The organism is Pseudomonas graminis, assembly GCF_900111735.1.
Classification (GTDB): Bacteria; Pseudomonadota; Gammaproteobacteria; order Pseudomonadales; family Pseudomonadaceae; genus Aquipseudomonas; species Aquipseudomonas graminis.
On record NZ_FOHW01000019.1, the window covers coordinates 57,672 to 113,746 of the forward strand.

The 56,075-nt window shown below is 60.0% G+C and carries 59 protein-coding genes, 1 tRNA gene and 1 pseudogene (2 of these 61 cut by a window edge); 22 read left to right on the forward strand and 39 right to left on the reverse strand.

The genetic code is table 11. The features are described from left to right. Positions 1–981: the 3' portion of an AsmA family protein gene (locus BMY98_RS15440; RefSeq protein ID WP_074890630.1), read on the forward strand. Its footprint begins 93 nt before the window's first position; 981 of the gene's 1,074 nt are visible here — the last part of the coding sequence; its start codon lies beyond the left edge, outside the window; its stop codon occupies positions 979–981. Positions 982–1,084: 103 nt separating this feature from the next. Here the strand turns inward: BMY98_RS15440 and BMY98_RS15445 are convergent, their stop codons facing one another. Together BMY98_RS15445 and BMY98_RS15450 are read right to left on the reverse strand one after the other, a co-directional pair. Continuing rightward, entirely contained in the window at positions 1,085–1,633 is a 549-nt protein-coding gene (locus BMY98_RS15445; protein WP_074890632.1) for a DUF2442 domain-containing protein, read from the reverse strand. Next, positions 1,630–1,860: a DUF4160 domain-containing protein gene (locus BMY98_RS15450; RefSeq protein WP_074890634.1), complete on the reverse strand. Its 231-nt coding sequence runs from the start codon at positions 1,858–1,860 to the stop codon at positions 1,630–1,632. The genes BMY98_RS15445 and BMY98_RS15450 overlap by 4 nt, the downstream gene beginning before the upstream one ends. A gap of 207 nt (positions 1,861–2,067) precedes the next feature. Between BMY98_RS15450 and BMY98_RS15455 the strand changes: the two genes are divergently transcribed. Then, a complete protein-coding gene (locus BMY98_RS15455) occupies positions 2,068–2,913 on the forward strand; it encodes an AAA family ATPase (protein WP_074890636.1) in 846 nt (281 codons plus the stop codon). Between the two features lie 46 nt (positions 2,914–2,959). Next, positions 2,960–4,138 (forward strand): vWA domain-containing protein, encoded by a 1,179-nt coding sequence (locus tag BMY98_RS15460; RefSeq protein WP_074890638.1) that lies wholly within the window; start codon positions 2,960–2,962, stop codon positions 4,136–4,138. Between the two features lie 137 nt (positions 4,139–4,275). Here the strand turns inward: BMY98_RS15460 and BMY98_RS15465 are convergent, their stop codons facing one another. The 6 genes from BMY98_RS15465 to BMY98_RS15490 all read right to left on the reverse strand — a co-directional run bounded on the left by BMY98_RS15465 (position 4,276) and on the right by BMY98_RS15490 (position 8,906). Then, positions 4,276–5,202 (reverse strand): 5-oxoprolinase subunit C family protein, encoded by a 927-nt coding sequence (locus BMY98_RS15465; protein WP_074890640.1) that lies wholly within the window; start codon positions 5,200–5,202, stop codon positions 4,276–4,278. Further along, complete coding sequence (locus BMY98_RS15470; RefSeq protein ID WP_074890642.1) at positions 5,199–5,903, reverse strand: 5-oxoprolinase subunit B family protein; 705 nt, start codon at positions 5,901–5,903, stop codon at positions 5,199–5,201. The genes BMY98_RS15465 and BMY98_RS15470 overlap by 4 nt, the downstream gene beginning before the upstream one ends. Continuing rightward, positions 5,900–6,664 carry a 5-oxoprolinase subunit PxpA gene (locus tag BMY98_RS15475; RefSeq protein WP_074890644.1) on the reverse strand — a complete coding sequence of 255 codons (765 nt, stop codon included), beginning with the start codon at positions 6,662–6,664 and terminating at the stop codon, positions 5,900–5,902. Before BMY98_RS15475 ends, BMY98_RS15470 begins: the two co-directional genes overlap by 4 nt. 363 nt (positions 6,665–7,027) lie before the next feature. Then, entirely contained in the window at positions 7,028–7,552 is a 525-nt protein-coding gene (locus BMY98_RS15480; protein ID WP_074890646.1) for a DUF2937 family protein, read from the reverse strand. A gap of 13 nt (positions 7,553–7,565) precedes the next feature. Then, entirely contained in the window at positions 7,566–8,339 is a 774-nt protein-coding gene (locus BMY98_RS15485) for a class II glutamine amidotransferase (protein ID WP_074890647.1), read from the reverse strand. Positions 8,340–8,390: 51 nt separating this feature from the next. Then, entirely contained in the window at positions 8,391–8,906 is a 516-nt protein-coding gene (locus BMY98_RS15490; protein WP_074890717.1) for an MFS transporter, read from the reverse strand. A 151-nt stretch (positions 8,907–9,057) separates the two neighbouring features. On the opposite strand from BMY98_RS15490, the gene BMY98_RS15495 reads away from it, so the two are divergent. Beyond that, entirely contained in the window at positions 9,058–11,115 is a 2,058-nt protein-coding gene (locus tag BMY98_RS15495) for a S9 family peptidase (RefSeq protein ID WP_074890649.1), read from the forward strand. Positions 11,116–11,234: 119 nt separating this feature from the next. After that, positions 11,235–11,717: a Crp/Fnr family transcriptional regulator gene (locus BMY98_RS15500; RefSeq protein WP_074890651.1), complete on the forward strand. Its 483-nt coding sequence runs from the start codon at positions 11,235–11,237 to the stop codon at positions 11,715–11,717. Positions 11,718–11,733: 16 nt separating this feature from the next. On the opposite strand, the gene BMY98_RS15505 is transcribed toward BMY98_RS15500, so the two are convergent. Next, positions 11,734–12,021, reverse strand: coding sequence for a hypothetical protein (locus tag BMY98_RS15505; RefSeq protein ID WP_074890653.1), 288 nt, complete (start codon positions 12,019–12,021; stop codon positions 11,734–11,736). A 110-nt stretch (positions 12,022–12,131) separates the two neighbouring features. Here BMY98_RS15505 and BMY98_RS15510 point away from each other — a divergent pair, with 110 nt between their 5' ends. From BMY98_RS15510 to BMY98_RS15525, 4 genes are all read left to right on the forward strand, one after another. After that, the gene (locus BMY98_RS15510) at positions 12,132–12,818 is read left to right on the forward strand and encodes a spermidine synthase (RefSeq protein WP_074890655.1); all 687 of its coding nucleotides are present in this window, start codon (positions 12,132–12,134) and stop codon (positions 12,816–12,818) included. A 70-nt stretch (positions 12,819–12,888) separates the two neighbouring features. Beyond that, entirely contained in the window at positions 12,889–13,260 is a 372-nt protein-coding gene (locus tag BMY98_RS15515) for a YajD family HNH nuclease (RefSeq protein WP_074890657.1), read from the forward strand. Between the two features lie 197 nt (positions 13,261–13,457). Then, a complete protein-coding gene (locus BMY98_RS15520) occupies positions 13,458–13,946 on the forward strand; it encodes an RNA methyltransferase (RefSeq protein ID WP_065986778.1) in 489 nt (162 codons plus the stop codon). An 85-nt stretch (positions 13,947–14,031) separates the two neighbouring features. Next, complete coding sequence (locus tag BMY98_RS15525; RefSeq protein ID WP_074890659.1) at positions 14,032–14,403, forward strand: YgaP family membrane protein; 372 nt, start codon at positions 14,032–14,034, stop codon at positions 14,401–14,403. 62 nt (positions 14,404–14,465) lie between these two features. Here BMY98_RS15525 and BMY98_RS15530 read toward each other — a convergent pair whose 3' ends face one another. From BMY98_RS15530 to BMY98_RS15565, 8 genes are all read right to left on the reverse strand, one after another. Beyond that, positions 14,466–14,915: a YcgN family cysteine cluster protein gene (locus BMY98_RS15530; RefSeq protein ID WP_074890660.1), complete on the reverse strand. Its 450-nt coding sequence runs from the start codon at positions 14,913–14,915 to the stop codon at positions 14,466–14,468. A 237-nt stretch (positions 14,916–15,152) separates the two neighbouring features. Next, a complete protein-coding gene (locus BMY98_RS15535) occupies positions 15,153–16,085 on the reverse strand; it encodes a D-2-hydroxyacid dehydrogenase (RefSeq protein ID WP_074890662.1) in 933 nt (310 codons plus the stop codon). A gap of 131 nt (positions 16,086–16,216) precedes the next feature. Then, a complete protein-coding gene (locus BMY98_RS15540) occupies positions 16,217–16,510 on the reverse strand; it encodes a YcgL domain-containing protein (RefSeq protein ID WP_074890664.1) in 294 nt (97 codons plus the stop codon). Continuing rightward, positions 16,507–17,640 (reverse strand): ribonuclease D, encoded by a 1,134-nt coding sequence (rnd, locus tag BMY98_RS15545; protein WP_074890665.1) that lies wholly within the window; start codon positions 17,638–17,640, stop codon positions 16,507–16,509. Before rnd ends, BMY98_RS15540 begins: the two co-directional genes overlap by 4 nt. A gap of 133 nt (positions 17,641–17,773) precedes the next feature. Then, a complete protein-coding gene (locus tag BMY98_RS15550) occupies positions 17,774–18,433 on the reverse strand; it encodes a class I SAM-dependent methyltransferase (RefSeq protein WP_074890667.1) in 660 nt (219 codons plus the stop codon). Beyond that, on the reverse strand, positions 18,426–20,075 hold the full coding sequence (locus tag BMY98_RS15555) for a phosphoethanolamine transferase (protein WP_074890668.1): 1,650 nt from the start codon (positions 20,073–20,075) through the stop codon (positions 18,426–18,428). Before BMY98_RS15555 ends, BMY98_RS15550 begins: the two co-directional genes overlap by 8 nt. 196 nt (positions 20,076–20,271) lie before the next feature. Further along, complete coding sequence (locus BMY98_RS15560; protein WP_074890670.1) at positions 20,272–21,897, reverse strand: GMC family oxidoreductase; 1,626 nt, start codon at positions 21,895–21,897, stop codon at positions 20,272–20,274. A 132-nt stretch (positions 21,898–22,029) separates the two neighbouring features. Then, complete coding sequence (locus BMY98_RS15565) at positions 22,030–23,718, reverse strand: NAD-dependent malic enzyme (RefSeq protein ID WP_074890671.1); 1,689 nt, start codon at positions 23,716–23,718, stop codon at positions 22,030–22,032. Positions 23,719–24,113: 395 nt separating this feature from the next. Between BMY98_RS15565 and BMY98_RS15570 the strand changes: the two genes are divergently transcribed. Further along, the gene (locus BMY98_RS15570; RefSeq protein ID WP_074890673.1) at positions 24,114–24,344 is read left to right on the forward strand and encodes a DUF6555 family protein; all 231 of its coding nucleotides are present in this window, start codon (positions 24,114–24,116) and stop codon (positions 24,342–24,344) included. 49 nt (positions 24,345–24,393) lie between these two features. Here the strand turns inward: BMY98_RS15570 and BMY98_RS15575 are convergent, their stop codons facing one another. The 9 genes from BMY98_RS15575 to dapA all read right to left on the reverse strand — a co-directional run bounded on the left by BMY98_RS15575 (position 24,394) and on the right by dapA (position 30,315). After that, on the reverse strand, positions 24,394–25,065 hold the full coding sequence (locus tag BMY98_RS15575) for a class I SAM-dependent methyltransferase (RefSeq protein WP_074890674.1): 672 nt from the start codon (positions 25,063–25,065) through the stop codon (positions 24,394–24,396). Between the two features lie 153 nt (positions 25,066–25,218). Then, entirely contained in the window at positions 25,219–25,578 is a 360-nt protein-coding gene (locus tag BMY98_RS15580) for a hypothetical protein (RefSeq protein WP_245760074.1), read from the reverse strand. Positions 25,579–25,667: 89 nt separating this feature from the next. Further along, entirely contained in the window at positions 25,668–26,039 is a 372-nt protein-coding gene (locus tag BMY98_RS15585) for a hypothetical protein (RefSeq protein ID WP_074890677.1), read from the reverse strand. Between the two features lie 7 nt (positions 26,040–26,046). Further along, positions 26,047–26,424, reverse strand: coding sequence for a hypothetical protein (locus BMY98_RS15590; RefSeq protein WP_074890679.1), 378 nt, complete (start codon positions 26,422–26,424; stop codon positions 26,047–26,049). A gap of 153 nt (positions 26,425–26,577) precedes the next feature. After that, positions 26,578–26,667, reverse strand: a tRNA-Ser gene (locus tag BMY98_RS15595). 104 nt (positions 26,668–26,771) lie between these two features. Then, complete coding sequence (gene purC, locus BMY98_RS15600) at positions 26,772–27,485, reverse strand: phosphoribosylaminoimidazolesuccinocarboxamide synthase (RefSeq protein ID WP_037017287.1); 714 nt, start codon at positions 27,483–27,485, stop codon at positions 26,772–26,774. Positions 27,486–27,544: 59 nt separating this feature from the next. Next, a complete protein-coding gene (locus tag BMY98_RS15605; protein WP_074890681.1) occupies positions 27,545–28,303 on the reverse strand; it encodes an MBL fold metallo-hydrolase in 759 nt (252 codons plus the stop codon). Then, positions 28,304–29,419, reverse strand: a complete 1,116-nt coding sequence (gene bamC / locus BMY98_RS15610) for an outer membrane protein assembly factor BamC (RefSeq protein WP_074890683.1) — start codon at positions 29,417–29,419, stop codon at positions 28,304–28,306. Between the two features lie 17 nt (positions 29,420–29,436). Further along, the gene (gene dapA, locus BMY98_RS15615) at positions 29,437–30,315 is read right to left on the reverse strand and encodes a 4-hydroxy-tetrahydrodipicolinate synthase (protein ID WP_074890685.1); all 879 of its coding nucleotides are present in this window, start codon (positions 30,313–30,315) and stop codon (positions 29,437–29,439) included. Positions 30,316–30,629: 314 nt separating this feature from the next. Here dapA and BMY98_RS15620 point away from each other — a divergent pair, with 314 nt between their 5' ends. Both BMY98_RS15620 and BMY98_RS15625 read left to right on the forward strand, forming a co-directional pair. Next, positions 30,630–31,193, forward strand: a complete 564-nt coding sequence (locus BMY98_RS15620; RefSeq protein ID WP_037014004.1) for a glycine cleavage system transcriptional repressor — start codon at positions 30,630–30,632, stop codon at positions 31,191–31,193. A gap of 10 nt (positions 31,194–31,203) precedes the next feature. Next, complete coding sequence (locus tag BMY98_RS15625; protein WP_074890687.1) at positions 31,204–31,677, forward strand: peroxiredoxin; 474 nt, start codon at positions 31,204–31,206, stop codon at positions 31,675–31,677. Between the two features lie 113 nt (positions 31,678–31,790). Here BMY98_RS15625 and BMY98_RS15630 read toward each other — a convergent pair whose 3' ends face one another. Together BMY98_RS15630 and BMY98_RS15635 are read right to left on the reverse strand one after the other, a co-directional pair. Next, the gene (locus BMY98_RS15630; RefSeq protein WP_074890688.1) at positions 31,791–32,861 is read right to left on the reverse strand and encodes an AI-2E family transporter; all 1,071 of its coding nucleotides are present in this window, start codon (positions 32,859–32,861) and stop codon (positions 31,791–31,793) included. A gap of 40 nt (positions 32,862–32,901) precedes the next feature. Then, entirely contained in the window at positions 32,902–33,153 is a 252-nt protein-coding gene (locus BMY98_RS15635) for a sulfurtransferase TusA family protein (protein ID WP_074890690.1), read from the reverse strand. A gap of 146 nt (positions 33,154–33,299) precedes the next feature. Here BMY98_RS15635 and BMY98_RS15640 point away from each other — a divergent pair, with 146 nt between their 5' ends. Then, positions 33,300–34,736, forward strand: coding sequence for a M48 family metalloprotease (locus tag BMY98_RS15640; RefSeq protein WP_074890692.1), 1,437 nt, complete (start codon positions 33,300–33,302; stop codon positions 34,734–34,736). A 95-nt stretch (positions 34,737–34,831) separates the two neighbouring features. On the opposite strand, the gene nadA is transcribed toward BMY98_RS15640, so the two are convergent. After that, positions 34,832–35,890, reverse strand: a complete 1,059-nt coding sequence (nadA, locus tag BMY98_RS15645; RefSeq protein ID WP_074890693.1) for a quinolinate synthase NadA — start codon at positions 35,888–35,890, stop codon at positions 34,832–34,834. A gap of 259 nt (positions 35,891–36,149) precedes the next feature. Between nadA and BMY98_RS15650 the strand changes: the two genes are divergently transcribed. The 4 genes from BMY98_RS15650 (at position 36,150) to BMY98_RS27325 (ending at position 40,101) form a co-directional block, all read left to right on the forward strand. Further along, positions 36,150–38,009 (forward strand): ABC transporter ATP-binding protein, encoded by a 1,860-nt coding sequence (locus BMY98_RS15650; protein WP_074890719.1) that lies wholly within the window; start codon positions 36,150–36,152, stop codon positions 38,007–38,009. A 143-nt stretch (positions 38,010–38,152) separates the two neighbouring features. Further along, positions 38,153–38,755 (forward strand): TetR/AcrR family transcriptional regulator, encoded by a 603-nt coding sequence (locus BMY98_RS15655; RefSeq protein WP_074890695.1) that lies wholly within the window; start codon positions 38,153–38,155, stop codon positions 38,753–38,755. Positions 38,756–38,963: 208 nt separating this feature from the next. Beyond that, entirely contained in the window at positions 38,964–39,653 is a 690-nt protein-coding gene (locus BMY98_RS15660) for a type 1 glutamine amidotransferase domain-containing protein (RefSeq protein ID WP_074890697.1), read from the forward strand. A gap of 304 nt (positions 39,654–39,957) precedes the next feature. Beyond that, complete coding sequence (locus BMY98_RS27325; protein WP_175514175.1) at positions 39,958–40,101, forward strand: hypothetical protein; 144 nt, start codon at positions 39,958–39,960, stop codon at positions 40,099–40,101. Between the two features lie 117 nt (positions 40,102–40,218). Here the strand turns inward: BMY98_RS27325 and BMY98_RS15665 are convergent, their stop codons facing one another. The 4 genes from BMY98_RS15665 to BMY98_RS15680 form a co-directional block, all read right to left on the reverse strand. Then, positions 40,219–41,616, reverse strand: coding sequence for an NAD-dependent succinate-semialdehyde dehydrogenase (locus BMY98_RS15665; protein ID WP_074890721.1), 1,398 nt, complete (start codon positions 41,614–41,616; stop codon positions 40,219–40,221). A 105-nt stretch (positions 41,617–41,721) separates the two neighbouring features. Beyond that, entirely contained in the window at positions 41,722–42,531 is an 810-nt protein-coding gene (locus tag BMY98_RS15670; protein ID WP_074890698.1) for a helix-turn-helix transcriptional regulator, read from the reverse strand. Between the two features lie 52 nt (positions 42,532–42,583). Next, on the reverse strand, positions 42,584–44,611 hold the full coding sequence (locus BMY98_RS15675) for an FIST N-terminal domain-containing protein (protein WP_074890700.1): 2,028 nt from the start codon (positions 44,609–44,611) through the stop codon (positions 42,584–42,586). A 139-nt stretch (positions 44,612–44,750) separates the two neighbouring features. Continuing rightward, positions 44,751–45,542 carry an NAD(P)H-dependent oxidoreductase gene (locus BMY98_RS15680; RefSeq protein ID WP_074890701.1) on the reverse strand — a complete coding sequence of 264 codons (792 nt, stop codon included), beginning with the start codon at positions 45,540–45,542 and terminating at the stop codon, positions 44,751–44,753. 85 nt (positions 45,543–45,627) lie between these two features. Between BMY98_RS15680 and BMY98_RS15685 the strand changes: the two genes are divergently transcribed. Continuing rightward, positions 45,628–46,548, forward strand: coding sequence for a LysR family transcriptional regulator (locus BMY98_RS15685; protein ID WP_074890703.1), 921 nt, complete (start codon positions 45,628–45,630; stop codon positions 46,546–46,548). Positions 46,549–46,768: 220 nt separating this feature from the next. Beyond that, positions 46,769–47,083 carry a DUF7693 family protein gene (locus BMY98_RS15690; protein WP_074890705.1) on the forward strand — a complete coding sequence of 105 codons (315 nt, stop codon included), beginning with the start codon at positions 46,769–46,771 and terminating at the stop codon, positions 47,081–47,083. Between the two features lie 84 nt (positions 47,084–47,167). Here BMY98_RS15690 and BMY98_RS15695 read toward each other — a convergent pair whose 3' ends face one another. The 5 genes from BMY98_RS15695 to BMY98_RS15710 all read right to left on the reverse strand — a co-directional run bounded on the left by BMY98_RS15695 (position 47,168) and on the right by BMY98_RS15710 (position 53,191). After that, positions 47,168–48,373, reverse strand: a complete 1,206-nt coding sequence (locus tag BMY98_RS15695) for an acetate/propionate family kinase (protein WP_083398799.1) — start codon at positions 48,371–48,373, stop codon at positions 47,168–47,170. A 67-nt stretch (positions 48,374–48,440) separates the two neighbouring features. Then, on the reverse strand, positions 48,441–48,542 hold the full coding sequence (locus BMY98_RS26890) for a class I fructose-bisphosphate aldolase (RefSeq protein ID WP_108122140.1): 102 nt from the start codon (positions 48,540–48,542) through the stop codon (positions 48,441–48,443). Between the two features lie 10 nt (positions 48,543–48,552). Then, positions 48,553–49,587 carry an alcohol dehydrogenase AdhP gene (gene adhP / locus BMY98_RS15700; RefSeq protein ID WP_074890707.1) on the reverse strand — a complete coding sequence of 345 codons (1,035 nt, stop codon included), beginning with the start codon at positions 49,585–49,587 and terminating at the stop codon, positions 48,553–48,555. Positions 49,588–49,642: 55 nt separating this feature from the next. Then, complete coding sequence (locus BMY98_RS15705; RefSeq protein ID WP_074890709.1) at positions 49,643–52,147, reverse strand: phosphoketolase family protein; 2,505 nt, start codon at positions 52,145–52,147, stop codon at positions 49,643–49,645. 138 nt (positions 52,148–52,285) lie between these two features. Next, on the reverse strand, positions 52,286–53,191 hold the full coding sequence (locus BMY98_RS15710; RefSeq protein WP_074890710.1) for a universal stress protein: 906 nt from the start codon (positions 53,189–53,191) through the stop codon (positions 52,286–52,288). 301 nt (positions 53,192–53,492) lie between these two features. Between BMY98_RS15710 and BMY98_RS15715 the strand changes: the two genes are divergently transcribed. Then, positions 53,493–54,245 (forward strand): cyclic nucleotide-binding domain-containing protein, encoded by a 753-nt coding sequence (locus BMY98_RS15715; protein ID WP_074890712.1) that lies wholly within the window; start codon positions 53,493–53,495, stop codon positions 54,243–54,245. A 13-nt stretch (positions 54,246–54,258) separates the two neighbouring features. Here the strand turns inward: BMY98_RS15715 and BMY98_RS15720 are convergent, their stop codons facing one another. Next, complete coding sequence (locus tag BMY98_RS15720; RefSeq protein ID WP_074890724.1) at positions 54,259–55,191, reverse strand: universal stress protein; 933 nt, start codon at positions 55,189–55,191, stop codon at positions 54,259–54,261. Positions 55,192–55,397: 206 nt separating this feature from the next. On the opposite strand from BMY98_RS15720, the pseudogene BMY98_RS15725 reads away from it, so the two are divergent. Continuing rightward, a pseudogene (locus BMY98_RS15725) lies at positions 55,398–55,817 on the forward strand (potassium channel family protein); the annotation flags it as partial. Positions 55,818–55,997: 180 nt separating this feature from the next. Then, positions 55,998–56,075 carry the start of a BON domain-containing protein gene (locus BMY98_RS15730; RefSeq protein ID WP_074890725.1) on the forward strand. It continues 570 nt past the right edge of the window, so only the first 78 of its 648 coding nucleotides appear in the window; the start codon lies at positions 55,998–56,000; the stop codon falls past the right edge of the window.

The window sequence follows — 56,075 nt, forward strand, 5'->3', positions numbered from 1 at the left end:
AATTATCTCAATGAAAAACTCGCTGACATGGGCGACTACCGCGGTCAGGTCACCGATGTGGACCTCGCCCTGTGGCGCGGGGCCTACCGCATCAACGGCCTGAAAATCGTCAAGGTCGACGGCAAGGTGCCGGTGCCGCTGCTGGATGCGCCGGTCATCGACCTCGCTGTCAGCTGGCACTCCCTCTGGTACGACCATGCCGTGGTCGCCGAGGTCGCGTTTGTCAGCCCCGAACTCAACTTCGTCGACGGTGGCCCGGACAAGCGCCAGTCCCAGACCGGTGCGGGCACTGACTGGCGCGCTCAGTTGAACAAGCTGCTGCCGATCACCCTCAACGAGATGCGCATTCAGGACGGCAAGATCACCTTTAACAACTTCAACTCCACGCCGAAGGTGAAAATCGACGCCGACAGCATCAACGCCAGCATCTTTAACCTGACCAACGTCGAAGACAAAGCCGGCAAGCGCGATGCCCGCTTCGAGGGCAAGGCCATGCTGCTGGGCCATGCGCCGCTGGAAAGCACTGCGACCTTCGACCCGTTCAGCCTGGAGGATTTCGACTTCAAGCTACGCGCGACCGGTATCCAGCTCAAGCGCCTGAACGACTTCGCGTCGGCGTACGGCAAATTCGATTTCAACGCGGGGGACGGCGACGTGGTCATCGAAGCCCAGGCCACCAATGGCCAGCTCAGTGGCTACATCAAGCCCCTGCTGCGTAATGTCGATGTATTTGACTGGCAGCAGGACGTCGAGAACCAGAACAAAGGCTTCTTCCGCTCGATCTGGGAAGCCGTGGTCGGCGGCAGCGAAACAGTGCTCAAGAACCAGGGGAAGAACCAGTTCGCCACCCGCGTCGAACTCAGCGGCAGTGTTCACAAACAGGACATCAATGCGTTCGAAGCGTTTTTGCAGATCCTGCGCAATGCCTTCGTGAAGGCGTTCAACACGCGGTATGACAGTGGCAAGAGCGAGGCGAAATAAACGCAGCGGGTTGACTGGAACATCCCTATAGGAGTGAGCTTGCTCGCGAAGCGTTTAGTCAGCGATGACCTTGATCGCTGACACGCTTCTCTCGCGAGTCCGCTCACTCGCCATCTTCGCCTGCCTCCTTGTCGATTCCGGCTGCCTTGTCGACACCGCCCCCTTTGTCAACGCCATAGGCCGCACGCTTCTCGGCCAGCAACACGCCACTGCCTGACTGATTCTGCAACGCATCCCATCCCAGACACGCTAGCGCCAAGGTGCGCGGTGCCGCCTCGCTGCCGTTGGTGTAGCGAGTGATGCTGCGCGTGCTGACGCCCAGCGCTTCGGCCGCCATGGCCAGCGGCAGCCCGGTGCGCGCGCGCCAGCCGATGAATATCCGCGTGTTCTCATCAGTGGCGGCCTGCGCCTTGGAGTCCAGGTAGAGGGTATCGGCGCCAATCTGGATGTCGGCCTCGTCCCACTCGACGGTCCAGCCGTCGTCGCCAATCTGTGCCTGCTTGAAAATGTCCGGATCCTTGAGCGGTTGCAGCCCCGGAAATGCACCAATGTCGCTGCTCAGGTCGAGGACGTACTTCATGTCGTTGATGAATGTCAGCGCCAATTGTTGATGAGCCAGCGCCTCTACGGTCTTGAGGCGTGGACGTTTCATGGATGCCATCGTTTCCATTGCTCCAGCAATTCTGTTTGGTGGGCCCTTACCCATTCGAGCGCCTCCCTGAGTACGCCGGCCGGGGCGTGGCCGAGCATGGGTTCAACCAACTGCAGACAGATCAACACATCCAGCCCGCCACCGGTGAGGTGCATGTGAGGCGGCAGGTGATCCTTTTCCCGCAGTTGAATCCTGTATTTGTCCCTGAATCTGTATTTAGTCGACATGCGCAGGAAGGTATCGCTATTTTGGCGATACCTCAATGGTGGTTACAATTTTCTTCCCGGTCAGACCGTGACGCTCCATTCAGATACTGAATAAAGCGTCTGCGTTCACAGTCGCGCGGGGTGCGCGGTATAGTCGCTGCATTCTTTGCGCCCTATCTTTCGCGGTTCAGGCCACTGGTCCGTTCGCGCTGTTCGAGGATTTTCCCGATGAAATTCGAAGGCACCCATGCCTACGTCGCCACCGACGATCTGAAGCTTGCGGTCAATGCCGCCATCACCCTGGAGCGCCCGCTGCTGGTCAAGGGCGAGCCCGGCACCGGCAAGACCATGCTCGCCGAGCAACTGGCCGAGTCCTTCGGCGCGCGGCTGATCACCTGGCACATCAAGTCCACCACCAAGGCGCACCAGGGCCTCTATGAGTACGACGCGGTCAGCCGCCTGCGCGACTCGCAGCTGGGCGTCGACAAAGTCCACGACGTGCGCAATTACCTGAAGAAAGGCAAGCTCTGGGAAGCCTTTGAATCCGAAGAGCGGGTCATTCTGCTGATCGACGAGATCGACAAGGCGGACATCGAATTCCCCAACGACCTGCTGCAAGAACTCGACAAGATGGAGTTCTACGTTTACGAGATCGACGAGACGATCAAGGCCAAAAAGCGCCCGATCATCATCATTACGTCCAACAACGAAAAAGAGCTGCCTGACGCCTTTCTGCGCCGCTGTTTCTTTCATTACATCGCGTTCCCTGACCGCAGCACCCTGCAGAAGATCGTCGACGTGCATTACCCGAACATCAAGAAGGATCTGGTCAGCGAAGCGCTGGACGTGTTCTTCGACGTGCGCAAAGTCCCGGGCCTGAAGAAAAAGCCCTCGACCTCCGAACTGGTGGACTGGCTCAAACTGCTGATGGCCGACAACATCGGCGAAGCGGTACTGCGCGAGCGCGACCCCACCAAAGCCATCCCGCCGCTGGCCGGTGCGCTGGTCAAGAACGAGCAGGACGTGCATCTGCTCGAACGCCTCGCGTTCATGAGTCGTCGCGGCAATCGCTGAGCCTTTTCTGGTCAAGCTTATTTAGATCAAGGGCGGGACGCCGATTATGTTGCTCAACCTGTTCAACGAAATGCGCGCGGCCAAAGTGCCGGTATCGTTGCGTGAACTGCTCGACCTCATCAGTGCGCTGAAGCAGCGCGTGACGTTCGCTGACATGGACGAGTTCTATTACTTGTCGCGCACGATTCTGGTGAAGGACGAGCGCCATTTCGACAAGTTCGACCGGGCGTTCGGCGCTTACTTCAATGGCCTGGAAAAGCTCGACGATCACTTGCAGGCGCTGATCCCCGAGGACTGGCTGCGCAAGGAATTCGAGCGCTCGCTGACCGCTGAAGAGCGCGCGCAGATCCAGTCGCTGGGTGGCCTGGACAAACTGATCGAGGAATTCAAGAAGCGTCTGGAAGAGCAAAAGGAGCGCCACGCCGGCGGCAATAAATGGATCGGCACCGGCGGCACCAGTCCCTTTGGCTCAGGCGGTTACAACCCCGAGGGGATTCGGGTGGGCGACGCCGGCCAGCGTCAGGGCAAGGCCGCAAAGGTTTGGGATCAGCGCGAGTACAAGAACCTCGATGATGGGGTTGAGCTGGGCACGCGCAACATCAAAGTGGCGCTGCGGCGTCTGCGGAAGTTCGCGCGCCAGGGTGCGGCGGACGAACTGGACATCGACGGAACCATCGACCATACCGCCCGCGACGCCGGGCTGCTGAACATCCAGATGCGTCCCGAACGCCGCAACACCATCAAGCTGTTGCTGCTGTTCGACATCGGCGGTTCGATGGACGCCCACGTGAAGATCTGCGAAGAACTGTTCTCGGCCTGCAAGACCGAGTTCAAGCACATGGAGTACTTCTACTTTCATAACTTCGTTTACGAATCGGTGTGGAAGAACAACCAGAGGCGCACCTCCGAGCGCACCCCTACCCAGGACCTGCTGCATAAATACGGCGCCGACTACAAAGTGATCTTTATCGGCGACGCTTCCATGGCGCCCTACGAAATCACCCAACCGGGCGGCAGCGTCGAACACTGGAACGAAGAAGCGGGTTACGTCTGGATGCAGCGATTCATGGCCAAGTTCAAGAAGATCATCTGGATCAATCCGTACCCCAAAGACGCTTGGGCCTACACCACCTCCACCAACATCGTGCGCGACTTGATCGAAGATCAGATGTACCCGCTGACACTGCGCGGGCTGGAGGAAGGGATGCGGTATCTGGCGAAGTAATGCTGAGACCGTAGGAGCGTGGCTTGTCCCGCGATCGCCGACGCAGTCGTCGTAAAACCGGATTGTGGCGTCCATCACGCGGAACGCATTTCCGAATTGCTGCCGGTTCCCGGCAGATCGCGGGACAAGCCACGCTCCTACAGCGGACGGCGGACGAGATCCTGGAACCCCACCTGCTCCCGATGGGCCACGTCCTGCACCACCGCTTTCATCCGCACCACACTCCCCGGAAGTTTCTGCGCCAGCCGCGCCAGTGACAGCGGCGTCAGCGCGCCGAGCCTTGGATAGCCGCCGATGGTCTGACGGTCGTTGAGCAGGACGATCGGCTGGCCGTCCGGCGGGACCTGGATAGCACCGAGCGGGATGCCTTCGGAGATCATCGGTTTGCCTTGGTAAACCAGCTCCGGCCCCAGCAGGCGCATGCCCATGCGGTCGGCGCGGCTGTCGAGGGTCCAGTCGCTATTGAACGCATCGAACAGGCTCAAGCCGCTGAACTGGCCGATCTGTGCACCGAGAACGACATCCAGCGGACGCTGTTCGGAAAAGTCAGGGATGAGGTGACCGGGCAGCGCGTGAAGCTCAAATGACGCACCTGAATAGGTCAGTTGATCGCCTTCAGCCAGCGCTTTGCCGTTTCCTTCGAGCCCGCCCAGCCCTTCACGTGTGACGGTGGCGCAGCTGCCGAGCACATCGACCGCCGCAAATCCGCCGGGCGCCGCGAGGTAGGCGCGGGCACCGTTGATGGGCCGGGTAAAACGTAGCTGCTGGCCTTTGCGCACGAAGAAGCTGCGCCACGGCGCCATCGGTCGATCGTCGAGCATGGCGCCCAGATCCGCACCGGCCAGGGCCAGGCAGCAGTCGGATTCGGCCAGCAGCGTCAGGCCGCCCAGGGTCACTTCAATAACGGCAGCGTCCAGCGCGTTGTTCAGCAGTTTATTGGCCCACGACATCGACACCCAGTCCAGTGCCCCGCCCTGGGTGACGCCAAGGTGCCGCACGCCAAACCGTCCCGCGTCCTGCAACAGGCACAGCGGCGTGCTGCCTTTAACCGTCAACATGCTCATGCCAAGCCCTCCAGCGGCGTGTCGTCGCCGCCCAGGCGAATAAACTCGGCGTGATCAATGGCGGCAAACCGCACCGTATCGCCAGGCTGCATCAGACTGTAGCCGTCGATTCCGCGATCAAAGAGTTTGGCCGGGGTGCGCCCGAGGATGTTCCAGCCGCCGGGTGACTCCAGTGGATAGGCCGCGGTTTGCCGCTCTGCGATGCCGACACTCCCGGCAGCAACGCGCTTGCGGGGTGTCTTGATCCGCGGCGCGGCGAGGACCTCTTCCACCAGCCCCATGAACGCGAACCCCGGCACGAACCCGAGCGCGAAGACTTGATACTCGCGCTGGCTGTGGCGGCGAATCACCTCCTCAACCGATAACCCGCTGCGCGTCGATAACAGGCTTAACTCGGGCCCGACGCTGAGGTCGTACCAGACCGGCAACACATGCTGCCGGCCGCTTTGGGCGGCATCGGGTGCAAGGCCGGTCAGCGCCTCGGTAATGATTGCCCGAGCCTGTGTCGGACTCAGCGCCAACAGATCGTAATGCACCATCAGCGTGGTGTAGGACGGCACCAGATCAATCAAATGTGCAGCGAAACCCTCCCGCAGACGCAACGTCGCGGCGAGCATCCACGGCATGTTGGTCTCGTCGATGGCGTCGAACAGGCGGACCATCAGGCAATCGATGGCGACAACTTCGATGCGCAGGTTCACAGGGCAGACGGTCCGGCGTCAGCGCTGTTCAAGGCCTGACGAATACGCTGAACTGCATCAATGGAGCTGGCGTTGTCGCCGTGCACGCACAAGGTGTGGGCCTGGAGTCGCAGCTCGCTGCCATCACTGGCGATCAAGGCTTCGCCTCGGGACAACGTCATGGCCTGGGCGATGATGACGTCTGCATCGTGGTGCACAGCGCCGGGAAGGTTGCGCGAGACCAGACGCCCCACATTGTCGTAGGCCCTATCGGCAAAGGCCTCGAACCACAGCGTGACGCCGAATTCATCGGCAATCGCCTGCGCTGCCGCGTTGTCGCGCATGGCCAGCAGCATCAGCGGCAGTTCCGGGTTGTAACGGGCGATGGCTTCGATGACGGCGCGCAGTTGCGTCGGGTTGGCCATCATGTCGTTGTACATCGCGCCGTGGGGTTTGACGTAGCTGACGCGGCTGCCTTGAGCCCGGCAAACACCGTCGAGCGCGCCGATCTGGTAATGCAGCAGGTCTTGAGTTTCCTGCGGTGAACAGGCCATCGAGCGACGACCGAAACCTACCAGATCCTGATAAGCCGGGTGCGCGCCGATGGTGACGTTGTTGGCCAGCGCCAGCGCGACGGTCTTGCGCATGACACTCGGATCGCCGGCGTGGAAGCCGCAGGCGATGTTGGCGCAATCGATGTAGGGCATGACCTCGGCGTCCAGACCCATGGTCCAGGCGCCGTAGCTTTCGCCGATATCACAATTCAATAACAGGCGGCTCAAAGGCGTGACTCCTGTGCGAACGAAACGGGGAGAAGCTCGAGTGTACGCGCGGGATAATCAGGTTGGCAGCGCGGGACACGGGGCTGTGCGGATGGGAGCATTCTTCGGCGCGGATGGCCGAAGCGTCCAACTAATTAAAGCGCGGGGGGAGGATAAGAAAAAGTGAACAGTGCGAGGGATCTTTACTGACTGGGATGGCCCCTTACCGGCTGAAGCCGGTCCTACGGGTGCGCGGGGTGTTCTGCTAAATCGCCTTCCCGGCTAAAGCCGGTCCTACGAAGTACGCATCATTGTAGGACCGGCTTTAGCCGGGAAGGCGTCGGCGGCATCACCGTCAACGCAAGCCAAGCCGGGCAATCCGTCTCAGCGCCAGTCGCGCCCCACCGGCCGCACGTGGTGGCGGCCGACAAACAACCAGTCGATGAACACCACAATACTTTCGATAACCAGCGAGAACAGCAGCGCGCACAGCAGGCCCCAACCGATGACTTCCGGCGACAACAGCACCTGCCAGGTGTAGCCATTCCAGGTTTCGTTGCGGATGCCGGTGTCGGCAGCCGTCAGCACATGCCAGGCGCGGGAGTACCATGGGCCTTGAAGCGCCAGCCATTCCCGGTCAAGGGTCTGATTGCGGCTAAGCAGGTTGCTGATGTTGTCGGCATCGGTGCGGAACACCGGGTCATCGCTGCTGCGGTAATGCTGGATCAGCGCCTGCACGTCGCCATTGAAGAACCGCTGGGCGGTCTCGTTATAGCCGCGCAGGCTTTGTTGCGCTTCCAGCATGTGCGCTTCGACGCGCTTGCTGTAATCGCTGATGAAGCCTGGAATCTGCACGCCTATCAACAGGCCTGCGGTGAACAACACCAGTCGTATATAGCTGCGCAGCATAGATCCCTCTCTTTCAGGCCGAGCCTTCGGCAACGCATTCGCCGCGGCGCCAAAGACTCCAGTGACCTGGCTCATAGCGATTCCAGGTCTCGTTTTCGGTCAGCGGCTCGGTGGCAATCACCGTCACCACATCGTTGGGCGTGGTTTCCGCCTGGAAATCGACGATGACGTCGACGTCTTTCAGGCGTGCCGGCCCAAACGGGGCGCGGCGGGTGATGTGCACCAGCTTGGTCGAACAGTAGCAAAACAGCCAGTCGCCATCACTGAGCAGCGCATTGAACACGCCTTTGCTGCGGTATTCGTCGCAGGCTTGCACCAGGGCCGGCAGCAGCTGCTCGATCTCGACCGGCTCGGGGAACCCTTCACGGACACGGTTGAGCAGATCGCAGAACGCCGCTTCACTATCCGTGTCGCCCACCGGCCGATAGAAGGTCGCGCCGGGATGAAAATCCGCGAGCTGACCATTGTGGGCGAAACACCAGTTGCGCCCCCACAGTTCGCGCACGAAAGGATGGGTGTTGGACAGACAGACCTTGCCGACGTTGGCCTGACGGATGTGGCCGATGACCACTTCGCTCTTGATGGGATAACGCTGGACCAGCTGCGCGACTTCCGACTCGCTGCTTGCGGCGGGGTCCTGAAACAGGCGCAGGCCACGGCCTTCATAGAAACCGATGCCCCAACCGTCGCGGTGCGGACCGGTACGACCACCACGCTGCATCAGCCCGGTAAAGCTGAACACGATGTCCGTCGGTACGTTGGCACTCATGCCCAGAAGTTCACACATGCGCAGGTCTCGGTGCGTTCAAGCACGCGTCTGGGAAGATGCCGGTCACGATCACAGTTTGGGTTCGACGCGATGGCGGCCGCTCGGCGCCGGCGTTGAGGCAGCCACTGACGTTGTCGCGGGCGACTGGCTGGCGAAGCGCCCTGCGGCCTGGTCTGCGTAAGGCTCGTCGTGTTCCTTCTGTTCGGCGGCGGCCTGCGCAGCGGCAGCTTCGGCGTGGGCCAGACGGGCTTTTTTCTTGCGCAGGAACGGCAAGCGGATCAAGGCGTAAATCAGGTAGAGGCCCAGGGCGATGGCGCCGTAGGTGGCGAGGTCGAGCACGGCGCGCCAGACGTTGTTGCCGACTTTCAGCGCCAGATCCAGCACGCTGATCGCCAGCGCCGGGGCGTATTGATCCTTGGCCGGATCGACGATCGTCGGGCAGAACAACAGCACGGCGCCGATCACGCGCAAGGGTTCGCGCAGGTAGCGCCACATCCAGCCGGTCAGCTTGAACCACACCAACAGACAGCCCAACGCGGCGAACGCGTAGAGGCCCCAGGCAATCAGATAGTCGTTGTCGGTCATGACGTCCGTGGTAAGGCAGGTAAAGAGGCGCTTATGATAACGACTTTTCACCAGCCCGGCTTCCCCGGCTTCAGTTATCGGTTTGCCGTATGTCCAGCACCCGGCAGCGCGACCGATCCCTTTCAGATGAGCCCACGTGAGAGAGCCCAGCATGCCTTCCGCCCCACATATTTCCAACGCCCCCGTCGCCCGCCAGGCTGACGGCGCCGACCCGTACGCCTGGCTGCAAAACCGCGACACCGATGAAGTGCTCGATTACCTCAAGGCCGAAAACGCCTGGCAGGAACAGCAGCTCGCCGACCAGCAGCCGTTGCGCGAAACCCTGTTTCAGGAGATCAAGGGTCGTATTCTCGAAACCGACCTGTCACTGCCCTCCCCCTGGGGCCCGTATCTTTATTACACCCGCACCACCGAGGGTGACGAATACGCCCGTCACTACCGATGCCCGCGTCCGGCCGATGACTCCCAGACCCTCGACGAAAGCGCTGAAGAGTTGCTGCTCGACCCGAACGAGCTGGCCGGCGGTGGCTTCTTCTCCCTCGGTGCCTTCAGCATCAGCCCCGACCATCAGCGCCTGGCCTACAGCCTCGACACCAGCGGCGAGGAGGTTTATCAGCTGTACGTCAAGGAACTGAGCAGCGGCGCGGTCAGCAGCCTGCCGTTCGAAGACTGCGACGGCAGCATGACCTGGGCCAACGACAGCCAGACGCTTTTCTTCGGCGAACTGGACGACACCCATCGTCCGCACAAGCTTTACCGCCACAAGCTGGGCGAAGTATCCGCCGAGCTGGTGTTCAGCGAGCCTGACGGGCGCTTCTTCCTGCATTGCTACCGCAGCAGCTCGGAGCGGCAGTTGATCGTCGGGCTGGACAGCAAGACCACCAGCGAGGCCTGGGTGCTGGACGCCGGTACACCCGAGCAGGCGTTCGTGTGCATGGCGCCGCGCAGCGAGGGGCACGAATACTCAGTGGACCACGGGCTGATTGAGGGCAAGTGGAGCTGGGTCATCCGCAGCAATCAGGACGGCATCAACTTCGCGCTGTACAACGCTCCGGAAAAAAGCGATGGCATCCCGGAGCGGAGCGACTGGCAGAACCTGATTGCCCACAGCGAGACGGTCATGCTCGACGGTTTCAGCCTCAACGCCAAAGGCCTGACCTTGAGCCTGCGCGAAGGCGGTTTGCCGATCGTCGAAGTGCATCCCCAGGGGCTGCCGGCGTACCGCGTGCAACTGCCGGATGCGGCGTACAACCTGTATGTGCAGGACACCCTTGAGTTTGAGAGCGACAAAATTCGTCTGCGCTATCAATCGCTGAATCGTCCGCCGCAGGTGTGGCAATTGTCGCTGGCCACCGGGGAAAAAATCGTACTCAAAGAAACGCCGGTGCTAGGTGTATTCGACGCCGATGCCTACGTCAGCCAGCGATTGTGGGCGACCGCCGCCGACGGTACGCAAGTGCCGATCAGCCTGGTGGTCAAGCGCGAGTTGGCCGGTCAGACCGTTCCGCTGTATCTGTATGGCTATGGCGCGTACGGCGAAAGCCTCGACCCGTGGTTTTCCCATGCGCGGCTGAGCCTGCTTGATCGAGGTATTGCTTTCGCCATCGCCCATGTGCGCGGCGGCGGTGAGCTGGGCGAGGCCTGGTACCGCAACGGTAAGCAAGAGCACAAGCAAAACACTTTCAGTGACTTCATCGCCTGTGCCGAACACTTGATAGCGGAGAACATCACCACTGCCGAACAGCTGGTCATCAGCGGTGGCAGTGCCGGCGGCTTGTTGATCGGCGCGGTAGTGAACCAGCGTCCGGCGCTGTTCAAGGCGGCCATCGCTGAAGTGCCGTTCGTCGATGTCCTGAACACCATGCTCGACCCTGATCTGCCCCTGACCGTCACCGAGTACGACGAGTGGGGCAACCCGCAGGAGCCGGATGTTCACGCGCGGATCAAGGCCTACGCGCCTTATGAAAACGTCACGGCGCAGGATTATCCGGCGATGCTGGTGATCGCGGGCTATAACGACAGTCGCGTGCAGTATTGGGAAGCGGCCAAGTGGGTGGCAAAACTGCGTGATCGAAAAACCGACGACAACCTGCTGTTGCTCAAGACCGAACTGGGTGCAGGCCACGGCGGCATGAGCGGTCGTTATCAGGGATTACGTGACGTAGCACTCGAATACGGATTTATTCTGAACGTGCTGAAAATGGCCTGACGAAAACTGCGCGGGCGGTGTGTCACGTGGCAAGCCCCTGGACGCTGTAAAGTCCGGGGCTGCTCTCACGCCAGCCAGTGCTTTACGCAATCTCCCAGAACACTCAACAAGAACTCGCCATGTCTACATTGCTCAACTCTTCGTCACTGAATAAAGAAATCCGCGACATGCTGATGGACTGCGGTCTGTTCATCGCCCTGACGCCGGCGGAATTTGCCGCCGCTGCGGGGTACTTCAGCATCAGCAGCATTGAAAAGGGCGACGCGATCTTCAACGAAGGCGACGCCGGCACGTTCATGTGCATCATTCATTCGGGCACGGTGTCGGTGCAGAAGCTCAACAGCGACGGCCAGCCGGTGGAGACCGCCATTCTGCGCAGCGGCCGCGCGTTTGGCGAAATGGCGGTGCTGGACGGCGAACGCCGCTCGGCGACGTGCATCGCCGCTTCGTCGTGCTATCTGCTGAACCTGGGCAAGGATTCGCTGGACAAGATGCTCAACGAGGCGCCGAAAGTGGCGGCGAAGATCATCCGCGCGGTCGCGGTGGCCATGTCAAAGCGGCTGCGCATGATGGACGGTCAGGTGGTGACGCAGCAGGATTGAGAGCGCCGAGGGTGATTCAGGGATTTGACTTGGCCGACGGCTGCAGTCCCGGCAAGGGGTCATCGTCCTTTGGCGGACCTGGCTGGGGAATCTTCGGCAGCAGCGGCGGGTTGCCCTGCCCGCCTGCATGGGGAACGCCCGGCGGGGCCACTTGCGGGTAAGGCGTCGGTGTTGCAGTGCCCGGCGAACCCTCGGAAGCCGCGATGGGCTCGGGCGTATTCAGAACCGGCTGCAGGCTCTCGGCAGACGCTTGCGACACGCCGAGCACAGTGATGACAATCGTCAGTAGAATGGAGCACTTCATCGTTGGCCTCCCCTGCCAATCTTTCGCTTACCGCTCAGGCTACTCCTGCGCAACGCATCGCGCTCTGACAAATTGCGCTGCCTGCGGCCCAACCCTTTGACGAGTTATCCATGAAACGTTTTGTTCTGCTCGACACCACTCCGATCCCCGATAACGGCGGCGCCTTGTGCCTGTTCGAGTACGGCGAAGATTTTGTCATCAAGATTCAGGGCGGCGACGGCGGCCAGTTGATGAACACGCGCATGCACGGCTCCGAAGACGCCCTGGCCGAAATCCCCTGCAAGAAGGTGGCCTCACGTATCAGCCCGCGGGTATTGATCGGCGGACTGGGCATGGGCTTTACCCTGGCGTCGGCACTCAAGCACCTGGGCAAGAACGGCGAAGTAGTAGTCGCCGAGCTGGTGCCCGGCGTGGTCGAGTGGAATCGCGGCGCGCTGGGCGAGAAATCGGGCAATCCGTTGCAGGACCCGCGCGCAAAGGTGGTGATACAGGACGTCGCTCAGGTACTCAAGGCCGAACCCCAGGGCTTTGACGCGATCATGCTGGACGTCGACAACGGCCCTGAGGGCCTGACGCAAAAATCCAACAGCTGGCTGTACTCGGCCGGCGGTCTCGCCGCCTGTGCCAGCGCGCTACGCCCAAAAGGCGTGCTGGCCGTGTGGTCCGCCAGCGCTGACGCGGCCTTCAGCGACAAACTGCGCAAGGCCGGTTTCAAAGCCGAAGAGGTCAAGGTCTACGCCCATGGCAACAAGGGCACACGGCATACCATCTGGATCGCTGAAAAACTCAAGGGCTGATCGACGGGCAAAGCGCTAGACTTGCCTGCATTGCTCTCCATCGCCAACAGAACACGAAACAGGTGACGCCATGAGTTCGGCCAACACGCCAACCAACACTTCAAAACTGGACCGCATCCTCGCCGACAACCAGCGTGACCGCGAAATGGGTTATCGCGACAAAGCCCTGCGCATGTACCCGCACGTCTGCGGCCGCTGCGCCCGGGAGTTTGCAGGCAAACGCCTCAGCGAGTTGACCGTTCACCACCGCGACCACAACCACGACAACAACCCCCAGGACGGCTCCAACTGGGAATTGCTGTGCCTGTACTGCCACGACAACGAACACTCGCGTTACACCGATCAGCAATACTTCTCGGAAAGCTCCACCAGCAGTCCGAAAACCGCCAAGGCCACTCACAACCCGTTCGCCGCGCTGGCGGGGTTGATGAAGAAGGACTAGTAGACGAGCTGCAAGTTTTAAGCGGCAAGCTGCAAGCAAGGGCACGGCGGCGCTTATGCGATCATCGCTTGCCAGGCTTGTGGCTTGTGGCTTGTGGCTTGTGGCTTGTGGCTTGTGGCTTGTGGCTTGCCGCTTAAAGCTTAAAGCTGCCTCTTTCCCCTATAATCCCGCGCTTTCTCTGATGAGCACCCTCCCCCGTGGCCAACAAACGCTATGCCTGCATCGGCTTGTTCAACCCCAAATCCCCGGAAAACGTCGGTTCGGTGATGCGCGCAGCAGGCTGCTATGGCGTGGCGTCGGTGTTCTACACCGGAAAGCGCTACGAACGTGCGCGTGATTTCGTCACCGACACCAAGAAGATCCACCAGGACATTCCGCTGATCGGTATCGATGACCTGAGAAAGATCATCCCGCTGGGCTGTGTGCCGGTAGCCGTGGAGCTGGTGGAAGGCGCAAGAGCGCTGCCGGAGTACACCCACCCTGACCGGGCGATCTATATCTTCGGGCCCGAAGACGGTTCGCTGGATAAAGAGATCCGCGATTGGTGCGAAGACGTGGTGTACATCCCCACGACGGGCTGCATGAACCTCGCGGCGACGGTGAACGTCGTGCTTTACGACCGCATGGCCAAAGGCATCAACACCCGCTCTGGCCCGCAGTTCGGACGGGAAACTGACCGCACCTGACGTCCGCGCGCTGACAAAACGCATTGAACAGTTTGCGCGTGAGGCAGTCAGCTTTAAGGACCCTACCCTTCATGGAGAACGCATCATGAGTGACACCCCGATCATTGAACGCATCGAACGACCTTTGCACGACTACCCGGAGCAGAACGTACAGGGCTGGGAGCGCATTGGCTCGCTGGCAGGTGGTGTACTGATGATGGGCAAGGGTCTGCGCCGCGGCGGGATCTTTGGTCTGGTGCAACTGGCAATCGGCGGTGCCGTTCTGGCCCGTGGCATTACCGGCCACTGCTCGGCCAAGGCGCTCATCGACAAAAGCCGCAGAGAGATGGACGTTGCCCGTTCGCGCATCGAAGAAGCTGGCGCTGAACTGAGCAAGCTGAAAACCAAGGCTGAAGTCGCTGTAGAAGACGCTGTCGACACCGGCGTCGACGCGTTGAAAGGCCCAAAAGGCGTCTGATCCACGCTGCATCGCACGCAAGCTCGTGACGGCTGAACCAACAGCCTCACGAGCTTTTTGCTTTAGCCCGCACGAAAAATCAGGTAATCCTCCCAGTCGTCCTCGGGCACGCTGCCTTCGCTGAGCATGCGGCCGGACTGAGAAATACGCTGCTTGTGCACCTGCTCCCGATCCCCACACACCAGATGGTGCCAGAGCGGCAAGTCCTTGCCCTCGCTGACCAGCCGATAGCCGCAGGTGGGCGGCAGCCACTTGAATTCGTCGGCTTTTCCAGGCGTCAGCTGAATGCAGTCCGGGACCTGGGCGCGGCGATTCGGGTAGTCAGTGCAGGCACAGGTGTTCAAGTCCAGCAGCTTGCAGGCGATGCGCGTGTAGTAAACGCTGCCGTCGTCCTCGTCCTCCAACTTCTGCAGGCAGCACAAACCGCAGCCGTCACACAACGACTCCCACTCGACTGCATCGAGTTGCTCGAGGGTTTTGCGTATCCAGAAGGGTTCTACGATGGCGGCCATGGTTCTCGCGCAAACAACTGTCGGCAATGAAAAGGCCGCCAGTCTAGAGGCACAAGGCAATTGGGCCAAGCATTGGCGACTGTCGGTACAACGCGCGGGCCGGGTGAGCGGCTTTCGCCGGAAGCGACCGGTCTGAAGGCACGTACAATGTGCAGCGTGACGAGTGACGCCTTCCCGGCTGAAACCGGTCCCACTAAGCACGCATCATGTCAGCAGGACTGGCTTTAGCCAGGAAACTCAATAGCCCTTCGCGAAATCCACTTCTCCGCGCAACGCCTCGCCAGCGGCATACGCCTTGAGGTTGTCCACGAACAGCTGCGTCATCGCCGGCGGCGAGGTCGGGGCCGAGCTGTGGCCGGTGAGCAACAGCCCCCACGCCGTCCAGAACGGATGACGTTGAGGCAGCGGCTCTTGGCGGCAGACGTCAATGACCGCCCCTGCCAGATGCCCTTCCTTCAGCGCTTCGACCAGATCCGCATCGACCACCGCCGTGCCCCGGCCGACGTTGATGAACAACGCCGAAGGCTTGAAGCAGGCAAACAGTTTGGCGTTGTAGAGGTCGTGGGTCTGCGGCGTGTTGGGCAGCAGGTTGATGACGAAATCGACCTCGGCCACGAGACGCGGCAGGTCCTCCAGTGCAGCCACTTCAACGAAGGGCGCTTCGGCCCGCGCGCTCGACGCTATGCCGTAGACCTCGACCCCAAACGGCACGAGGAACTGCGCCACGTGTCGGCCGATGTCGCCGGTACCGACAATCAGCGCTTTGCGCCCGGACAGGCTACGGCCCATGCGATTGTCCCACTTGCGCTCGACCTGACTGACCAGCCGCGCCAACACTTCACGCTCGTGTACCAGCATGTAGGTCAGCACGAACTCGGCCATCACCTGACCGAATATGCCGACGGCACGGGTCAGTTGATAGTCGCGGTACAACCCGTCAGCCAGCAGCGGGGTGATGCCGGCCCAGGTCGATTGCAGCCATTTCGGTTTGTGGCCCTGGCGGAGCAAATTCGCCAGCAGGTCGGGTTGACCGAGCCAGACCGGCGCCTCGGCGGCCATTTTCGACAGCTCGGCGGAGTTGCCGCTGCTCAACACTTCGATCTCGGGGGCAGTCTGGCGGAGCAGTTCGGTGTAAACGGGGTAATCGTGTTCGGCGATCAGAACGCGCATGGATTCAAAACTCGACTAAACGGGACATGCGACCGCGCAGCGTTCCGGACCGTGCTCGGCTGAGTCGGTCAGGTCTGACGCATGCAACGGTCCGGTGTACCCCTGCGGTGGATTGCAGGGTCAGAAATCGATCACATCGGATCGTTGCGGCGCAGCAGCTCTTCGGGCAAGTGCTCGATGTAATCGTCTTCAGCCGGAGGCATCTGCAGGTGGTAACCCTGCTTTTCCAGATTGGCGAGCACTGCGTGAATGTCTTCACGGGCCAGGGCGCGTTCCGGCGACAGCACCAGATTGAAGGCGTGCTGAGGCTTGCCGAACGCGGTCAGCAATTCCTCGGGCACACGCTCCAGGGCGTCGCTCTTGAGGACATACAGGTACATTTCGTTCCTGCGCGGGCTGCGGTAGATGGAGCAAATACGTTTCAAGGCTGTTCTCCGGCGTTGGCCAGGCTGTCGAGCAGCATCTGGCCCATCAATTCGCGGCGCCAGCCACGCAGCGAATCGGGCAGTTTATAGGGACCGTCTGGGTAACCGGTCTTGAGCAGGGCTTCGAGGGTCTTTTTGCGCAGCATCAATTCCGGCGCCATGTCGAGGCGTTCGGCTTGCTGCTGGCCAATGACGCGCAGGCTCTTGAGCACGTTAGAGGCCTCGATCGGCAGCGGCTCCGGCAGGGCGGGCGGCCACAGATCCGGCGACACGCTGCCGGCTTTCTTGATCAGGTCGAGCAGAAACTCGCCGTCCTGACGCACGGTCTTGGGGTGCATATCATCGATTTTCGCCAGCGCGGCGAGATTGTCCGGCTGGGACTTCGCCAGCGGCCACAGCGAATGTTCGCGCAGAACGCGGTTGCGCGGCTGATTGCGCAGGCGCGCCTGTTGCTCGCGCCAGGCGCAGAGTTCACGCAGCACGGCGAGCTGCGCGCGGGACAGCTTCCACGCCAGCTTGGCGTCGCGGTAAGCGTCATAGGGATCGGTTTCGCGGCGCAGGTTGGCGACCAGTTCGGCACCATCTTCCAGCACCCACGCATACTTTTCATCGGACAAACGCGGACGCAGCAGGTTGTACACCTCGGCCAGGTGCACGGCGTCTTCGGCGGCGTAGCTGATCTGGGTTTCCGAAAGCGGACGCTGCAGCCAGTCGGAACGCGTCTCGCCTTTCGGCAGATCGATGTTCAGGACTTCCTGGACCAGACGCGAATAACCCATCGAGAACCCGAGGTTCAGATAGGCCGCAGCCAGTTGCGTGTCGAACAGCGGCGCCGGCAGGCTGCCGGTCAAGCGCAACAGCACCTCAAGGTCCTCGCTGCAGGCGTGAACGACTTTGATGACGTCAGGGTTTTCCAGCAGCGCGGCCAGAGGTTTCCACTCGTTGATCAGCAACGGGTCGATCAGGTAAGCGCGTGAACCATCGCCGATCTGCAACAGCGCGGCGATGGGATAGAAGGTGTCGACCCGCATGAATTCGGTGTCGAGCGCGACGTAGGGCAGTGTCTGCCACTGTGCGCAATGTTCGGCGAGGCTATGGTCGTCGCGAATCCAGTGAATATCGATGGCCACACGGCTCTCCCTCGAAGAATGGCGCGCAGTATATATCGCTACAAGCGATTACCGGGCATCCGTCCTGCAAGTCTCGAACAACTTCATCTTTGAAGCGCGCAAATAGCCGCCGCGGCGACGACCGTCCATCCGATCACTGGTCGGCCTTGCGCAGCACGTACACACGCCACATGGCGTAGCCGGGAAGAAAATCATGGTGATCGACGATCCTGAAACCCGCCCGCGCGAACTCGGATTCAATGTCGCTGCGGCACACCACAAATCGATTGCGGGGCACGGACACTTCAACGTCCAGTCGACCCTGCTGACGTTTGCGACGCCACGATTTCACGTTGCCGTCCACCCACAGCCCGACAATGGCCGTGTCCCGGGTCACCCGGTGAAACTCCTCGAGAATCGCGCCGCGTTTTTCGCTGTCGGCCAGGTGATGGAACAACCGCATGCAGAAGATGCAGTCCACCGCATTGGCGGACAAGCCGATGGAAAACGCCGAACTCTGGAACGTGCGGATGCGCTTGCGCACCTCGCTTGACGACTGCGCCTCGGCAAACGCGAGCATATCGGTGGAAGGATCGGCCGCGAGGATTACCCGATTGGCGTGTTCGGCCAACACCGGCCAGAAGCGCCCGGCGCCCGACGGCAAGTCCAGCACCAGCCCTGGCTCGCCCGCATCCCGCAACGCCATCCGTGCCAACTGCGCATCGCGCCAGAGACTCAGACGTCGGCTGAGGGTGTGTTCATGCCGTCTCACGTACTCGTCGACGTGCACTTTCTTGCCGAGGGGCTCACTCATTGGCCAGTACCCCGTCCGTATAAATCCCCCGACAGCCCGCGAACATGTCCAGTGCCGGGTTATAGACACTGGTCCGCACTTGCAGCAGGCCCAGCATCGAATGGAAAAGATTGTCCTGACTGAGAGGGGCGTTCCGCTCTTTTTGCAAACAATGGGTATCCACTGCGAATGACTGCTGATAGTTCTCGGAGAACCAGGCAATCATCGGAACATGTTTCTGTTGGTCGGGCGCCAGCATATAAGGCGTGCCATGCAGGAACAGGTTGTATTCACCCAGCGACTCGCCGTGATCGGAGAGATAAACCATCGCCGTGTCCACTTTGCCCTGATTGTTGCGCAGGATACCGATCAGCGACGCCAGTACATGGTCGGTGTACAGCAACGTGTTGTCGTAACCGTTGACGATACTTTCCCGGGAGCAATTATTCAGTGCATTGCTTTCGCACACCGGGGTGAACTTCTCGAATTCTTTTGGATAACGCTTGAAGTACTCGGGACCATGACTGCCCATCTGGTGAAGTACCAGCACGGTGTCTTTGTCCAGTGTGTCGATGAAGTGCTGCAGCCCCTGCAACAGGATTTCATCGCGGCACTCGTTGTTGGCACACAGCCCCGGATCCTTGAGATTGCTGACATCCTGCAACGTCACCCGGTCGCAGGTGCCCTTGCAGCCCGACTGGTTGTCGCGCCAGATCACATCCAGCCCTGCGCGTTTGAGTACATCGAGCATGCCTTCTTCATTGCGTGCAGTCGTTGCGTTGTAATCCTTGCGCCCCATGTTGGAAAACATGCACGGCACCGACACCGCCGTCTCTGTGCCGCAGGAATGCACATCCGTAAAGGTGAGCAGGCCGCGCTCCTTGCTCAGCTGGGGCGTGGTATCGCGGTTGTAACCCAGAACGCCGAAGTTCTCGGCTCGCGCACTTTCACCCACGACCAGCACGGTCAGTGATTTGCGCTTGTGCTGCTGCCAGTCGCTGGCAAGTTTGGCGTCTTGACCGATACTCACGAACGGCCGCTGCGCGGACTTGACCTGCTCGCTCAAGTAGCCCACGGACGCCGCAAGGTAGTTGCTCGGCACCACCATCAGGCGCAACTCGTGATGATTGCGAAACAGTGACGACAGCCCCTGGTAATTCGACAACGCCACGCCGCCAATGGCGACCGCGCACACAACCGACACCAGCGCCTTGCTGAGCAACTCACGGGGCCAGCGACGATAGGCAATCGGTGTTTTGAAAAGAATGAATGACGGTACCACACCCAAAAAGAACAAATAACCGAGCAACTTCAATGAAAGAAGATCGCGCACTTCGGTGACATTGGTTTCAGCAAAGTTCCTGAACATCCCCGCGTCAATCATCACGCCGTATTGGCTCATGAAATAAGCCACACCAGCGCTGATGAAAAAGAGGCAGATCAGCACCGGTTTCAATACGCGCTTGAACGCTAAAAGTGTGAAGAAGATATTAAATACACAGAACACCATCAGCGCAAAAGCACCGCGCAACAACAGGCCCTTACCGTCTGAGTCGGTAATGGCGAATAGATGCTGCCAGAGGGTCAGGTTAAACCCGATCAATAAAAAGGCACTGGCAAGCAATGTCACAAGCTCGGGACGAACTGCTTTGACGTTCAGCATAAAAGTCTGCTTGGCTGGAAATGAGAAATTAAACGCGGAAGGAGCCCCGCCGATGCCGCGAACTTTAGGCATCGGGCCATCAATTTTTTGTGAAAAGGATGAGAACGATTGGTGGGGTGGGATTGTTGCTTGTTGAATAGGCTCCTGCGGTGCAAGCCGCAGGAAATCAGCCAGGTCTTCAGTAGCGGGTCAAGCTTTATGCCGAACAGGTCTGCGCCGCTGCATCCTCAATAATCATCTGCGCCGCCTTCTCGGCGATCATCACGGTCGGCGAGCAGGTGTTGCCGGAGGTGATGTTCGGCATGATCGACGCGTCCACCACGCGCAGGCCGGTGATGCCGTGCACGCGCAGGCGTTCGTCGACCACGTCGTCGCGGCCCTGCCCCATCTTGCAGGTGCCGACCGGGTGAAAGATCGTCGTGCCGACGACGCTGGCCGCCTCCCGCAATTCTTCTTCGGTTTGCAGGCTCGCGCCGGGCAGGTATTCAACCGGTTCGAAGGGAGCGAGGGCGGGCGCGGCGGCGATGCGACGGGTCAGGCGAATCGCATCCGCAGCCACCTTGAGGTCCGTCTCGTGACTCAAATAATTCGGCTTGATGATCGGCGCAGCATCGGCCAGCGCCGAACGAATCTCCACCGTGCCGCGGCTCTGTGGGCGCAGGTCGCACACGGACGCCGTGAAGGCGGGAAACCCGTGAAGCGGCTCGCCGAAGCGCTCGAGGGACAAAGGCTGCACGTGGTACTCAAGATTGGCGCTTGCCTGCTCCGGCCCCGAGCGCGCAAACGCACCCAGCTGACTCGGCGCCATCGCCAAGGGCCCGCTGCGATTGAAGGCGTAGCGCAGGCCCATGTTCATCTTGCCCCACAGGCTGCCGGCCATCTGATTCAGCGTCTGGCCATTAGTGACCTTGTAGATCAGACGGAGCTGCAGGTGATCCTGCAAATTCGCGCCGACGCCGGGTAGCTCATGCAGAACGCCCATGCCGAGCTTTTCCAGCAGAGGCCGCGGCCCGATGCCTGAGCGTTGCAGAACCATGGGCGACCCGATGGCGCCGCAGCAGAGGATCACTTCCCGCCGGGCGCGAAGCGTCTGTTCCTGCCCGTTGACGCGGGCAAGCACTCCGCTGGCTCGACTGTTTTCGAACACCACGCGCGACACTTCCGCGCCTGTGATCACCGTCAGGTTGGTCCGTTTCAACGCTGGCCGGAGAAATGCCTTGGACGCGTTCCAGCGCACACCGCGCCGCTGATTCACCTGAAAATAGCTGCACCCTTCGTTATCGCCGCCGTTGAAGTCGGGGATGGACGGGATGCCGGTTTGCGCCGCTGCCTCACGGAACGCATCCAGCAAGGTCCATGAGAGACGCTGCTGCTCGACCCGCCATTCGCCTCTCCCGCTGTGAAGTTCTGAGTCGCCGGCGTAGTGGTTTTCCGAGCGTTTGAAGATCGGCAGGACGTCCTTCCAGCCCCAGCCCGTGTTGCCCTGCTCCGCCCACCCGTCGTAGTCCCGGGCCTGGCCGCGCATGTAGATCATGCCGTTGATGGATGAGCACCCGCCCAGTACTTTGCCGCGAGGGTAGTTGAGCGCGCGTCCGCCGAGGCCGGGCTCCGCTTCGGTTTTGAAGCACCAGTCGGTGCGCGGATTGCCGATGCAGTAGAGGTAGCCCACCGGCACATGAATCCAGGCGTAATTGTCCTGGCCGCCGGCTTCGAGCAACAGGACCCGGTGAGCAGGATTCTGCGACAGCCGATTGGCCAGCAGGCAGCCCGCCGGGCCTGCGCCGACGATGATGTAGTCATGAAGACTGACGTCCGTTTGCATGCGTCCCTCGCTGATGTTTTTTGTTTTTATGCAGGCCCCATCCTGAAGTTTTTCGCCACAAAACAAAAGACCGCCGCATGTTTCCATGGGGCGGTCCGGTTAAAGCGTTTTTTACGCCAGAGACGGTTCCGACTAAACCGCGCTGCGACGGTAGCTGCGGTAGTTCGGCATCCAGAAGTTACGCTCAATGGCTTCGACGAGCATTTCTTCGGTGGTCTCCAGCGCCACGTCTTCAGCCTGAGCCTGCTTGGCCACGGCCAGGGCAATCTTCTTGCTCACCTGTTGAATCTCCTTCAGCGGCGGCAGGACTGCGTCACCCTTGCCCGTCACCATCGGCGAGCATTCCGCCAGCGCATTGGAAGCCGCCATCAGCATTTTGTCGGTGATGCGCGTGGCTTTCGACGCCACAACACCCAGGCCGATGCCCGGGAAGATGTAGGAGTTGTTGCACTGGGCGATGTGGAACGTGCGATCGCCCACAGTGACCGGGGCAAACGGACTGCCAGTGGCGACCAGCGCATCACCGTTGGTCCAGGTCAGCACTTCCTGCGGCGTGACTTCGACCTTCGAGGTCGGGTTGGACAACGGCATGACCAAAGGCTTGGCGCAGTGCTTGTGCATCTCGCGGATGACCTGCTCGGTGAACAGGCCGCGCTGGCCAGAGACACCGATCAGCACGGTCGGCTTGCCATTGGCAACCACGTCCAGCAACTCGGGCGAACCCTCACCGCTCGACCAGCCCGCCACGTCCGCAGTCTTCTGCGCGAGGTTCTTCTGGAAGTCCAGCAGGTTGTCCATGCTGTCAGTCAGCAGCCCGAAGCGGTCGACCATCATCACGCGTTTGCGTGCGTCAGCTTCGCTCAGGCCTTCGATGACCATGGCCGCAATGATGTGCTCGGCGATCCCGCAACCCGCCGAACCCGCGCCGAGGAACACCACCCGCTGCTGGCCAAGGGTTTCGTGCTTGGCCTTGCAAGCCGCCAGCAAGGTGCCCACGGCAACCGACGCGGTGCCCTGAATGTCGTCGTTGAAGCAGCACAACTCATCGCGGTACTTCTCCAGCAACGGCATCGCGTTGGTCTGGGCAAAGTCTTCGAACTGCAGCAACACGTCCGGCCAGCGGCGCTGAACGGCCTCGATGAACAGCGCGATGAAGTCCTCGTATTCCTTGCCGGTGACGCGCTCGTGGCGCCAGCCCATGTACATCGGGTCGTCCAGCAGTTCTTTGTTGTTGGTGCCCACGTCGAGCACGATCGGCAAGGTGTACGCCGGGCTAATGCCGCCGCATGCGGTGTACAGCGACAGCTTGCCGATCGGAATGCCCATGCCGCCGATGCCCTGATCGCCCAGACCGAGGATGCGCTCGCTGTCCGTCACCACGATGATTTTGATGCGATCTTTCGTTGCGCTGCGCAGGATATCGTCGATGCGATCGCGCTCGGGGTAGGAGATGAACAGCCCGCGGTGGGTGCGGTAGATCTTCGAGAATTCCTGACACGCCTGACCCACGGTCGGGGTGTAGATGATCGGCAGCATCTCGTCGAGGTGGGAATCCAGCAGGCGGAAGAACAGGGTTTCGTTGTTGTCCTGGATCGAACGCAGATAAATGTGTTTATCCAGATCGCTTGCGCATTGCTGGTACTGGTTGTAAACGCGAGTGACCTGCTCTTCGATGGTTTCGACATTCTGTGGCAGCAGGCCGACCAGGTTGAAATCAATGCGTTCTTGCGGTGTGAAGGCACTGCCTTTGTTCAGCAACGGCATCTCCAGCAACGAAGGGCCGGCATAGGAAATATATAAAGGTCGCGAGGTCTTGGTCATTTGCAGTGATCGCCTTTTCTCTGTTTGCTCTATCAATACGTCGTCGAAACGAAGCCCCGGAGGTCGGTGTACACGACGCTCAACGCAGGATCCGCCGGAAGAAATAGGGGGTAAAAACAGGGTGCCTATCTTACTCGCCTGAAAACGATTGCGACATTTTGTCGCCCTTGGATTGCGAAATGATGGGCCAGAAGTCGCCATCCGGTTCAGGAAATCGCCTGTCACCGCGAACAAAGCAACCGTCTGCGGTCACAGATAAAACTAACGGTGGCGGGCTGCCCTCTCCGCGTGATGAAGTCGGCGTCGTGGTCACAGATTCGCCGCGCTGAAAGGATTTACACATTGAACTGGCGATAAGCCAGTGCAGTCACATTGATATCAAATCGGAGATATTAATGTCAGGCCAGCGCATCTTTCGTATCCATTACCGCTTTCTGGGCGAGCAGCGAGTGTTTCTCCAACCCGACTCAGTGCTGGACGAAGTCGACGCTTGGTACTACGCCTGCCTGCACGCAGGCATTGGCGTACTGCACAACCTGTCCAAGACCCGAGAAGAGCTGACCGCGCTGATCGCCCATGGCCGGCGGTATGGTTTGACGGACGTGCGCTGGGGAGAGTGGGTCTGATGGTTCTGCCCAGCCCTCCGCCGGCGTTTTTTGCAGAAGGCGGTTGACGCTATCCAATCCGCTGGATCACATAGCTCGTCTCAAAGCCGTGAACACATCCGATCACGTTGAATCCCTTGAAATAGCCCGTCGCGCGAAGCAAATCAACAGCAGGGCCTACTTCAGGTGAATGCTGGAAGTCGCCGTAGTCGTCGAACACGATAAACCCGCCCGTGACGACGCTTGGCGAGTACAGCAGGAAGTCCAGCAGCACATTACGCCCGGCGTGGCCGCCATCGATGTGCAAGAGCGCCACCTTCGGCGACAGGTTGTAGAAGCGCTCGGCACACAACTCCGAATAGCCCCTCATTACCAAAGCGTTCGAGAACAGCTTCTCCTGGTAGTAACTAAACTCTTCAAACTGATTGGGCAGCTCAAAGGGATCAATCCCGATGATGCGGCGCTCGCGATTGCAGACCTCATTCATCAGCACCAGCGACTTGCCCTTCCAGACACCAATCTCGACCACGTCGCCGGGAATGCCTTCGACCAGAAGCGCCAGGTAACCCAGTAACCGCACATGATCGTGAAACGACAACTCCTTGCGCGGCATTGTCCGCTCCGCCGGCAACGTGCTCTGCGCCTGCTCGAAGTGCTTGCCGATCAACGTCCAGATCTGTGCGATCGAATCATTGAGTTCCGGGTTGCTGATGAAATCGTTGAGCTCTCGGATGGTAGTCATGGCTTCTCTGACTGGCTGGAACGATTGGGGGATGGGGCGTGGAGCGATCTCGTGCCGCGAGTGGGCGTGAGATCGAGAGTAGGCGGGGGTTGGGAAAAGTAAAGTGCCGGGTACGTTTGCGCGGTAGTTGCCACATCCCCACGCTGACTTGACCTAGCGGTAACCTAGCCTGCCAAGGCACTTGACCAGGAAGTGTTTTCGTTTTCTTTCAATATGAGAATCGATTGAACACAGTATGCTCGTGAACAATTCCCACTCTTCACAGCCAAACCTTTCTGGAATATATGAAAGGTCGTACCACGACAATATTTCATCTACGGAATAGTCGCCGGACTTGTAGAGTTTTATATAACTTTTCAGATCATTCCTGAGGGAACGCGCCGCAAAATACGATTTTCCCTTCATCCATTCATCTAGCACCTGATCTGCTGTGAGCTGTCCTACCCTCTGATCCTCAGGCAGATAATCAAGCACCCCGTCAGCCAGATGCTTCATGAAGTCGATGAGTTCCATAAACCCGTGCATGGATACCTCTAGGGGTTGCGAAGAAGTGACACTGTATTCAGGGGGTGGAGCCTTCGGCTGAGGACCTTAGGTATCAGCTACTTGAAACCGATCCATCCAAGGTATTTCCTAGCCAGAGCTGCTTTTTTCCTATCTATGACCCTGTCGAGGATCTGGACGACACCTGCCAGAAAAACCGGATCTTCACTGCCGAATCGTTCATACACGAAGCCTATGTCGTAATAAAAAAACAACTCATCTATGGTGTAATCACCGGCAGCGTGCTTAACCAAATATGACCTGATATCGCCACGCAGACGGTAAAGCTCGATAAGCGAAGTTCTCGAAGCCCATTCATCCAGAAAGGATTTCAAGTCAGGGACGTTGGCGCGCTCATCTTCAGGTAAATAATCCTGGATAGCCGTGCCTAAAGCCAGCATGAAATTAATCAACGATACATACTGACGCATGATTACCTCATGTTTGCTGATAACCTAACCAACCAAAGTACTTAACAAGCATACCTTGACGCTTTTTCTCGATATGCAAATTAATCAAATCAAGGATACCGGTGAGAAAAATGTGATCCTCACAACCAAATCTTTCCGGGATGAAGCACAGATCAAAGTCATCGAGAAGCTGATCAACAGAGTAATCGCCTGCCTCATCAAGCTTTGCGTAGGTCACTATGTCTTTTTTTAAAGAAAGGGCTTGAAGATATGACTTCCGCTGCATCCAAAGCTCGACAATGTCCTCGACACTCAGAATTGCTACCCTTTGCTCCTCCGGGAGGTGGTCAAGAATGCCATCGCCCAAATCCTGCATAAAATCAATTAACTGGGTGTATCCGCGCATCACCGCCTCCAAGCGAAAAAATGCAAAGCACCCTCAGCTTACCAGTGATGCCGAAAACCGCGGAAGCCGGTTGTGCTCGTCACGATTTCCGGTATTCCAAACGACAGAAACAAAAAAGCCCCAGAAGCATAACTTCTGGGGCTTTTCAAATAATGGCGGAGAGATAGGGATTTGAACCCTAGGTACTGTCGCCAGTACAACGGATTTCGAATCCGTCCCGTTCGGCCACTCCGGCATCTCTCCAACGGCGCGCATCATAACAGTTCGTTCGAAGAACGCGAACCCTTTTTACGGATTTTTTCGCGTTCTTTCAGATGCTTGCAGCGTTTTCCGCCTGAAGCGCTGGATCAGAGCGGTACGCCGAGACGCTGGGCGACTTCTTCGTAGGCTTCGATGACATCGCCGAGGCCCTGACGGAAGCGGTCCTTGTCCATTTTCTTGCGGGTTTCTTTGTCCCACAGGCGGCAGCCGTCCGGGCTGAACTCGTCGCCCAGGACGATCGAGCCATCGCTGAACACGCCGAATTCGAGCTTGAAGTCGACCAGCAGCAGGCCGGCATCGTCGAATAGCTTGGTCAGAACTTCATTGACCTTCAGGGACAGTTCTTTCATGCGAACCAGCTGCTCGGCGGTGCCCCAACCGAACGCGACGACGTGGGAGTCGTTGATGAACGGGTCGCCCTTGGCGTCGTCCTTCAGGAACAGCTCGAACGTGTAAGGGTTGAGCTTCATGCCCTCTTCCACGCCCAGGCGCTTGACCAGGCTGCCGGCGGCGTAGTTACGCACGACGCATTCGACCGGGATCATGTCGAGCTTCTTGACCAGCACTTCGTTGTCGGCCAGCAGTTTGTCGAACTGGGTCGGAATGCCTGCGGCTTCCAGCTTCTGCATGATGAAGGCGTTGAACTTGTTGTTCACCATGCCTTTACGGTCGAGCTGTTCGATGCGCTTGCCGTCGAACGCCGAGGTGTCGTTGCGGAACACAAGGATCAAGCGGTCAGCGTCGTCGGTCTTGTAAACCGACTTGGCTTTGCCGCGGTAGAGTTCTTCACGTTTTTCCATGATGGGCTCCGCTTGCTGAATCTGGCTGAATAATGGGGGCGAGTCGCCCGTTTGGGACGCTAGGCGATTTCGCGCCAGTCGAGCCCTGAATCCTGATCGGCCAATTGTAGCCAGTCCTCGTCGCACCCCAGGGTGTCGACGAAACATTGCCGGGCCAGATGCGGCAGGTTGTTCTTGCTGCTCAGATGGGCCAGCACCAGGTGCTGCAGATCCTGCCATCCCAACTCGTTCACCAGGCCGGCAGCCTGATGATTGTTCAAATGACCGTGATCACCACCCACTCGCTGCTTGAGAAAGTACGGGTACTGACCCCGGGCAAGCAGATCGCGGCAGTGATTGGACTCGACCATGAGGGCATCGAGCCCGCGGTAGCTGTCCAGGACCATCGGGCAATACGAGCCGAGGTCGGTCAACAGGCCGAAGCGCCGGCGCCCGTCGTTGAACACGAACTGGGTCGGCTCCAGCGCATCGTGAGCCACCGACACCACGTCGATCCCCAGATCGCCGATGCGCAGCCCCTGCCCGCCCACCAGTCGAAGACCGGCTTCCACCGGCTTGCGCATGCCGCGCAGCGTGCCGTTGCTGAGGTACACCGGCACATCGTAGCGCCGAGACAGCAAACCCACGCCATGCACATGATCGGCATGTTCGTGGGTCACTAGAATGGCGCTGAGCTGTTTACCGCTGACGCCCAGCCTGTCGAGCCGACGTTCGGTTTCCCGCAGAGAGAAACCGCAATCGACCAGCACGTACGTGTCGTTGCTCGCAACCAGTGTGGCATTGCCGCGACTGCCACTGCCCAGAACCGCGAAGCGCACTTAACCCAGGTTGTCCTGAATGACGCTCAACACACGACGAGCGACTTCCGTCGGCGCCACGGTGTTGATGTTCTTCTCGACCGTCACCTGAACGTTCTCGCCGACCTTGCTCAGGCGAACCTGATAACGCTCGGCGCGTGCTTCTTTCTCTTCCTTGGACTCTTCACTGCCGAACACGCGACTGAGGAAGCCAGGCTTGTTCTCAGGCTTGTCGGCTTTTTCCGCCAGGTTGATGTAGTAAAGGCCCAGGCTGCGGTTGATGTCTTCAACGCGCCAGTCGCCCTGGTTAAGCGCACGACCGACGCTCGACCATGCGCGATCCAGGTCCGCGCCCAGGTTCAGCACCGGGTTGCCGCTGCCGTCTTCGCTGAGGGAAACACGGCTTGGGGTGTCGAAATCACGCGCCGCCAGCAAGGACACCGAACCGCCCTTCTCGGCAGTACGGGTCAGGCTCGCCAGCATGTCGTCAGTCAGCACGGAGTCGAGGCCGACGTTGGTGCTGCGCGACGGGAATGCGGGGTCATCTTTGCTGCCAGCCGGACGCTGCACGCTGACCACGTAGATTTCACTGGTGTTGCGCTGCACGCCCGGCTCGATACGAACGCGGAGGCGGGTTTCGGTGTTGGCAGCATCGCCACTCGAACCCATGCGCTTGGCCACCGATGCCGACAATTCGTCCATGCGCTGCCAGGTGGTGTTGAATTCACCGGTCTGCGGACGATCTTCAGCAATGCGGAAGCCGTTATCTTCGAAGTACTGGTGCGCCACTGGCCAGACTTCGGCCGGTGCGCGCTGGGCGAGGATCCAGCGGTTGTCGCCGCTCTTCTGCAGCGTGTAGTCGCCGGAGTCCTGAGCAGTGGCCAGCGGTTGCGGACGCGGCACGGTGAATTCACCCTTCTGGGTGTCGTCGGCAACGTTGCGCGGGATTGGAAGCAACGGGTCCAGGCGTTTGACTTCCTGAACGCCCTCGGGCAATTGCATCGGCGGCTTCTGGCTAGCTTCCAGGTAATCGCTGCTGCGATCGCGGAAATAACCGTCCTGGCCAAAAAGCCAGCTGCAACCGCTGGTGCTGGAAATAATCAAGGCTAGTGCGGAAAGTCCGGCCAGTCGCTTCATTGCGTAATGCTTCCTCATTAGACCAATACACCGGACTGGCGCAGGGCCTGACGCAGCGGCTCGTGGCAGGACTCGCTGAGCCAGGTAAGTGGCAGACGAATACCGTCTGGCATCAAACCCATCTCATGCAGGGCCCATTTCACGGGAATAGGGTTCGATTCGATGAACAGAGTCTTGTTCAGCGGCATCAGTTTTTCATGAATTTCGCGGGCAGTATCGGCATCACCGGCCATCGCGGCCTTGCACAGGTCGGCCATGGCGCGCGGCGCGACGTTGGCAGTAACCGAAATGTTGCCTTTGCCACCGAGCAACATCAGCTCGACGGCGGTAGCGTCGTCGCCGGAATAGACCAGAAAGTCGCTGCTCACGCCGGCAAGGATAGCCTTGGCGCGCTGCAGGTCTCCGGTGGCTTCCTTGATGGCGATGATGTTTTTGACTTTCGACAGGCGGATAACGGTCTCGGCTGACATGTCGCAGGCAGTACGACCCGGCACGTTATACAGAATCTGCGGGATGTCGACGGCTTCGGCGATGTGCTTGAAATGCTGGTACAAGCCTTCCTGGGTCGGCTTGTTGTAGTACGGGGTGACCAGCAGGCAGGCATCGGCACCGGCGTTCTTGGCGTTGGTGGTGAGTTCGACCGCCTCGCGGGTGGAGTTGGCGCCGGTGCCGGCGATGACCGGGATGCGGCCAGCGACCTGCTGAACCACGCGGCGGATGACTTCGATGTGCTCGTTGACGTCGAGCGTCGCGGATTCACCGGTGGTGCCAACGGCAACAATGGCGTTGGTGCCCTCTTGCAGGTGAAAGTCCACCAGTTTGCTCAGGCTGTCCCAATCGAGACGACCTTGTGCATCCATGGGTGTGACCAGTGCCACCATACTGCCCGCAATCATGCAAACCGCTCCTGCCGGAAAAAGAGAGCGGTAATGGTACTGGCGCCATGATCCTTGCACAAGGCGAGCATTCCCCTCGGCGCCGGTTTTCGCTACCCTTCGGTCTTTGATCGGTACGGGTCATCTGCCCGGCTCGTTCGACTGCTCGATTTTGACGTCACTTACCCCCGCCCTGCGTCGCTATCGCGCGCCATGACAGGCTCATGGCAGCGATTGGCGGCTGTGGGGCGCTGCGACGTCACGATGCCTTCGTTCGTCGAGCCCGCCGGCAAAGGCCTGCTGCGTACCGACCGCTCATCGTTTAGGAATGCTGCATGTCATCCATCCCCACAGTTCGCGAACAATTCCTTGTCATCAGTGCCCTTGGCGCCAACCCAATGGAGCTGACCAACGTCCTGTGCCGCGCCAGTAACGAAAGCCGTTGCTCGGTCGTCAGCTCACGCCTCACTCGCCACGGTGAGTGCAGCGCTCTGATCCTGCAGATCTCCGGCAGCTGGGACGCCCTGGCGCGTCTGGAAACAGGTCTGCCCAATCTGGCGAAGAAACACGCCTTCACCGTCAATGTGGTCCGCAGTGCTTCGCTGGAAAACCGTCCGGAAGCCCTACCCTACGTGGCCTACGTCAGTTCGGCGTATCGCCCGGACATCATCAACGAGCTGTGCCAGTTCTTCATCGACCACAACGTCGAGCTGGAAAACCTGATCTGCGACACCTATCAGGCACCGCAGACCGGCGGCACCATGCTCAACGCGACGTTCACCGTGACATTGCCGGCCGGCACCCAGATCAGCTGGCTGCGTGACCAGTTTCTGGACTTCGCCGACGCACTCAACCTCGATGCGCTGATCGAACCATGGCGCCCTCAAGCACCGATGTAAGGAGTCCCGAATGGCTGTAGAACTCGACCAACCCGTTGCCGACTTTCAGGTACAGGCCACGAGCGAACAGGCGGTCAGCCTGTCGGCGTTGAAAGGTCAGCAAGTCGTCCTTTATTTCTACCCGAAGGACAGCACCCCGGGCTGCACCACCCAAGGCCAGGGCTTTCGCGATCATCACGCCGACTTCAAGGCCGCCAACACGGCGGTGTTCGGTGTGTCGCGCGACAGCCTGAAATCCCACGAGAACTTCAAGGCCAAGCAGGAATTCCCGTTCGAGCTGATTTCGGACAAAGACGAATCGCTGTGCCAGCTGTTCGATGTGATCAAGCTGAAAAAGCTGTACGGCAAGGAATACCTGGGCGTCGACCGCAGCACCTTCCTGATCGACAAGGACGGTGTGCTTCGCAAGGAATGGCGCGGCGTGAAGGTGCCAGGGCATGTGGCGGCGGTGCTTGAAGCCGCTCAGGCGCTGAATAACGCTTGATCGCCATCCTGTAGGAGTGAGCTTGCTCGCGATCAGGTTCGTTTAGTCATCGTATATTGACCAGGACGACGCCGATCGCGAGCAAGCTCACTCCTACAAAAGCAAGGCAACACCTACAACAACGGCGCCACCGTCGGTTCGTTCCGTGGCCACGCATCGAGCACAGCCTTGAACAGGGTCGCCAGCGGAATCGCAAAGAAAATCCCCCAGAACCCCCACAGCCCGCCGAACAACAGGACGGCGCAGATGATTGCCACCGGGTGCAGGCTCACCGTCTGGGAGAACAGCAGCGGCACCAGCACGTTACCATCCAGGGTCTGGATGATGCCGTAGACCGCCATCAGATAAATGAACTGATCGCTCCAGCCCCACTGAAACAGCGCGATGAATGCCACCGGCACGGTCACCACCACAGCGCCTACGTACGGCACCACCACCGAAATCCCCACCAGCATCGCCAGCAACGCCGAGTAATTCAGGCCCATGGTCACGAAGGCGATGTACGTCACCCCGCCGCAGATGAAGATCTCGATGACCTTGCCACGAATGTAGTTGGCGATCTGTCGGTTCATTTCCTCGGCCACATGGGTAATCAGCGTGCGTTCGCGTGGCAGATAACCCCTCGCCCAGCGGCTGATCATCCGACGATCCTTGAGGAAGAAGAACACCAGGATCGGCACCAGCACCAGGTAGATCATCATGTTTACCAACAGCGGCAAGCTGGACAGGGAAAACGTCAGCGCCCATTGGCCGAATTTTCCGACCTCGCCACGAGCCACTTCGATGGCCTGCAAGACCTGCTCGTCCGACACCAGATGCGGATAGCGCTCCGGCAGCAGCAACAGCAGCGACTGCCACTTGGCGAGCATGCCGGGCAATTCGTTGAACAAGGTGATGAGCTGGTGCCACAGCAACGGCACGAGCACCAGCAGAAACAGCGCCAGCGCCCCCATGAATAAAGCGAACACCAGCCCCACTGCGCCACCTTCCGGCACGCGCAGGCGTTCGAGCAGGCTGACCAGTCCGTGCATGAGAAAGGCGAGCACCAGCCCGGCCAAGACTGGCGCAAGCATGCCGCCAAGGGTGAGAACAACGGTAAATCCGAGAACCAACAGCACCGCCAGCACCACCGCTTCCTCGTCGGAAAAGTAGCGCTGTATCCAGTCGCGAAGCACTTTGAACATCAAGAATCCTAAGGGGGGGGTTGCGAGGGGTCAGAAATGCTCAGGCCTTACGCAGCCAATACCGATAAATGCCGTCAGCGTTTTCTTCGTGCAGCAGCACATGGCCGGCCAGCTTTGCGAATGTACGGAAGTCGCGCTGCGATCCGGCATCCGTGGCCGTCACTTTGAGGACCGCGCCGCTGGCCAGACGGTTGAGTTCCATCTTGGCCTTGAGCAAGGGTAGCGGGCAGTTGAGGCCACTGGCGTCAAGCTCTGCATCGCAGGCTGCGGGGTTTCCTACAGCGTCAGACATCGTTTCTCTCCGGGTAGACACATCCGCCCTCGCATTAAAGCCAACGGGCGGAAGAACATTCTTACAGGTTTTCCAGAATACCCCACTCTGGTCAGCAAGCCATTGAGCCAGCTACAGTGACGCCTTTCTGCCCCAGAGTTTCGTGCATGAATTTTTTGCGCCCCACGCTGCTGACCCTCGCATGCCTGCTGGCAGCGCCGAGCTTCGCAGAAGACGACCTGCCCTCCCTCGGCGACGCGAGTTCATCCATCGTTTCTCCGCAGCAGGAACATGACCTGGGGCGTGCCTGGCTAGGGCTGTTGCGCTCTGAAGTGGCGCAGCTGTCCGACCCGCTGCTCAAGGACTACGTCGAGTCCTCGGTCTACCGACTCGCCGAAACCAGCCAGGTGCAGGACCGCCGTCTCGAATTCATTCTGATCAACACGCCGGAGATCAACGCCTTTGCCGCGCCCGGCGGGATCATCGGGGTCAACGGCGGGTTGTTCCTCCACGCCGAAACCGAAGGCGAGTACGCTGCGGTCCTCGCCCACGAACTGGCTCACCTGTCGCAAAGGCACTTCGCCCGCGGCGTACAGGCGCAACAGCGTATGCAAGTGCCGGTGATGGCAGCCATGCTTGCCGGCATCGTCATGGCCGCAGCGGGCGCAGGCGATGCGGGGATTGCTGCGATCGCCGGCACCCAGGCCGCTGCAATTCAGGAGCAGGCAAGATTCTCCCGGCAGAATGAATCTGAAGCGGACCGCATCGGCATCCTCAACCTGGAAAAGGCAGGCTACGACCCGCGCAACATGCCCACCATGTTCGAGCGTCTGGCACGCCAGTATCGCTATGACGCCAAGCCGCCGGAATTCCTGATGAGCCACCCGGTGACCGAATCACGTATTGCCGACACCCGCAACCGCGCCGAGCAGGCCAAGCCCGGCGGCAAGGAAGACAGCCCTGCGTATCAACTGATGCGCGCGCGCACCGTGCTGATCTACGAAGAAACCCCCGGCATGGCCGCCAAGCGTTTCCGTGCGCAACTGGCCGAGAACCCGAAAAACGACGCTGCTCGCTACGGTCTGGCGCTCGCCCAGACCAAGGCGGGTCAGCTGAATGAGGGTCGCGAGACGCTGAAGCCCCTGCTCGACAAGGCGCCGGACAACATCCCCTACAACCTCGCCGCCGTGAACCTGGACATCTCCAACAATCGCCTGCCCGATGCTCAACAGCGGGTGGACCGAATGTTGAGTCTCTATCCGGACAACTACCCGCTGAATCAGGCGAAAGTCGACGTCTTGCTCAAGCAGTCCAAGGCGCCCGAGGCATTGAAGTCTCTGGAGATTCTGCTGAAGAGTCGTCCGGACGATCCGGACATCTGGAATCAGGTGGCTGACACCCGCGGCCTGTCGGGCAACACCATCGGCCTGCATCAGGCCCGTGCGGAATATTTCGCGCTGATGGGCGATTTCAAACAGGCGATCCAGCAGCTTGAATTCGCCAAGCGCCGCGCGAACAACAACTTCCAGCTGGCCTCACGCATCGACGCGCGGCAGCAGGAAATCATCGCTCAGGAGCGGGCGGTGAAGGACATGATGAATTGAGGTCAGCTGCAAGCGGCAAGCCATAAGCTGCAAGCTGGAACGCAGCCAATCGGCTTTCCGCTTGAAGCTTGAAGCTTGCGGCTAACCGCTTTTATTCAAGCATTCCCCGAAGCTTTCATGCGTGCCGCCTGGGTGAAGTCGAGCATGCGCTGCAACGGCCGGACGGCGTGAGGGATGACCGCCGGGTCAACGAAGATCTCGTTGGTGCCTTCGCGCAGGCAGTCAAGCGTGCGCGCCAGGGTGTTCATCGCCATCCACGGGCAATGGGCGCAACTGCGGCATGCCGCGCCGTTGCCAGCGGTAGGCGCCTCGATGAAGACCTTATCGGGGCACAGCTGCTGCATCTTGTAGAAGATGCCTCGGTCGGTGGCGACGATGAAGGTGGTGTTCGGCAGTGTTTGCGCCGCCTTGATCAACTGGCTGGTCGAGCCCACCGCGTCCGCCAGGTCAATGACCGACTCCGGGGATTCCGGGTGCACCAGAATGGCTGCGTCCGGGTACAGCGCCTTCATGTCCTCCATCTGCCGGGACTTGAATTCCTCGTGCACGATGCAGGCGCCGTCCCACAACAGCATGTCCGCCCCGGTCTCACGCTGAATGTAACGGCCCAGATGCTTGTCGGGCGCCCAGATGATTTTCTCGCCGTTGTCCATGAGGCTTTCAACGATCTCCAGCGCACAACTGGACGTCACTACCCAGTCGGCACGGGCTTTTACGGCGGCGGATGTGTTGGCGTAAACCACCACGGTGCGCTCGGGGTGCTGATCGCAGAACGCAGCAAACTCGTCGACCGGGCAGCCGAGGTCCAGCGAGCAGGTCGCCTCAAGGGTCGGCATCAGGATGCGCTTTTCGGGGGTCAGGATTTTTGCGGTTTCACCCATGAAACGCACCCCGGCGACCAGCACGGTTTTCGCCGGATGGTTTTTGCCGAAACGCGCCATCTCCAGAGAATCCGAGACGCAACCGCCGGTTTCTTCCGCCAGTGCCTGAATCACCGGATCGCAGTAGTAGTGCGCCACCAGCACAGCGTCCTGGGCCTTAAGCTCGGCGGCGATCAGGCAGCGATATTCCGCTTCCTCCTCCGGGGTCAGGATTTTGGGCTGTTTGGCGTCCAGGTGCGCTTGGACCAGGAGGCGTTCGGAGATGTGTGTCATGTCGATGGACCTGAATGCGCGTACGGACAGAAAGTCTGCATGATGGAAAACGGCCGGGAAGTTAGCACGGGATCTGTTGAGCGATCACTTACCGGCAGTCCCCGCTATCAATGTTAGCTTCATCGCCATCACCTCAAGCGCAGGACATCGCAAAACAGGTTCGCAACGGTTGGAACGAGTCAGCCAAAAAAGCACCGAAACCCTCAAGCCCGCCATTCAATGGCAGAATCTGCGTCACTGGACAGTTTTGGAGCCCCTCATGCTGAGCGTGTTTGAACGACGACTCGACCCCTTCCCTCCCGACGAAGCACCGCCGCCCCCCGTGGGCCTGGCGCGGTTTCTCTGGGCCTGCACCCGGGGTGCGCGTGGCTACATCCTCGCCCTTGCGGTGCTCAGCGCCTGCGTGTCGATTTACGAAGCCTGGCTTTTCTCGTTCCTTGGGCAAGTGGTTGATCTGCTGTCGACCTGGAAGGACGGAGGCGCCACCGCAGGCGAAGAAAGCCGAGCGCTGTGGGGCATCGGCATTGTGCTGGTGGTCAGTATCGGTCTCGTGGCCATGCGCACGATGGTCCAGCACCAGATACTGGCGATCAACCTGCCGCTGCGACTGCGCTGGGACTTTCACCGCCTGATGCTGCGGCAAAGCCTGTCGTTCTTTTCCGACGAATTCTCCGGTCGGGTGACCACCAAGGTCATGCAGACCGCCCTGGCGGTGCGGGACGTGCTGTTCACCCTGATCGAAATCGCGCCCGGCATCGGCGTTTACTTCATCGCGATCATCGCGCTGGCCGGCGGCTTCGCCTTGAAGCTGATGCTGCCGTTCCTTGCCTGGATCGTGTTGTTCGGGCTGGCGATGCTGTACTTCGTGCCGCGCCTGGGCAAAGTCGGTCAGGAGCAGGCCAACGCACGGTCCTCGATGACCGGGCGGATCTCCGACGCCTACACCAACATCACCACGGTGAAGCTGTTCTCTCACTCCAAGCGTGAAGCACAGTTCGCGCGCGCGGCGATGGAGGACTTCAAGCAGACCGGCTTCCGCCAGATGCGGCTGGTGAGCCAGTTCGAAATCGTCAATCAGGCACTGGTCGTTGCGTTGATTCTGGGCGCCGGCGGTTATGCCCTGTGGCTGTGGCATCAGGGTGACGTCGGCACTGGCGCGGTGGCAGCGATTACCGCGATGGCGCTGCGCATCAATGGCATGTCCCACTGGATCATGTGGCAGATGACCTCGCTGTTCGAGAACATCGGCACGGTGCAGGACGGCATGGCGACGCTGACTCAGGGCCCCAAAGTGCAGGACGCCCCGGATGCAACCGCGCTGAAAACCACTGGAGGTGCGGTGACCTTCGACAACGTCAGCTTCAACTACAACGGCGAGCGCCAGGTGCTGGAGGGTTTGGACCTGGCCATCCGGCCGGGCGAGAAGATCGGACTGGTCGGCCGTTCAGGCGCCGGCAAATCCACGCTGATCAACCTGCTGCTGCGCTTCTATGACGTGGACAGCGGCGAAATTCGCATCGATGGTCAGAACATCAGGCAGGTCACGCAAGACAGCCTGCGCAGCGCCATCGGCATGGTGACTCAGGATACGTCGCTGCTTCATAGGTCCATTCGCGACAACATTGCCTATGGTCGACCCGATGCCACCGATGAGGAAATCCACACCGCTGCGGTTAACGCCCAGGCGGATGGCTTCATCAGTCAGCTCAGCGACAAGCATGGCCATAGCGGCTACGACACGCTGGTCGGTGAACGCGGTATCAAGCTGTCGGGCGGCCAGCGCCAACGGGTTGCCATTGCCCGGGTGATGCTGAAGAACGCGCCGATTTTGCTGCTGGACGAAGCGACCAGCGCCCTGGATTCGGAAGTCGAAGTGGCGATTCAGGAAAGCCTCGATGAGATGATGAAAGGCAAAACCGTGATCGCAATCGCCCACCGGCTGTCGACGATTGCGGCCATGGACCGGCTCATCGTGATGGACGACGGGCGCATCATCGAACAAGGCACCCACGCTGAACTGCTCAACAAAAACGGCACGTATGCGCGGCTGTGGCATCACCAGAGCGGCGGGTTTCTGGGCGAGGATCAGGGCGTGCCTGAGGCGGTGGATCAGGTATAGCGGCAGACTCGCGGTATATCCGCAGCGACACGGCGGCTCTGTGGCAAAGCCGTCATGTCACTGCGGGCCCCGCCGATACACGACATCCTCGCCTATCAGAATCTCCTAGTAGACCGACTTACTAGGATGTATTCTCCGACGCTATGAATACTCCCCATACACGTGGTTCATCTGATGTCCGTCAAGGCATCCTCGACGTCGGCCAGCGCATTATGGCCGCCAAGGGGTATTCCGGCGTCGGCCTGAACGAAATTCTGGCTGCTGCGGGCGTGCCGAAAGGCTCCTTCTACCATTACTTCGGTTCCAAGGATGCCTTCGGCGAGGCGTTGCTTGAGCATTACTTCGACGACTACCTCGCTGACATCGATCGTATCCTCGGCGAGCCCGGCCTGCCCATGGGTGAGCGGCTGATGAATTACTGGCGCGTCTGGCAAGACACGCAGTCGTTTCAGGAATGTCAGGGTAAATGCCTCGCCGTGAAGCTTGGCGTGGAAGTGGCTGATCTTTCGGAAGCGATGCGCGCTGTTCTCAAGCGCGGCACGGCCGGGATTACCGACCGGCTCGGCAGCGCGATCGAGGCTGCCGTTGCCGACGGCTCGCTGCCCGCCTGCGAGAACCCCTATGCCGTTGCACAAAGCCTGTACCAGTTGTGGGTCGGCGCCAGCGTGATGGTCAAGATCGAAAGAAGCCTCGCGCCGTTTCAGACGGCCATGGAAACAACACGTGTGATTCTGCGGCTTGCCTGATCGGCGCACTGCCATGTCCCGCCGCTCTCTGTGGCCTCGCCCCTCTTCTGTATAGCGCCTGCCGGTCTGTCCTGACCGGCTTTATATATTCACCACTGTTAAGTAACGTTCAAACAGCCTCCTGAAATAATTTGAAAATAACCCTAGACGACTGGTCTACTCAGGTCTAAGGTGTATCTACTTTAACCCGTCCCAAGGAATATGCCCGATGAAAGTGCTTATGGTTCTGACTTCCCACGACACCCTTGGCAACACCGGCCGTCCTACCGGCTTCTGGCTGGAAGAACTGGCCGCGCCCTACTACGCGTTCAGCGACATCAACGCCGAGATCGTTCTGGCGTCGCCACAAGGCGGTCAACCTCCGCTGGACCCAAAGAGCAACGAGCCTGACTCCCAGACCGACCTGACCCGTCGTTTCGAAAAAGACGAAAAGGCCACTGCTCAGCTCGCCAACACCGTCCGCTTGGACAGCGTGTCTCAAGCAGATTTCGACGCTGTGTTCTATCCAGGCGGCCATGGCCCTCTGTGGGATCTGGCTGAAGACAAACACTCTGTCCAGCTCATCGAATCGTTCATCGCCGCCGGCAAGCCCGTCGCTGTCGTCTGTCACGCCCCTGGCGTGCTGCGCCACGTCAAGAACGCCGACGGCACCCCGCTGGTTAAAGGCAAGAAGGTCACCGGCTTTACCAACAGCGAAGAAGAAGCGGTCGGCCTGACCAACGTGGTGCCTTTCCTGGTGGAAGACGAGCTGAAATCACTGGGCGGCGTCTACTCCCAAGGTCCGGACTGGGGCTCGTATGTCCTCACCGATGGTCTGCTGATTACCGGCCAGAACCCTGCTTCGTCCGGCCCTGCGGCAGACGTGCTGATCAAGGCACTGCAAAACAAATCGGCCTGATCACAGCCCGGCGCGAGGGGTGTTCGCACCCCTCCCTGCCTTTCTCCTTTTCACTGAGATCACAACCATGAACTGGTAATGAACGGATTCAACCCGACCCCAGGCCCGACTCTATGTCGGGCTTTGTCGTTTCTGGGCAGATGCGAGTAACCAAACAAACATTGCGTCGACGGGTCTAACTCGCCAATGGCGGGCATTGAGCAACGCTCACGATGCTCCTTGTGACGGGTGAGCAGTTGCGGACGACATACTCAGCAGCAGCGCCCGCCATACCCTTGCCCCCGAATACCTCACCGACAGCGTTGTGAACGACAGCACGAGGCCGTCCAGCGTCAACCTCAACAACGGCTTCAGGCTTTGCGCCGGCGACCTGCTGGACGTTTCGGCGTTAGGGTTTAGCCCTGGGGGCTGGGGTTTGGCACCCGCCGAGCTGCACCCGATCGGCTGAATCCATAAGGACCATTCCAAATGGCAGGCATGAAAAAGCCGTCGCACGTGCGACGGCTTTTTTTTGCAGCGTGGGCGATTACAAAGCTTCTCCCATGCTGATACTGCTCACTGAATCTCAGTCAACGCTTTTTGCCCACACCGCCTGGGCGTTGGTGAATTCGCGCAGCCCGAAGTGGGACAGTTCGCGACCATAGCCACTCTTTTTGACGCCTCCCACCGGAATCCGCGCGTTGGTGGCCGGGAATCCATTGATAAACACGCCACCGGTTTCCAGACGCCGGGCGATGCGTTGCGCGCGCGGGATGTCCTGGGTCCACAGGCTGCCGCCCAATCCGTAGTCACTGGTGTTCGCCAGCAGGATGGCGTCTTCGGCGTTGGCGGCAATGGTGATCGCGGCCACCGGGCCGAACGTTTCTTCGTCGAAGGCGGCCATGCCTGGCTTCACATCGGCCAGCACGGTGGGTGCGTAGAAATTGCCGGGGCCGTCGATCTTCTTGCCGCCCAGCAGCAACGTCGCGCCGGCTGCAAGTGTGCGTTGAACCTGACCATCCAGCTCATCGCGCAGATCAGCGCGGGCCATGGGGCCGACGTTGATTGCGCTGTCCAACGGGTCACCGACTTTTAGTTGCTCGACCGCTGCAACGAATTGACGCGTGAACTGCTCGGCGATCGGCGCCTCAAGAATGAAGCGCTTGGCCGCGAGACAGACCTGGCCGGCGTTCTGGAATCGCGCTTCGACGGCAGCTTTCACGGCAAGGTCGATATTCGCATCGGCCAGCACAATAAAGGCGTCCGAGCCGCCCAGCTCCAGCAGGCTCTTCTTGAGCGCCTTGCCTGCGGTGGCTGCCACGGCAGAACCCGCACGCATGCTGCCCGTCAGGGTGACGGCAGCGATGCGCGGGTCTTCAATGGTGCGGGCCACGGTGTCGTTGTCAGCGATGAGATTGGTGAACAGACCTTTGGGAAAGCCCGCTGCCTCATAGGCTTCTTGCAGCGCATAGGCCGAGCCCATGACGTTCGGCGCGTGCTTGAGCATGAAGCCGTTGCCCGACAGCATGATCGGCCCGGAGGCACGAATCACCTGCCACAGCGGGAAATTCCAGGGCATGACCGCCAGCACGGTGCCGATCGGCAGGAAGGACACATGGACTTCGTCGTCGCTGCCTACATTGACGGGTTCATCGGCAAGAATCGCCGGACCGTTGTCGGCAATCCATTCAAGGGTGGCTGCGCACTTCTCCACTTCTCCACGGGCCGCCGCCAGGGTCTTGCCCATTTCAGCGGTGATCAGTGCAGCGAAGGATTCCGACCGCTCACGCAGGGTGTCCGCCAGACGGCGATAGGCCGCCACGCGCTCGCCCATCGGCGTGGCGCGCCACAGACGAAAGGCCGCCGCGTTCGCATCCAGCAACTGCTCGACTTCGCTTTGCGTCTGGAAGGGGTAAGTGGCGATCAGCTCACCGGTGGCCGGGTTGCGTGATGTGGCGACGTTTGCGGTGGAAATCGGGCTCAGGTCAGACATCGTGATTACCTCGTTAGCGGTCGGTGCAGCAAATAGGCGCTGCGATGACCGCCACTCTAGGCAAGCCCGAAAAAGCCCGGAAGGCGTGTTGTTATCCTATGACCGTGAGTCATAGGCAGTGTGGCGGGGAATGTAAGTCACCAGCGACAGGTCCGGCCGCCCTTCAGGCGTCAGCGCGACGTAGGTGAAATCGATATGACCGCTGATGGGATGCAGCAGACGCTTGCGGCCCTCTTCGAAACCTTTGACTTCAGTGTCCTGCCACCACTCTTTGAACTCCGGGCTCAGGGCCGAGAGCTCTTCGATCAGGCTGTCGAACGGTGCCTTGTCCTGGGCCAGCGCGCGCGATGCCCGAAACGCACTGATCATGCCCCGCGCCATCTGCTCCCAGTCGAGGATGATGGTTCGGTAGGGGATGTACAGAAACAGCAGACGCAGCGTGTTGCGCTCGTGGGGCTGCAACGAACCGTAGTCGACGAACAGCTCGGCGATGGCGTCGTTCCACACCAGAATGTCGAGTCGGGCGTTGCGCACATACGCCGGAATGGGGTTGATCGCGCGCACCAGCATTTCCAGGCCGTCGGTTACACCGCCGCCGGTCGCGGCAGCCGGCACTTCCAGTGCGGAAAGCGCATACAGGTGCGCCGACTCCACACGATCGAGCTTAAGGACCTTGGATATCCGTTGCAGGGCGTCCGGCGAGGGCTGTATGTCGCGGCCCTGTTCAAGCCAGGTGTACCAACTGACGCTGACCCCGGCGAGCGCCGCCACTTCTTCACGGCGCAATCCGGGCGTGCGCCGCGGCCCTTCCGGCAGACCGAAGTCCTTCGGATCAAGGCGCGCCCGCCGGCTGGACAGGAAATTGCCGAACTCACGCCGTTGCTCTATCGAAGGTCTTTTAGCCATAACTCGCTCGTGGTCCGCGTTTTGGTTGATCGCGGAAAACCGGCATCGTGGGTCAAGGCCTGGCGTGGGTCAAGCCGGTCAAGGTATCGGCGATGGCTTTAGTGCGCCGCGCCGTGCCTTCGGTGGCCTGGTTCGAGTGTTCCAGAGAATCGAGCATTTCGCGCAGTGCGCCGACGCCGGTTGACTGGTCCTCGATCTGCTGCGCCACCCGCTGGATCTCGCTGGAGAGCAGGTCGATGTCGACGCCAATCTCCGCTGCGTTCTTGCGGGTGATTTCCGCCAGCTTGCGCACTTCGTCGGCGACCACGGCGAAGCCTCGGCCCAGGTCCCCTGCCCGCGCGGCCTCGATCGCAGCGTTGAGCGCCAGCAGGTTGGTCTGGCCGGCGATCTGCTGAATCACCTGCACGATGGACTGGATGCGCAGGCTCGATTCCGCGAGGGCTCGGGCGCCGACCACCGCTTCGTCCGCCTGACTGACCAGCGCTACAACGGTGTTGCCAGCGGTTGTCGAGACGGTGTTCTGCTGGTCAATCGTGCCGGCCAGATCGTCCATCGACAGGTGCAGCTCGCCGGAGTAGTGCTTGATTTGCGTGGACATCTCTTCCTGCTGCTGCCCGGCCTGGGCAAGGACCCGACCCAGTGCGGCAAGGCCCTCGAACACAGGTAAAACTTTGGTATCCAGCCCCCGAGTATCCAGCGCATTGTTGAAATCGTTGAGCTTGAACGCCTCGATCTGCTTCACGATGACGTGGTTCAAACCCACCATCTTCTTCAGCTGGCGGCGCAGGAAGAACGCCTTGAACTCTCCGTAGTGGGCAATGAAACGGTCGACGTACTCGTCGGTGAACGAAGCGCCCTTCGCCACCCGGAAGAAAAAGATCGCCGTGAGCGTCTGGTTCAGGTTCAGGCCGAGAATTTCGCCGAAGGTCGAGAACCCCACCACCGGCACGTTACCGAACAATCCGGTCATGCTGCCCAGGTCCTTGCCGTTGTTGGCCCGACGCAAGATGCAGTCGTTGAGGATTGCCGCGACGGGCTGACCGCCCTTGCCACGGAGGAATTGCTCGTAATCCACCTGTGTGGCTTCGCGCAAGGGGGTGCGCTTGACCATCACCAGTTCTTCGCCGGGGGCCACGTCGCAGAACAGCTGAATGATTTGCTGTGCATGGTCGATGCGCGCGATCGATCGCACGAACAACTCGCTGCCCACGCGAATGGCGAAGGAGTAATCCGCGAGGTTCTTTTCCAGGGCTTGAGCATCGCAATCGAAGGCGTTACACAGGGCCTGCACCATGCTCATGATGTTGCCCTTGCTGTCGATCACCTGGTCGATGGTGCGGTCTTCGACAGACGCGGTCAGGACGCTAAAGGTCAGCCCGGCCGGTTGGAAGTTCTGACTTTTGAACACGCCGAACCGTACATCAGCGGCCGTCTTGATGAAGACAATTTGCACATGATTCTGATAGCTGCGCTTGCCGTCGTGGATCAGCGTCTTCTTGAAATCCGACTTGCCGCCGGCCGAGCCTCCGACAAAGAGGCAGGGAAAGCGACCGGACTCGTAAAGCGCTTCCATGAAAAACGATTCGGACGCCGACAAGCCGTCGAACACTACATACGCCAGGGTGTCGCGGTGGTCGATGGCCGTGCTGACCTGCGCGCGCTTGATGTTGTTGACCAGCTTTTCGATACGCTCGCGCATCTCCATGCGCTTGCCGCCGCTGCGGATGTCTTCGCACTCCAGCGGCACCATCACCACTTCGGCTGAAGCAATCACACTTTTTTCGAAAAGCTGCAGGACGATGCGGTCCCAGCGATCACCGGTCGCACAATACAACCCGGTCGCACTGTTGCACAGCTCGCCGGACGTGGTGCACAGGCTCAGCGCGCTGTCGGGAAAGCGCTGCTTGATGCGGGCGGCGATCTGGTCGATGTCCAGATGGGGAGAGACGAAGCCCGTCACCAGAACAGGCGCCGAACGCACGCCTGCCAAGGCACCGTCCAGTTCGCCAGCGGTGCAGTTAATGCTGACCGCTTCCTGGCGGTTGGCGCGGGACCGGTTGAAGAGTTTGAGTGGGTTCATCGTCGGCTCACTAGAAAGGATCGCTGAGCGCATGGGTGCATACGCGGCAGCTTTCCTCTGTATCGGCCGTGGAAAATCTGACTTGAAGGACAGGACGTGGCGTTGGTCGGGGATTCGAACCGAAGCCCGTACGATTGCTTCAGCTTTGATCGCCGTCGGTGTAATGGATGCCAAAGTCGTGGCGCCCCGGCGCGAGGTGGGGCTTGAGCGTGAGCGCCGGGATCTCATAATCTCCGGCGTTCTGTCGACGAAACGGCAGTGGCGGATCGGTGAAGAGATTGTCCAGACGCGTCGCATACTCAGCGCATAGCTGGTCGAACCGGACGGCGTCCACCTTGCTGGTCTTATAGATCGGGAAAGGCGGCAGGACTGTAAACCCGGGGTAAAACAGCACCCCGTGCTGTATCGGGAAGAGCACGTCATTCAAGGCACCGTTGACCCCGCGCTCACTGTAGTGAGATTCCCATCCGCCCATAGTGACCGTGAGCATCGCGCGCTTCCCCGCCATCCGGCCCTCGCCGTAGCGATCCCCCCAATGGCGTTCGCTGTGCTCGCCCACACCATAGGCAAAACCGTAGGCATACACCCGCTCGACCCAGCCCTTGAGGATCGCCGGCATCGAAAACCACCACAATGGAAACTGGAACACCACTGCGTCAGCCCACTGCAACTTGGCTTGCTCAGTCTCGATGTCCTGTGGCTGGACGCCGGCGGCAAACACTCGGTGTGACTCAATGGCGGGGTTGAAAGGCGTACTGGGGTCGTAACCGGGGGCGTCGTCAGGGTCGAGCGCCGCCTTCCACTTCATTTTGTAGAGATCCGATACTTCAAGTTCATGGCCAGCCGCCTTTAGATGGGCGATCGCAAAGTCCCTCAGCGATCCATTGAGAGAGCGAGATTCAGGGTGGGCGTAGATCAGCAGTATGTTCACAAGAGGCTCCGGATTGGATGGATGCCTCACCGTAGCGGCGATCGCGCTATGCTAGAAATGAATTCCTGAAACAGCTGGTATTTGCATGCACTATATCTTGCGCCATCTGGACCTCAATCTGCTTCTCACGCTGGATGTCTTGCTGGCTGAGCTGAATGTCACGCGCGCGGCACGCGTCCTCAACCTCTCGCAGCCGACTGTCAGCCTGCAGCTGGGCAGGCTCAGGGAGATGCTGGCCGATCCTCTGCTGTTGCCAGGCCCACGAGGCATGCTGCCCACGGAACGCGCCCGCGAATTGCGCAAGCCGTTGAGCGAAGCGCTGGCAGCGTTGAACAGTGCATTGAGCCCTGCTGATGCATTTGACCCCGGATCTTCAAATCAAACCTGGAAAGTAGCCGCCAGCGACTACGCCACTACCGCCCTTGTCTGGCCGTCGCTGCGACGGATCAGGAGCATCGCGCCGAACACTCGGTTGGCGCTTCTGAACAAGCACCCTCTCGACCTTGCCAGTGACCTGGAAGGCGGTCGTCTCGATCTCGCTCTGCACACTCGCGACGAAGCTCCGCCGAAGCTGCGTCAACGCTCGTTAGTCCACGAACGCTACGTCCTGGCCGGACGGAAAGGGCACTCCGCCTTCCAGTCAAAGCTGACCCTCAAAGCATTTTGCGCCCTTGACCACGCCATCATGTCCCCCAACGGCGCAGGCTTCACTGGCACTACCGATCAAGCATTGGCGATCAAAGGCCTGCAACGCCGGGTCGTGTTGTCGGTGCCCAATTTCAACTCACTCATTTCAGCCCTGACGCACAGTGACCTGGTGGCAGTCGTGCCACAGAGGATGGTGCAAGATGAGCCTGCTTTGCATGTTCAGGATCCTCCTCTGGTTATTCCCGGGTTTGAAATGTTGATGCTGTGGCCGGAGCGACTGCACCGCGATCCCGCGCATATGTGGCTGCGCGACCTCATTGCTTCGACGGTCGAGACAACTTCCTCTGCGGCGCACTGACACCGAGCTCTGGATCTTTCATGCACAATCAAGGCACGTTGACCGCATGGCTGAATCCCTTCGGGTTCGCCGTAGCGCGCCGTTAATCTGGATTGGCGGATTGTGGTCATGAATCTTTCCAAAAAGTGACGCGGGGCTAGCAAAACGATGCCACTGGCCCATGCCTTGGGTAACATTTTCAATTAGCCCCCCTCAAGCTGAGCCATCAAAGGAAGTCCATTTGTCAGCAAAGCCTCTTACTGCCCGTGAAACCTGTCAGGTCCTGCGTGACATCGCCCTCGGCATTCGGGTGATGCGTCGGGTGGACAGCAACGCTCAAGTCGAAATCGACAGCGGTCTGATGACCGTCGAGACTGACGGCTGGCTGATCACGTTTTACAAACAGCACCGCGCGCTGGACCACTGCGACCGCTGTCTCAGCCCAGAAGGCCGGGCCTATATTTTTGACGCCCGCCAGCGCTACGGCACTGACCCGCTTGAGCTGCTTAGCACTTGGGAGCGTAGTCAGCTGGAATCGCTGCTCTCCCTCACTTGAGCGAACGCTCATAAACCGCGCGTCAAGCGAGGTCGTCAGCCCCCCCCCTTCGCTGTCCCTTCGCGGGTTCAGCAACCGATGATTTCAAGTGCCGCCATGCAGTAATTCCAAGGCATGCCGGGCGATAACTGCGTTTTCATCGGTAGGAATGACCCATGCCGAGACAGCGCTGCCGATTGAAGACAGCCGCGCGACCCGCTCTGCAGGATCCTGCCCGCTGTGCTCCAGCCCGAGCCAGGCGCAGCCCTCGATAATGGCGTTGCGCACCTCGACCGAGTGCTCGCCGATGCCGCCGGTGAAGACCAGTGCATCCACGCCGCCCAGTACAGCGGCCAGGCTGCCTATCTCTCGAACCACGCTGCGCACGAACAACCGGATAGCGTGTTTGGCCTGCGGGGCCTGACTGGCAGTCAGTGTGCGCATGTCACTGGCGATTCCACCGGACACACCGAGCAATCCGCACTGGTGATACAGCATGTGTTCCAACGCTTGCGCGGTCATGCCGCGCTCGCGCAGCAGGTAAAGCAAAAGCCCGGGATCAAGTCGTCCGGGACGCGTCCCCATCAGCACGCCGTCCAGCGTGCTGAAGCCCATCGTCGTAGCGCGGCTGACCCGGTCATGCAGGGCGCAGAGGCTTGCGCCGTTACCCAGGTGAGCGACGATCGTCCGTCCAGTGGCTGCTCGTTGATCGTACTCAGGGAGCACGCTGGCGATGTACTCGTACGACAAGCCGTGAAAGCCGTAGCGGCGAAGGCCTTGTTCGCTCAGCGCCAACGGCAGCCCGAAGCGGGTTTCCAGAAGGTCCAGGCTCTGGTGAAACGCCGTATCGAAACAGGCGAACTGGGGGATATCCGGATGTTCGCGAGTCAGATAGCTGATCGGCGCCAGGCATATCGGCTGATGCAAGGGAGCAACCGGGATAAGCGACCTCATCTCGTCCATCATCGATGAATCGATGCGCATGGCCACTTCGCGGCGGTTGCCGCCGTGAACGATCCGGTGCGCGGCAGCGCAGATATCGCCGCCCATGTGACGCTCGATCCAGTCCATCAGATTGAACAGTGTTCCGCTGTCAGGTGAGGAGTCGTCACGCGGCCATTCTTCGCGTTTTTGTGCGTCGTGGCCGCTATGACAGAAGATCAAACGCTCGGTGTCCTCACGTACCTCAAAAGTGCCATTACCCACGCACTGCAGGCCCACCACACGCTCGGCTGCGTTGTACAGCGAGAACTTGATGCTGGAGGATCCTGCGTTAAGGACCAGGAGCAAAGCCAACGGCTGATCGTTCATTTTGCGCTCCGGTAGTGGGCCTGAAATCCGTTTGAGCGTGGTCACGACCATGACGAATCAAGTGGCATCAGTGTCGGTTACAGGTCGCGGTGCTTTCATCCATGGCCAGCAATCCCTTGCCTCCCATGACCAGCACCTTTGCGGTTGCTTTCAGGGCTTGGGCATTCATGCTCACGCCCTCAGCTCTGGCTGAAATCGATCACGACCCGCGAGGGCACATCGCCGTGCTCAAGTCGTTCGAACACCTGATTGATCGCCGACAGTGGCTGTAACTCGATATCCGCGCGCACCTTGCCCTGGGCGGCAAACGCCAGTGCTTCAGCCATGTCCTGGCGATTGCCGACGAAGGAGCCGCGCACGGTGATGCAGTTGGCGACCACATCGAACAGCGGTATCGGAAATTCTCCCGGCGGCAGCCCCACCAGCACGCAGGTACCGTGCTTGCGCGTCATGCCGACACCTTGCGTGAAAGCGCTGAGTGAAGGTGCGGTGATCAACACACCATGGGCGCCGCCACCGGTGGCCTCTTTTACCGACTCGACGGCATCACCCTTCAGGGCATTGACCACAGCGTCGGCACCAAGCCGGGTGGCATGGGCCAGTTTGCCGTCATCGATATCAACCGCACACACCCGCAGCCCCATGGCCTTGGCGTACTGCACCGCAAGATGCCCCAGACCTCCTACGCCAGAAATCGCAATCCACTGGCCAGGCCTGACAGAGGCTTCCTTGATGCCTTTGTAGGATGTGAGCCCGGCGCAAATGATCGGCGCGGCATCACGTGGGTCCAGGCCCGGCGGGATGTGAGCGACGTAATCCGGATTGGCCAGAATGTACTCGGCGAATCCGCCATTTTGGGTATAGCCCCCAAACTGCGCACTGGCGCAAACCGTCTCCCACGCGCTCAAGCAGTACTCGCAGTGTCCACACGCCGAGTAGAGCCATGGCACGCCGACTCGCTCGCCCTCTTGCACGCTGGTCACCCCTGCCCCGATGGCGACCACCACGCCGATGCCTTCATGGCCCGGAATGAAGGGTGGCGAAGGCTTGACCGGCCAGTCGCCCCGCGCGGCATGCAGATCGGTATGACACACGCCGCAAGCCTCGGTCTTGATCAATATCTGCCCAGGACCGGGCTCGGGGATGTCCATTTGACGCAGTACCAAAGGCTTGCCGAAGGCTTCAACCACGGCGGCCTGCATTTTACCTTTCATGGGGATGCTCCTTATTGGACTGAAACCAGGGTGTCATCTGGGTAGATAACGGCTATCAGGCGTCGGTGAAGGTCTGATCTCTGACGTGACCCTGCGCCAGCGGCGGCGGCGCTTCTGGATCGGTGAAGTCGGTTGTCCAGTGCCAGTTGCGAATTTCCGGCAAGTCTTCAAAGTGCTCGCGAATCCAGACGTGATGCCGGTGCAACTGGCTCTCGAAAAAGCGGATGGCTTCCTGACTTTGCTCGCGCAGGCGGGGCACGTGACCCAGGGCATCGATCGCCAGTTGATAACGACTCATGTTGTTGAGCACGACCATGTCGAACGGCGTTGTCGTGGTGCCTCGGTCACTGAAGCCGCGTACGTGAAAGCGCGCTTCGTTGGCACGCCCGTGGACCATGGAATGGATCACCCACGTCGAGCCGTGAAAGGCGAACATCACCGGCACGTCGTGAGTGAACAGCGCTTCGAACGAGAGCGTGTCCATGCCATGAGGCCGATCTTGCGGGGCACTGAGAATGCCCAGGTCCACGACATTGACCAGCCTGACTCGAATCCCGGGGACATGCTTCTGCAACAGCCAGCTGGCCGCGACCGCTTCTGTGGTCGGCACATCACCTGCGCAGGCCAACACCACGTCAGGTTTCTGAGCGTGGTCGTTGCTTGCGAAGGGCCAGATCGAGGCGCCCTGGGAGCAATGCTTGAGCGCGGCGACGAAATCCAGCCATTGAAAATCCGGCTGTTTGCCGCAGGTCACCACGTTGATGTAGTTGCGGCTGCGCAGGCAGTGATCGAAGACATTGACCAGGCAGTTGGAATCAGGCGGGTAATACACGCGAACCACGTCCGAGCGGCGTTGCAGGACGTTATCGACAAAGCCGGTGGACTGGTGACTGAAGCCGTTGTGGTCATTACGCCAGGCATGGCTGGTGATCAGGATATTCAGTGACGCCAGCGGGCGACGCCACGCAAATTCCTTGCTTTGCTGCAGCCACTTGGCGTGTTGAGTGACCATTGAATCGACCACCTGAGCGAACGCCTCATAGGTCGACCACATGCCATGCCTGCCGGTTAACAGATAGCCTTCCAGCCAGCCCTCACACAGGTGCTCGCTGAGCACTTCCATGACTCGCCCGTCAGGGGCCAGATGATCGTCGATCGACAGGCAAGGTCCGGGGGCCAGGCGATTGCTCGCCTCGAATACGGCATTAAGGCGGTTAGAGTTGGTTTCGTCGGGACCGAACACACGGAAGTCATGGGGGTTGTAGCGCATGACGTCACGCAGGTACTCGCCGAGCTTGCGGGGCGCTTCGGCAATGACCTGCCCCGGAGCCGGAATCTCCAGCCCATAGTCGGCGAAGTTCGGGAGATCCAGCGCCACCAGCCTTCGGCCGCCATTCACATACGGCACCGCGCCCATGCGCAGGTGGGGCGGTGGGTTCAAGGCCTGGAGATCCGGCAACAACTCGCCTCGCCTGCTGAACAGCGAGTCCACCCCGTAACTGCGCATCCAGGTTTCCAACTGCCGAAGGTGCTCAGCGTTGCTTCTGACGTTCGCCAAGGGAACCTGATGCGCCCGGAATGTACCCTCTACCGGCAAACCGTCGACCACTTTAGGCCCCGTCCAACCTTTGGGGCTGCGCAGGATGATCATCGGCCAGCGGGCACGGACCTCGCCTGCTTCGTTTCTGGCCTGATCCTGTATGCGTAGAATCCCGTCGTGACAGGTGTTCAATGCTGCGGCAAATCGCTGGTGCATGCCGGGTAAGTCATCGCCCGCCACAATCAACGGCTCGTAACCGCGTCCTCGATACAGGCTGATCAAGTCTTCATCCGCGAATCGCGCCTCTACCGTCGGCCCGGAGATCTTGTAGCCATTGAGGTGCAGGATCGGCAGCACTGCGCCGTCGCGAAGCGGATTGAGAAAGTGGATACTTTTCCAGCTGCCTTCCAGTGGGCAGGTCTCTGCCTCGCCGTCACCGATGACGCAGGCCACCAGCAGATCCGGGTTGTCGAACACCGCGCCGAAGGCGTGCAACAACGAATAACCCAACTCCCCGCCTTCATGCATTGAATTGGGCGTGTGCGGTCCACAGTGGCTGGGTATGCCGCCCGGTGTGGAAAAGCTGCGAAAAAAACGCAGCATCCCGACCTCATCGCGGCCAATCTCCGGGTGCACCTCGCTGTAAGTCCCCTCAAGCCAGGCGCAGGCATTCATGGTCGGGCCGCCGTGCCCCGGCCCGGAAATAAATACGACCTGCGCACCGCGCTCGCTGATCAGACGATTCAGGTGCACGTAAATGAAGTTCTGCCCGACCGAAGTGCCCCAATGCCCCAGCAATCTGGGTTTGATGTGCTCGGCCAGTAACGGCTCGCGCAGCAAAGCATTAGCCTGCAGGTAAATCTGCCCGACGCAGAGATAATTCGCCGCGCTCCAGTATCGATGCAGTCGTGCCAGCAGTTCTGCGCCAAGAGGCCCGACCTGGTCGGCCTGCGCAGCAACCTCAGATGACGGTCCGCTTGCGCGTTCTGCGGTGGAAAGTGCTGCATTGAATCGATACATGGTGACTCCCTTGGATGTCGCCGAAACCTGGCGCTCGGCTGAATGCCACGGGCAAGCGGCTGTTGTGATTTTCTGCAGCGGACGCCAGAGGAGGAGGCAGCGCAGTCAGGCGCCCTGCGACGTCGACCCTGCTGCGCATCAGGTATTGCGCGGATCAACCACCAGCAGACTGCTGGGCATGTGATGGGCCACCTGCTCTGTGGTACTGCCCAGCAAGGCGCTCAAGCGATTGCGATGAACCGTTCCCATCACGATGACATCAATGTTTTGCGCCTCGGCAAAGGCGCCAATCACCTTCGCCGGGTAGCCCATCACGAAGTGCTTGCATTCATTGGGCACCCCGAACTGCTCGGCCAGTTTGTTGAACGCATCCTCCTCTGCTTCGTAAAGGGTCTGTGCCAGGTTTGAGCTAAATCCCATGGCATTTTGTGAGGCGAAAACAGAGGTCAGGTCGTAGGCGTAGATCAGGTGCAACTGCGCATCACACTGGGCAGCAAGCTTCTCGGCCTGGGTGATGATGGTTTCATTGATGCCGGGGAGCTGATCATCGGGATCAAAGGTGTCCACCGCCGCCAGGATCTTCAGCGGTCGGGCATGTTCCACTTTCGAGACCAGGTGCAAGGGGACCGGGCAATCGTGCAGCAACCGCAGATCCAGCGAGGTAAACAGCATGCGTGTCACCCACGATTCATGCTCCACGTCCTTGATCACCAGCGACGGATTCATCTCGCGGATATGCACCATGATTTCGCCAAGGGACTGCATCACCCACACCACCTCCGTGGTGACCTGTACGCCCAGATTGCGTATGGAGTGGGCTTGCTCCTCGAGCCATTCACGGTGGCGCACCACATAGCCATCACGCATTTCTTTCAGCGCCCTGTCATTGACCAGGCCGGCAGTGGCAAGGCCATCGACGTAATCAAAGGCGACGATATGCAGTGCCGCGTCCTTGGCCTGGGCCAGCGCTCCCGCGCGATCGAAGGCGGACGTTCTTTTCATCAATGGCGAGGCGATCAGCATCAGACGCTCGGGTTGAAACATGGCGCACCCTCCAATCGGCAGGAACGGCAATCACAGCGCTTCGAAGAGGTGCTGTGGGCGTTAGCTTTCGATTCTCGTCGGCCCGTCAGAAGCCGGCTTGATCTACATCAAGGATGGGGCAGAGATCGCAGAAGGCGGAAAACGCCCAGCCCGCTGGCAGCTACTTCCATCTGTTCGCATTGAACTCACGCGAGTCGGATGACTTTCTCTCTCTCTCATCCGTCCCGCTCATCCACATTTGAAATGCCCGCTGTCACTGGTCTCCCGGCGCGCCTATGCTGAGTTGAATAAGGAGATTCCCATGAGCGCCCATCTGGCCGCTGTCCCCGATCTGCTCCTCAAGGCTGAGTGCGCCAATTGCGGTGTTCGTGAGCTGTGCCTTTCGATGGGCATGAGTGTCATTGATACCGATCGTTTGTCCGCCATCATTCCCCAGCCTCTGAAGATCAAAAAAGGCGAGGCGCTCTATCACGCCGGTGATCCCCTGCGATCGCTTTACGCAGTGCGCTATGGTTTTTTCAAGACGACCATCTCCTCCCAGGACGGGCGCGATCAACTGACCGGGTTTCAGATGTCGGGAGAGATGCTGGGATGCGACGCGATCAGCAATAATCGTCACGTGTGCGACGCCATCGCGCTGGAAGACAGTGAAGTGTGCCCAATTCGTTTCAACCAACTGGAACGGTTATCACGTGAACTGCCTTCGTTGCAGCACAACCTCAATCGCGTCCTGAGCAGAGAGATCGTGCGGGACCACGAGATGCTGCTGCTGATGGGCAATCTCAATGCAGAGGAACGCATGGCCGCGTTTCTGCTCAACCTCTCCAACCGCATGGCCAATCGAGGTTACTCCCCTACCGCCTTCGTGCTGCGCATGACCCGGGAAGACATCGGTTCATACCTTGCGCTGCGCCTTGAAACGATCTGTCGTGCCATCGCCAACCTGCGCGACCACAGCATTGTCAGGATTTCCGGACGCGCTGTTGAGATCCTTGATCTCAAACGCCTGCAGGCCTTGATACACGGCTGCGGCTGCGGACCGAAAACGCTCTGAATCGGCATGCCATCTACAGCGAATCGGCCTTGACCACCAGTACGCTGCAAGGCGCGTGCGTCAGCACCACTTCCGCCGTGTCGCCCATGACCCTTTCCAGACCATGGCGCGGCGATGTGCCCATCACCAAAAGGTCAAAACTGTTTTGCCGGGCGAACGCTTCCACCATGAGATGTGGGGTTCCGGTCATGAAGTGGCGACGCCGCTCGGCAATCCCGTGCTGAGCGCATAACGACGAAAACGACTCTTCGTGCGCCTCAATGAGGGCCTCCTGAAACCCCGCTTCGACGGGCATCCCGCCGAGCATGGTCGCCCCTGAGGTATAAATCGCCGCCCAGTCGTACACATAAAGCACGTGCAGTTCGGCGTGACATTGGGCGGCCAGATGTGTCGCTGCCCTGAGTATTTTATCGTTCAGCCGCAGGTCGGCGTGACTGGAGCGATAGAGACTGACCGCAGCTATCATCTTGATCGGCAATGGATGCGTGGAAGGCGTCACAAGCTGAACCGGGCAAGGGCAATGGCGCAACAACGCCCAGTCGAGAGGCGTCGAAAACAGCCGCTGCAGCGAGGCTTCAAGATGAACGTCCTTGATCAGCATGCCAGGCCGGAGAGTCCTGACACAGTCCTGTATCTCCTCAAACACATGCTCCGTCCATAGCAGCTGCACAGAAATATCCAGACCCTTGCTGCGCTCCGTTTCCACCTGTTCGTCGAGCCAGCGACGGTGAGCGTGCAAGTGCGCGTCGCGAAGCTTCGCCAGTGCGCCGGGGCTGAAAAGTCCCAACACCTCCAACAGTCTCACGTGGTCCAGAGCGACGATACGTAATCGAGCGCCGCAGGCCCCGGCCAACGCAATGGCGCGCTCAAAGGCGGGCGTACGCTCCTGCCTGGACGACGCGATTAATACAAGGCACGGAGAGTCTTTCACATAGACCTCACTCATCATCTTCTTGGGCTGAGGATCGGCCGCCACCCATCAGTGCCGAGCAGCCTGTCAGGGCGTTGCGCCTTGAATCGAGTATGTGCGCCCATCGCACCTTGAATCTGATGTAGATCAGAAGATGCCGCCTGACCTGCCTGTGCAGTGACATTTATCAAATGCCGCATCAGGGCTTGGCAGCACAGTGAGGCGTCTGCGGAGAGCCCCGAATGATCACTATCACGTTGATCAACATCCTGATCATTACCACAGCGGTCATCGTTCATTACGAATGCCTGCTGAGCCTCAACCTTCTGATGCCCAGGCTTAACCTCTGGCATCGCTTCCGAATGGTCTTCGGCGTCTTGGGCACCCTGATCGCCCATGCCGTTGAAGTCTGGATATTTGCGGTGGGCTACTACGTGATGAACCGCTCGGAAACATTGGGGCGGCTGAGCGGCAACTTCGACGGCAGCTTGATGGACTCCGTGTATTTCTCGTTCACGACCTTCACCACCATCGGCTTTGGCGACATCACCCCCAGTGGTCCGCTCAAGTTTTTGACCGGGCTGGAAGCGCTGACTGGGTTGGTGCTGATCACCTGGACGGCCTCGTTTCTGTTCATCGAGATGCAGAAATACTTCGGCGCCACATCATCGCGCCCCAAAGCCCGGTCAAGCGATGCTTCAACGAAACACTATCGGATGGCGCCTAAAACATCCTTACATGACAAAGCTCAATGTTTGATTTCCCGGCAAGCGCTCAATGATCACAGCGTGACTTTGAGCAATCGAGCCGCGCGCCAATGCCTGCAGCCGAGAGGATTGACCATGAACGATTTGACGTTACGCCGAACTATCCTGGACGAGCTTGAGTTTTTGCCCCATATCGATGCCGCCGCCATTGGC

Bases quoted from the DNA above. Each gene is read 5' to 3' on its own strand.
- BMY98_RS15585 (WP_074890677.1), bottom strand. From the start codon at position 26,039: ATGCGTCAGTATGTATCGTTGATTAATTTCATGCTGGCTTTAGGCACG.
- BMY98_RS15640 (WP_074890692.1), top strand. From the start codon at position 33,300: ATGAATTTTTTGCGCCCCACGCTGCTGACCCTCGCATGCCTGCTGGCA.
- BMY98_RS15515 (WP_074890657.1), top strand. From the start codon at position 12,889: ATGAGTTCGGCCAACACGCCAACCAACACTTCAAAACTGGACCGCATC.
- BMY98_RS15705 (WP_074890709.1), bottom strand. From the start codon at position 52,147: ATGTATCGATTCAATGCAGCACTTTCCACCGCAGAACGCGCAAGCGGA.
- BMY98_RS15695 (WP_083398799.1), bottom strand. From the start codon at position 48,373: ATGAACGATCAGCCGTTGGCTTTGCTCCTGGTCCTTAACGCAGGATCC.
- BMY98_RS15480 (WP_074890646.1), bottom strand. From the start codon at position 7,552: ATGCTGCGCAGCTATATACGACTGGTGTTGTTCACCGCAGGCCTGTTG.
- BMY98_RS15720 (WP_074890724.1), bottom strand. From the start codon at position 55,191: ATGAGTGAGGTCTATGTGAAAGACTCTCCGTGCCTTGTATTAATCGCG.
- BMY98_RS15650 (WP_074890719.1), top strand. From the start codon at position 36,150: ATGCTGAGCGTGTTTGAACGACGACTCGACCCCTTCCCTCCCGACGAA.
- BMY98_RS15555 (WP_074890668.1), bottom strand. From the start codon at position 20,075: ATGCTGAACGTCAAAGCAGTTCGTCCCGAGCTTGTGACATTGCTTGCC.
- BMY98_RS15500 (WP_074890651.1), top strand. From the start codon at position 11,235: ATGTCTACATTGCTCAACTCTTCGTCACTGAATAAAGAAATCCGCGAC.
- BMY98_RS15550 (WP_074890667.1), bottom strand. From the start codon at position 18,433: ATGAGTGAGCCCCTCGGCAAGAAAGTGCACGTCGACGAGTACGTGAGA.
- BMY98_RS15465 (WP_074890640.1), bottom strand. From the start codon at position 5,202: ATGAGCATGTTGACGGTTAAAGGCAGCACGCCGCTGTGCCTGTTGCAG.
- adhP (WP_074890707.1), bottom strand. From the start codon at position 49,587: ATGAAAGGTAAAATGCAGGCCGCCGTGGTTGAAGCCTTCGGCAAGCCT.
- bamC (WP_074890683.1), bottom strand. From the start codon at position 29,419: ATGAAGCGACTGGCCGGACTTTCCGCACTAGCCTTGATTATTTCCAGC.
- BMY98_RS15630 (WP_074890688.1), bottom strand. From the start codon at position 32,861: ATGTTCAAAGTGCTTCGCGACTGGATACAGCGCTACTTTTCCGACGAG.
- BMY98_RS15490 (WP_074890717.1), bottom strand. From the start codon at position 8,906: ATGACCGACAACGACTATCTGATTGCCTGGGGCCTCTACGCGTTCGCC.
- BMY98_RS15445 (WP_074890632.1), bottom strand. From the start codon at position 1,633: ATGAAACGTCCACGCCTCAAGACCGTAGAGGCGCTGGCTCATCAACAA.
- BMY98_RS15570 (WP_074890673.1), top strand. From the start codon at position 24,114: ATGTCAGGCCAGCGCATCTTTCGTATCCATTACCGCTTTCTGGGCGAG.
- BMY98_RS15620 (WP_037014004.1), top strand. From the start codon at position 30,630: ATGTCATCCATCCCCACAGTTCGCGAACAATTCCTTGTCATCAGTGCC.
- BMY98_RS15715 (WP_074890712.1), top strand. From the start codon at position 53,493: ATGAGCGCCCATCTGGCCGCTGTCCCCGATCTGCTCCTCAAGGCTGAG.
- BMY98_RS15510 (WP_074890655.1), top strand. From the start codon at position 12,132: ATGAAACGTTTTGTTCTGCTCGACACCACTCCGATCCCCGATAACGGC.
- BMY98_RS15670 (WP_074890698.1), bottom strand. From the start codon at position 42,531: ATGGCTAAAAGACCTTCGATAGAGCAACGGCGTGAGTTCGGCAATTTC.
- BMY98_RS15655 (WP_074890695.1), top strand. From the start codon at position 38,153: ATGAATACTCCCCATACACGTGGTTCATCTGATGTCCGTCAAGGCATC.
- BMY98_RS15560 (WP_074890670.1), bottom strand. From the start codon at position 21,897: ATGCAAACGGACGTCAGTCTTCATGACTACATCATCGTCGGCGCAGGC.
- BMY98_RS15535 (WP_074890662.1), bottom strand. From the start codon at position 16,085: ATGCGCGTTCTGATCGCCGAACACGATTACCCCGTTTACACCGAACTG.
- BMY98_RS15575 (WP_074890674.1), bottom strand. From the start codon at position 25,065: ATGACTACCATCCGAGAGCTCAACGATTTCATCAGCAACCCGGAACTC.
- BMY98_RS15685 (WP_074890703.1), top strand. From the start codon at position 45,628: ATGCACTATATCTTGCGCCATCTGGACCTCAATCTGCTTCTCACGCTG.
- BMY98_RS15505 (WP_074890653.1), bottom strand. From the start codon at position 12,021: ATGAAGTGCTCCATTCTACTGACGATTGTCATCACTGTGCTCGGCGTG.
- BMY98_RS15460 (WP_074890638.1), top strand. From the start codon at position 2,960: ATGTTGCTCAACCTGTTCAACGAAATGCGCGCGGCCAAAGTGCCGGTA.
- dapA (WP_074890685.1), bottom strand. From the start codon at position 30,315: ATGATTGCGGGCAGTATGGTGGCACTGGTCACACCCATGGATGCACAA.
- BMY98_RS15580 (WP_245760074.1), bottom strand. From the start codon at position 25,578: ATGGAACTCATCGACTTCATGAAGCATCTGGCTGACGGGGTGCTTGAT.
- BMY98_RS15530 (WP_074890660.1), bottom strand. From the start codon at position 14,915: ATGGCCGCCATCGTAGAACCCTTCTGGATACGCAAAACCCTCGAGCAA.
- BMY98_RS15635 (WP_074890690.1), bottom strand. From the start codon at position 33,153: ATGTCTGACGCTGTAGGAAACCCCGCAGCCTGCGATGCAGAGCTTGAC.
- nadA (WP_074890693.1), bottom strand. From the start codon at position 35,890: ATGACACACATCTCCGAACGCCTCCTGGTCCAAGCGCACCTGGACGCC.
- BMY98_RS15450 (WP_074890634.1), bottom strand. From the start codon at position 1,860: ATGTCGACTAAATACAGATTCAGGGACAAATACAGGATTCAACTGCGG.
- BMY98_RS15455 (WP_074890636.1), top strand. From the start codon at position 2,068: ATGAAATTCGAAGGCACCCATGCCTACGTCGCCACCGACGATCTGAAG.
- BMY98_RS15710 (WP_074890710.1), bottom strand. From the start codon at position 53,191: ATGTTTCAACCCGAGCGTCTGATGCTGATCGCCTCGCCATTGATGAAA.
- BMY98_RS15625 (WP_074890687.1), top strand. From the start codon at position 31,204: ATGGCTGTAGAACTCGACCAACCCGTTGCCGACTTTCAGGTACAGGCC.
- BMY98_RS26890 (WP_108122140.1), bottom strand. From the start codon at position 48,542: ATGAATGCCCAAGCCCTGAAAGCAACCGCAAAGGTGCTGGTCATGGGA.
- BMY98_RS15525 (WP_074890659.1), top strand. From the start codon at position 14,032: ATGAGTGACACCCCGATCATTGAACGCATCGAACGACCTTTGCACGAC.
- BMY98_RS15660 (WP_074890697.1), top strand. From the start codon at position 38,964: ATGAAAGTGCTTATGGTTCTGACTTCCCACGACACCCTTGGCAACACC.
- BMY98_RS15485 (WP_074890647.1), bottom strand. From the start codon at position 8,339: ATGTGTGAACTTCTGGGCATGAGTGCCAACGTACCGACGGACATCGTG.
- purC (WP_037017287.1), bottom strand. From the start codon at position 27,485: ATGGAAAAACGTGAAGAACTCTACCGCGGCAAAGCCAAGTCGGTTTAC.
- BMY98_RS15675 (WP_074890700.1), bottom strand. From the start codon at position 44,611: ATGAACCCACTCAAACTCTTCAACCGGTCCCGCGCCAACCGCCAGGAA.
- BMY98_RS15590 (WP_074890679.1), bottom strand. From the start codon at position 26,424: ATGCGCGGATACACCCAGTTAATTGATTTTATGCAGGATTTGGGCGAT.
- BMY98_RS15565 (WP_074890671.1), bottom strand. From the start codon at position 23,718: ATGACCAAGACCTCGCGACCTTTATATATTTCCTATGCCGGCCCTTCG.
- BMY98_RS15495 (WP_074890649.1), top strand. From the start codon at position 9,058: ATGCCTTCCGCCCCACATATTTCCAACGCCCCCGTCGCCCGCCAGGCT.